This is a genomic window from Pseudarthrobacter sp. MDT1-40-2 (assembly GCF_059383595.1).
This window is the reverse complement of sequence record NZ_JBWZCL010000001.1, coordinates 857,294-913,471: the sequence shown is the minus strand read 5'-3', so window position 1 is coordinate 913,471 and position 56,178 is coordinate 857,294. Positions and strand designations below refer to the sequence as shown.

54 protein-coding genes and 1 tRNA gene (2 of these 55 only partly in view) are annotated in these 56,178 nt (G+C 64.1%); 32 read left to right on the top strand and 23 right to left on the bottom strand.

Features of this window, described 5'->3' with window-relative positions; genetic code table 11:
* Both AC50X5_RS04290 and menD read left to right on the top strand, forming a co-directional pair.
* Positions 1-1,766, top strand: partial view of a PhoX family protein gene (locus AC50X5_RS04290; protein WP_494974849.1) — the 3' portion only. The gene continues 313 nt to the left of window position 1, outside the view; the window shows 1,766 of its 2,079 coding nt (coding positions 314-2,079); the start codon falls outside the window, past its left edge; it ends in the stop codon at positions 1,764-1,766.
* Between the two features lie 125 nt (positions 1,767-1,891).
* The gene (gene menD / locus AC50X5_RS04285; protein ID WP_494974848.1) at positions 1,892-3,634 is read left to right on the top strand and encodes a 2-succinyl-5-enolpyruvyl-6-hydroxy-3-cyclohexene-1-carboxylic-acid synthase; all 1,743 of its coding nucleotides are present in this window, start codon (positions 1,892-1,894) and stop codon (positions 3,632-3,634) included.
* Positions 3,635-3,655: 21 nt separating this feature from the next.
* Here menD and AC50X5_RS04280 read toward each other — a convergent pair whose 3' ends face one another.
* From AC50X5_RS04280 to AC50X5_RS04265, 4 genes are all read right to left on the bottom strand, one after another.
* Positions 3,656-4,879, bottom strand: coding sequence for an aminotransferase class I/II-fold pyridoxal phosphate-dependent enzyme (locus tag AC50X5_RS04280; protein WP_494974847.1), 1,224 nt, complete (start codon positions 4,877-4,879; stop codon positions 3,656-3,658).
* Positions 4,880-5,091: 212 nt separating this feature from the next.
* Positions 5,092-5,895, bottom strand: coding sequence for an amino acid ABC transporter ATP-binding protein (locus AC50X5_RS04275; protein ID WP_494974846.1), 804 nt, complete (start codon positions 5,893-5,895; stop codon positions 5,092-5,094).
* Positions 5,896-5,906: 11 nt separating this feature from the next.
* Positions 5,907-6,698 carry an amino acid ABC transporter permease gene (locus AC50X5_RS04270; RefSeq protein WP_494974845.1) on the bottom strand — a complete coding sequence of 264 codons (792 nt, stop codon included), beginning with the start codon at positions 6,696-6,698 and terminating at the stop codon, positions 5,907-5,909.
* Positions 6,699-6,816: 118 nt separating this feature from the next.
* Entirely contained in the window at positions 6,817-7,617 is an 801-nt protein-coding gene (locus AC50X5_RS04265) for an ABC transporter substrate-binding protein (protein WP_494974844.1), read from the bottom strand.
* 249 nt (positions 7,618-7,866) lie between these two features.
* Here AC50X5_RS04265 and AC50X5_RS04260 point away from each other — a divergent pair, with 249 nt between their 5' ends.
* Entirely contained in the window at positions 7,867-8,364 is a 498-nt protein-coding gene (locus AC50X5_RS04260) for a hypothetical protein (protein WP_494974843.1), read from the top strand.
* Positions 8,365-8,421: 57 nt separating this feature from the next.
* Here the strand turns inward: AC50X5_RS04260 and AC50X5_RS04255 are convergent, their stop codons facing one another.
* Entirely contained in the window at positions 8,422-9,840 is a 1,419-nt protein-coding gene (locus tag AC50X5_RS04255; protein WP_494974842.1) for an isochorismate synthase, read from the bottom strand.
* 123 nt (positions 9,841-9,963) lie between these two features.
* Here AC50X5_RS04255 and AC50X5_RS04250 point away from each other — a divergent pair, with 123 nt between their 5' ends.
* Genes AC50X5_RS04250 through AC50X5_RS04240 form a run of 3 tightly spaced genes read left to right on the top strand, consistent with a single transcriptional unit; the run spans position 9,964 to position 13,206 of the window.
* On the top strand, positions 9,964-10,749 hold the full coding sequence (locus AC50X5_RS04250; protein WP_494974841.1) for a demethylmenaquinone methyltransferase: 786 nt from the start codon (positions 9,964-9,966) through the stop codon (positions 10,747-10,749).
* Positions 10,750-10,771: 22 nt separating this feature from the next.
* Complete coding sequence (locus tag AC50X5_RS04245) at positions 10,772-12,109, top strand: geranylgeranyl reductase family protein (protein WP_494974840.1); 1,338 nt, start codon at positions 10,772-10,774, stop codon at positions 12,107-12,109.
* Positions 12,106-13,206 (top strand): polyprenyl synthetase family protein, encoded by a 1,101-nt coding sequence (locus AC50X5_RS04240; protein WP_494974839.1) that lies wholly within the window; start codon positions 12,106-12,108, stop codon positions 13,204-13,206. The genes AC50X5_RS04245 and AC50X5_RS04240 overlap by 4 nt, the downstream gene beginning before the upstream one ends.
* Positions 13,207-13,535: 329 nt before the next feature.
* Here AC50X5_RS04240 and AC50X5_RS04235 read toward each other — a convergent pair whose 3' ends face one another.
* Both AC50X5_RS04235 and AC50X5_RS04230 read right to left on the bottom strand, forming a co-directional pair.
* Positions 13,536-13,961, bottom strand: coding sequence for a hypothetical protein (locus tag AC50X5_RS04235; RefSeq protein ID WP_494974838.1), 426 nt, complete (start codon positions 13,959-13,961; stop codon positions 13,536-13,538).
* 14 nt (positions 13,962-13,975) lie between these two features.
* On the bottom strand, positions 13,976-14,686 hold the full coding sequence (locus AC50X5_RS04230) for a trimeric intracellular cation channel family protein (RefSeq protein WP_494974837.1): 711 nt from the start codon (positions 14,684-14,686) through the stop codon (positions 13,976-13,978).
* 60 nt (positions 14,687-14,746) lie between these two features.
* Between AC50X5_RS04230 and AC50X5_RS04225 the strand changes: the two genes are divergently transcribed.
* From AC50X5_RS04225 to AC50X5_RS04205, 5 genes are all read left to right on the top strand, one after another.
* Entirely contained in the window at positions 14,747-15,481 is a 735-nt protein-coding gene (locus AC50X5_RS04225; protein WP_494974836.1) for a sirohydrochlorin chelatase, read from the top strand.
* A 74-nt stretch (positions 15,482-15,555) separates the two neighbouring features.
* Positions 15,556-17,301, top strand: coding sequence for a nitrite/sulfite reductase (locus AC50X5_RS04220; protein ID WP_494974835.1), 1,746 nt, complete (start codon positions 15,556-15,558; stop codon positions 17,299-17,301).
* Between the two features lie 122 nt (positions 17,302-17,423).
* Positions 17,424-18,155, top strand: a complete 732-nt coding sequence (locus AC50X5_RS04215; RefSeq protein ID WP_494975225.1) for a phosphoadenylyl-sulfate reductase — start codon at positions 17,424-17,426, stop codon at positions 18,153-18,155.
* A gap of 131 nt (positions 18,156-18,286) precedes the next feature.
* A complete protein-coding gene (gene cysD, locus AC50X5_RS04210; RefSeq protein WP_494975224.1) occupies positions 18,287-19,207 on the top strand; it encodes a sulfate adenylyltransferase subunit CysD in 921 nt (306 codons plus the stop codon).
* Complete coding sequence (locus AC50X5_RS04205) at positions 19,207-20,676, top strand: sulfate adenylyltransferase subunit 1 (RefSeq protein WP_494974834.1); 1,470 nt, start codon at positions 19,207-19,209, stop codon at positions 20,674-20,676. Before cysD ends, AC50X5_RS04205 begins: the two co-directional genes overlap by 1 nt.
* A gap of 73 nt (positions 20,677-20,749) precedes the next feature.
* Here AC50X5_RS04205 and AC50X5_RS04200 read toward each other — a convergent pair whose 3' ends face one another.
* On the bottom strand, positions 20,750-21,004 hold the full coding sequence (locus AC50X5_RS04200) for a hypothetical protein (protein WP_494974833.1): 255 nt from the start codon (positions 21,002-21,004) through the stop codon (positions 20,750-20,752).
* Between the two features lie 145 nt (positions 21,005-21,149).
* Here AC50X5_RS04200 and AC50X5_RS04195 point away from each other — a divergent pair, with 145 nt between their 5' ends.
* The 7 genes from AC50X5_RS04195 to AC50X5_RS04165 all read left to right on the top strand — a co-directional run bounded on the left by AC50X5_RS04195 (position 21,150) and on the right by AC50X5_RS04165 (position 28,635).
* Positions 21,150-22,316, top strand: a complete 1,167-nt coding sequence (locus tag AC50X5_RS04195; protein ID WP_494974832.1) for an RtcB family protein — start codon at positions 21,150-21,152, stop codon at positions 22,314-22,316.
* A 109-nt stretch (positions 22,317-22,425) separates the two neighbouring features.
* On the top strand, positions 22,426-23,547 hold the full coding sequence (locus AC50X5_RS04190) for an ABC transporter substrate-binding protein (protein WP_494975223.1): 1,122 nt from the start codon (positions 22,426-22,428) through the stop codon (positions 23,545-23,547).
* 25 nt (positions 23,548-23,572) lie between these two features.
* Positions 23,573-24,298, top strand: a complete 726-nt coding sequence (locus tag AC50X5_RS04185; RefSeq protein ID WP_494974831.1) for an ABC transporter ATP-binding protein — start codon at positions 23,573-23,575, stop codon at positions 24,296-24,298.
* Positions 24,288-25,241 carry an ABC transporter permease gene (locus AC50X5_RS04180; RefSeq protein ID WP_494974830.1) on the top strand — a complete coding sequence of 318 codons (954 nt, stop codon included), beginning with the start codon at positions 24,288-24,290 and terminating at the stop codon, positions 25,239-25,241. Before AC50X5_RS04185 ends, AC50X5_RS04180 begins: the two co-directional genes overlap by 11 nt.
* A 34-nt stretch (positions 25,242-25,275) precedes the next feature.
* Positions 25,276-25,734: an SRPBCC family protein gene (locus tag AC50X5_RS04175; RefSeq protein WP_494974829.1), complete on the top strand. Its 459-nt coding sequence runs from the start codon at positions 25,276-25,278 to the stop codon at positions 25,732-25,734.
* Positions 25,735-25,815: 81 nt separating this feature from the next.
* A complete protein-coding gene (cobA, locus tag AC50X5_RS04170) occupies positions 25,816-27,117 on the top strand; it encodes a uroporphyrinogen-III C-methyltransferase (protein ID WP_494974828.1) in 1,302 nt (433 codons plus the stop codon).
* A 51-nt stretch (positions 27,118-27,168) separates the two neighbouring features.
* Positions 27,169-28,635, top strand: a complete 1,467-nt coding sequence (locus AC50X5_RS04165; RefSeq protein ID WP_494974827.1) for an FAD-dependent oxidoreductase — start codon at positions 27,169-27,171, stop codon at positions 28,633-28,635.
* On the opposite strand, the gene AC50X5_RS04160 is transcribed toward AC50X5_RS04165, so the two are convergent.
* Genes AC50X5_RS04160 through AC50X5_RS04145 form a run of 4 tightly spaced genes read right to left on the bottom strand, consistent with a single transcriptional unit; the run spans position 28,632 to position 31,109 of the window.
* Positions 28,632-29,099, bottom strand: a complete 468-nt coding sequence (locus AC50X5_RS04160; protein ID WP_494974826.1) for an SRPBCC family protein — start codon at positions 29,097-29,099, stop codon at positions 28,632-28,634. The genes AC50X5_RS04165 and AC50X5_RS04160 overlap by 4 nt on opposite strands.
* Positions 29,100-29,150: 51 nt before the next feature.
* Complete coding sequence (locus AC50X5_RS04155; RefSeq protein ID WP_494974825.1) at positions 29,151-29,927, bottom strand: hypothetical protein; 777 nt, start codon at positions 29,925-29,927, stop codon at positions 29,151-29,153.
* Positions 29,928-29,952: 25 nt separating this feature from the next.
* Positions 29,953-30,780, bottom strand: a complete 828-nt coding sequence (locus AC50X5_RS04150; RefSeq protein WP_494974824.1) for a DUF1206 domain-containing protein — start codon at positions 30,778-30,780, stop codon at positions 29,953-29,955.
* Between the two features lie 5 nt (positions 30,781-30,785).
* The gene (locus tag AC50X5_RS04145; protein ID WP_494974823.1) at positions 30,786-31,109 is read right to left on the bottom strand and encodes a hypothetical protein; all 324 of its coding nucleotides are present in this window, start codon (positions 31,107-31,109) and stop codon (positions 30,786-30,788) included.
* Positions 31,110-31,231: 122 nt separating this feature from the next.
* On the opposite strand from AC50X5_RS04145, the gene AC50X5_RS04140 reads away from it, so the two are divergent.
* Complete coding sequence (locus tag AC50X5_RS04140; protein WP_494974822.1) at positions 31,232-31,768, top strand: hypothetical protein; 537 nt, start codon at positions 31,232-31,234, stop codon at positions 31,766-31,768.
* 146 nt (positions 31,769-31,914) lie between these two features.
* On the opposite strand, the gene AC50X5_RS04135 is transcribed toward AC50X5_RS04140, so the two are convergent.
* From AC50X5_RS04135 to AC50X5_RS04125, 3 genes are all read right to left on the bottom strand, one after another.
* Positions 31,915-33,033: an AI-2E family transporter gene (locus AC50X5_RS04135; RefSeq protein ID WP_494974821.1), complete on the bottom strand. Its 1,119-nt coding sequence runs from the start codon at positions 33,031-33,033 to the stop codon at positions 31,915-31,917.
* 152 nt (positions 33,034-33,185) lie between these two features.
* Positions 33,186-34,445, bottom strand: coding sequence for an MFS transporter (locus AC50X5_RS04130; RefSeq protein ID WP_494974820.1), 1,260 nt, complete (start codon positions 34,443-34,445; stop codon positions 33,186-33,188).
* 31 nt (positions 34,446-34,476) lie between these two features.
* Entirely contained in the window at positions 34,477-35,913 is a 1,437-nt protein-coding gene (locus tag AC50X5_RS04125) for a PucR family transcriptional regulator (RefSeq protein ID WP_494974819.1), read from the bottom strand.
* Positions 35,914-36,047: 134 nt separating this feature from the next.
* Here AC50X5_RS04125 and AC50X5_RS04120 point away from each other — a divergent pair, with 134 nt between their 5' ends.
* Complete coding sequence (locus tag AC50X5_RS04120) at positions 36,048-37,478, top strand: gamma-aminobutyraldehyde dehydrogenase (protein ID WP_494974818.1); 1,431 nt, start codon at positions 36,048-36,050, stop codon at positions 37,476-37,478.
* Between the two features lie 50 nt (positions 37,479-37,528).
* Positions 37,529-38,899: a 4-aminobutyrate--2-oxoglutarate transaminase gene (gene gabT, locus AC50X5_RS04115; protein ID WP_494974817.1), complete on the top strand. Its 1,371-nt coding sequence runs from the start codon at positions 37,529-37,531 to the stop codon at positions 38,897-38,899.
* Positions 38,900-38,980: 81 nt separating this feature from the next.
* Here gabT and rarD read toward each other — a convergent pair whose 3' ends face one another.
* Entirely contained in the window at positions 38,981-40,066 is a 1,086-nt protein-coding gene (gene rarD / locus AC50X5_RS04110; protein WP_494974816.1) for an EamA family transporter RarD, read from the bottom strand.
* Between the two features lie 84 nt (positions 40,067-40,150).
* Between rarD and AC50X5_RS04105 the strand changes: the two genes are divergently transcribed.
* From AC50X5_RS04105 to AC50X5_RS04080, 6 genes are all read left to right on the top strand, one after another.
* Positions 40,151-41,149 (top strand): DNA topoisomerase IB, encoded by a 999-nt coding sequence (locus AC50X5_RS04105; protein ID WP_494974815.1) that lies wholly within the window; start codon positions 40,151-40,153, stop codon positions 41,147-41,149.
* An 84-nt stretch (positions 41,150-41,233) separates the two neighbouring features.
* A complete protein-coding gene (locus AC50X5_RS04100; RefSeq protein ID WP_494974814.1) occupies positions 41,234-42,709 on the top strand; it encodes an FAD-dependent oxidoreductase in 1,476 nt (491 codons plus the stop codon).
* Between the two features lie 56 nt (positions 42,710-42,765).
* Entirely contained in the window at positions 42,766-44,106 is a 1,341-nt protein-coding gene (locus tag AC50X5_RS04095; RefSeq protein ID WP_494974813.1) for a helix-turn-helix domain-containing protein, read from the top strand.
* Between the two features lie 138 nt (positions 44,107-44,244).
* Positions 44,245-45,768 carry an acetaldehyde dehydrogenase ExaC gene (gene exaC, locus AC50X5_RS04090; protein ID WP_494974812.1) on the top strand — a complete coding sequence of 508 codons (1,524 nt, stop codon included), beginning with the start codon at positions 44,245-44,247 and terminating at the stop codon, positions 45,766-45,768.
* A 42-nt stretch (positions 45,769-45,810) separates the two neighbouring features.
* Positions 45,811-46,218 (top strand): DUF779 domain-containing protein, encoded by a 408-nt coding sequence (locus tag AC50X5_RS04085; protein WP_494974811.1) that lies wholly within the window; start codon positions 45,811-45,813, stop codon positions 46,216-46,218.
* Between the two features lie 162 nt (positions 46,219-46,380).
* On the top strand, positions 46,381-47,958 hold the full coding sequence (locus AC50X5_RS04080; protein WP_494974810.1) for an APC family permease: 1,578 nt from the start codon (positions 46,381-46,383) through the stop codon (positions 47,956-47,958).
* 2 nt (positions 47,959-47,960) lie between these two features.
* Here AC50X5_RS04080 and AC50X5_RS04075 read toward each other — a convergent pair whose 3' ends face one another.
* The 5 genes from AC50X5_RS04075 to AC50X5_RS04055 all read right to left on the bottom strand — a co-directional run bounded on the left by AC50X5_RS04075 (position 47,961) and on the right by AC50X5_RS04055 (position 52,212).
* Positions 47,961-48,596 (bottom strand): DUF2461 domain-containing protein, encoded by a 636-nt coding sequence (locus AC50X5_RS04075; RefSeq protein WP_494974809.1) that lies wholly within the window; start codon positions 48,594-48,596, stop codon positions 47,961-47,963.
* A 155-nt stretch (positions 48,597-48,751) separates the two neighbouring features.
* Complete coding sequence (locus AC50X5_RS04070; protein WP_494974808.1) at positions 48,752-50,248, bottom strand: catalase; 1,497 nt, start codon at positions 50,246-50,248, stop codon at positions 48,752-48,754.
* Positions 50,249-50,255: 7 nt separating this feature from the next.
* Positions 50,256-50,741: a Fur family transcriptional regulator gene (locus tag AC50X5_RS04065; RefSeq protein ID WP_493984243.1), complete on the bottom strand. Its 486-nt coding sequence runs from the start codon at positions 50,739-50,741 to the stop codon at positions 50,256-50,258.
* 30 nt (positions 50,742-50,771) lie between these two features.
* Positions 50,772-51,530 (bottom strand): hypothetical protein, encoded by a 759-nt coding sequence (locus AC50X5_RS04060; RefSeq protein WP_494974807.1) that lies wholly within the window; start codon positions 51,528-51,530, stop codon positions 50,772-50,774.
* A gap of 190 nt (positions 51,531-51,720) precedes the next feature.
* A complete protein-coding gene (locus tag AC50X5_RS04055) occupies positions 51,721-52,212 on the bottom strand; it encodes a YajQ family cyclic di-GMP-binding protein (RefSeq protein WP_463934747.1) in 492 nt (163 codons plus the stop codon).
* Between the two features lie 210 nt (positions 52,213-52,422).
* Between AC50X5_RS04055 and AC50X5_RS04050 the strand changes: the two genes are divergently transcribed.
* Together AC50X5_RS04050 and AC50X5_RS04045 are read left to right on the top strand one after the other, a co-directional pair.
* Entirely contained in the window at positions 52,423-52,689 is a 267-nt protein-coding gene (locus AC50X5_RS04050) for a hypothetical protein (RefSeq protein ID WP_493984247.1), read from the top strand.
* Between the two features lie 163 nt (positions 52,690-52,852).
* Positions 52,853-52,934: transfer RNA gene (locus AC50X5_RS04045), tRNA-Tyr, on the top strand.
* A gap of 73 nt (positions 52,935-53,007) precedes the next feature.
* Here the strand turns inward: AC50X5_RS04045 and AC50X5_RS04040 are convergent.
* Complete coding sequence (locus AC50X5_RS04040) at positions 53,008-53,796, bottom strand: potassium channel family protein (RefSeq protein ID WP_494974806.1); 789 nt, start codon at positions 53,794-53,796, stop codon at positions 53,008-53,010.
* Positions 53,797-53,864: 68 nt separating this feature from the next.
* Here AC50X5_RS04040 and AC50X5_RS04035 point away from each other — a divergent pair, with 68 nt between their 5' ends.
* Positions 53,865-54,407, top strand: a complete 543-nt coding sequence (locus AC50X5_RS04035) for an acyl-CoA thioesterase (RefSeq protein ID WP_494974805.1) — start codon at positions 53,865-53,867, stop codon at positions 54,405-54,407.
* A gap of 133 nt (positions 54,408-54,540) precedes the next feature.
* Positions 54,541-54,933, top strand: a complete 393-nt coding sequence (trxA, locus tag AC50X5_RS04030) for a thioredoxin (protein WP_494974804.1) — start codon at positions 54,541-54,543, stop codon at positions 54,931-54,933.
* A gap of 95 nt (positions 54,934-55,028) precedes the next feature.
* Here the strand turns inward: trxA and AC50X5_RS04025 are convergent, their stop codons facing one another.
* Positions 55,029-55,307, bottom strand: a complete 279-nt coding sequence (locus AC50X5_RS04025; RefSeq protein ID WP_494974803.1) for a putative quinol monooxygenase — start codon at positions 55,305-55,307, stop codon at positions 55,029-55,031.
* A 111-nt stretch (positions 55,308-55,418) separates the two neighbouring features.
* Between AC50X5_RS04025 and AC50X5_RS04020 the strand changes: the two genes are divergently transcribed.
* Positions 55,419-56,178, top strand: partial view of an AMP-binding protein gene (locus tag AC50X5_RS04020; protein WP_494974802.1) — the beginning only. 929 nt of this gene lie beyond the right edge of the window; only the first 760 of its 1,689 coding nucleotides appear in the window; its start codon is at positions 55,419-55,421; the stop codon falls past the right edge of the window.

Genomic DNA, 56,178 nt, shown 5'->3' with positions numbered 1-56,178 from the left:
TCACGGCCATTACACCCATAGACGCCGCTGTTGATGCCGTCACCGTTCCGGAAGGCTTCACCTGGCAGCCGGTCATCCGCTGGGGCGATCCCCTGTTCAAGGGTGCCCCGGACCTGGACCTGAACAACCAGACCGTCGCCGCGCAGGAACAGCAGTTCGGCTACAACAACGACTACACGGACATCCTTGAAATCCCAGGTTCCAAGGGCCGCCGCGCCGTACTCTTCGCAAACCACGAGTACACGAACGAAAACATCATGTTCCCGGCCACCATGCCCGCAAAGCAGATGCGTGCTGTGGGGGCAGCCGCCCATGGCCTGTCCGTGGTGGAACTGGAGCGCAAAAACAAGAACAAGCCGTGGACCTACGTCAAGGGTGCGCCGCTCAACCGCCGCTTCCTGAACAACACGGTGTACGAACTGACAGGCCCTGCTGCCGGTTCCGAGCTCGTCAAGACCGTGGAGGACCCTGCCGGCCGCTTCATCAAGGGCACCCTGGGCAACTGCGCCGGCGGCACCACGCCGTGGGGCACCATCCTTTCCGGCGAGGAAAACTTCAACGGCTACTTTGTTTCCAAGGGCACCTCTGCCGAGGACAAGCGCTATGGCCTGACCTCCTCGGCTACGGCACGCCAGTGGGAACTGGACGAGCCCCGCTGGGACACCCGCAATGACGGCTACAAGAATGAGGCCAACCGCTTCGGCTACATTGTTGAAGTCGATCCCATGGACCCGAACTCCGTCCCCAAGAAGCACTCCTCACTGGGCCGCTTCAAGCACGAGGGCGCCAACGTCATCATCGCAGAGTCCGGCCACGTTGTTGCCTACTCCGGCGACGACGAGCGCTTCGATTACCTGTACAAGTTCGTCTCCAAGGACAAGTACCGCGAGGGGGACAAGGCCCACAACATGACGCTGCTTTCCGCCGGCAACCTCTACGTCGCCAAGTTCACGGGCAACTCGCCGGCCGCCGAAATCACCGGCACCGGCGCGCTGCCCTCCGACGGCGCTTTCGACGGCACCGGCGAATGGCTGCCCCTGGTGGTTGACGGAGCCTCCGCTGTCCCGGGCATGAGCGTCGAAGAGGTCCTGGTCTACACCCGCCTCGCAGCAGACAAGGTTGGCCCCACCAAGATGGACCGCTGCGAAGACGTGGAGCCCAGCCTGCACACCGGCAAGGTCTACGTTGCCTGCACCAACAACTCCAACCGCGGAACCGGCACAAACGAAAAAGCCACGGAGGTCAACCCCCGCAACCAGAACCGTGACGGCCACGTTGTGGAAATTACCGAAATCGGTGGTCAGGCATCCACAAAGTTCGCGTGGAACCTGCTGATGGTCTGCGGCGATCCGTCCACTGGCGATGTCACCTACTTCTCCGGCTTCCCGGTGGACCAGGTTTCACCGATTTCCTGCCCGGACAACCTTGCATTCGACTCCGTGGGTAACCTCTGGATCTCCACCGACGGCGCCCCTGCCGGAATCGGTAAGGCAGACGGCCTGTTCAAGGTCACCCTTGATGGCCCCGAGCGCGGCCGCGTAGAGCAGTTCCTGGCCGTTCCCCGCGAAGGCGAGACCTGTGGCCCGATCATCCACGACGAGGAACGCACCGTGTTCGTCGCCGTCCAGCACCCGGGCGAGGACGGTTCCTTCACGGATCAGCACTCCTACTTCCCGGACTACGTAGCGGCAGGTTCCACACCGGCACCGGGCAAGGTACGCGCCCCCCGCCCGTCCGTGGTGCAGGTGTTCCGCACGGACGCCTAGCCTCCTCTCCGCTCCCGCACCCTTAACCGGCCCGGGGACACCCAATTCAGGGCGTCTCCGGGCCGGTTCCGCGTCCGGCTGCCGGCAGCGCATCCTGGGCCGGAGGTTGATGGCAGACTGGTTTGGTGACTTCCCCCCAGGACCAGACGCCCGACGTCGAGAATTCAACATCGCTTCCCATCAGTTCCCTGGCAGCGGCCAGGATCACCGTTGATGCACTGATCGACGGTGGCGTCCGGCACGTGGTGGTCTCGCCGGGATCGCGGTCTGCGCCCATGGCTTACGCTCTGGCGGAAGCCGAGGCGGAAGGCCGGGTGGACCTGCTGGTCCGGATCGACGAGCGCAGTGCGGGATTCACCGCGCTGGGCCTGGCCATGTCCACCGGCTCTGCAGCGGCCGTCCTCACGACCTCTGGAACCGCCGTCGGAAATCTTCTTCCGGCGGTGATGGAAGCCAACCACGCAGCCCTTCCGCTGGTGGTGGTGTCCGCGGACCGGCCCGAGGAACTTCGCGGGACGGGCGCCAACCAGACCACCATCCAGCTTGACCTGTTCGGCGACCACGTCCGGTTCGCCACGGATGTCCCCGCGGGCAGCAGTCCACGCCGTGCCGTTGATACGGCGATTTCCGCTGCCACCGGAGCGTTGCAGGGCGTGGCTCCCGGCCCGGTCCACCTCAACCTCGCTTTCCGGGACCCCCTGGTCCCGGCACCCGAAGAGGAACTCCCGACGGCGGCCGGCAGGCAGCGCTTCCGCTTCGGCACGGAGCCGCTCACCATGGACCTCCCGGCAGCTTCGGAGGACCTGCCGGAGCGGCGCACGGTGGTGCTGGCCGGGCACGACGCCGGTCCGGTTGCCGAGGCCTTCGCCCGCGCCCACGGCCTGCCCCTGCTGGCCGAACCGTCGTCCAATGCGCGCTTCGGCCCCAACGCTATTGGGCCCTATCGGTTGCTGCTGGAGCATTTTGGTGCCCGTTCCGCGCAGCCGATCGAGCGCGTGGTGTTGTTTGGCCGGCCCACCCTTTCACGCCCGGTAGCCGCATTGCTGGCCCGCGCCGACGTTCCGTCCGCGCTCTACCAGCCCGTGCCTGTGGCCTGGTACGAGCCGGGCCGCCGCACCGAGCTGCCGCTGGAAACCCTCGCCGATCTTGCTGATTTCGCCGGCCGCGGCACGGCCGAATGGCTGGACGCCTGGCTGCTCGCCGGAACTGCTGCCCAGCACGCGCTCGACGGCGTCCTGGCGGCCGGGGATGCTGCGACAGGTCCGGCGGTCGGAGCCCTGGTCTGGGAACATTCGCGGGGTCAGCTGCTGCTGGGCTCCTCCAGCGGGATCAGGGACGTGGACCTGGCAGGCCTTCCTGCTGCCGGGCCTGCCGCCACGGTGTATGCAAACAGGGGGCTGGCCGGAATCGACGGCACCATCTCCACGGCCACCGGCATCGCACTGGGCGGCCTCCAGGAGACCACAGTGCTGCTGGGCGACGTTACTTTCCTGCATGATGTGGGCGGACTGCTCCTTGGTGCCGGAGAGGCGGAACCCCGGCTGCGGATTGTGGTGCTTAACGATGCGGGCGGTGCCATCTTCGGGCTCCTCGAACATGGCGGGGTGGAGGAAGCAGGCCGCTATGGAGACGCCGTCGAACGCCTCTTTGGCACCCCGCACAGCGTGGACATCGCGGCACTGGCTTCCGCGTACGGCGTCGGGCATTCCCTCGTGAGCACGACGGCGGGACTCACGGAAGCGCTCACGCAGCCGGTCACGGGCCGCAGCATTGTGGAAGTCCGCACAGACCGCCACTCGCTCCGGCAGCTGCACGCACAGATCAGGGAAGCGGTAGGGGCCGCGGCCGGGGGAGTGCTGGCGCAGTAAGGGCATCGGCCGTGGGCATGGTTATGACCCGCCGCTGCTTTCCTTGATCGCCGCTTCGAACGCGGGCAGGCTTCGTTCGATCATGTCCTCGTTGGCTGTCAGGGAGACCCGGAAGTAGCCTGGCGTTTCAAACAACGTGCCGGGAAAAACGAGGACGTTGCGGCGGGCGAGCGATTCGGTGAATGCCTCGTCGTCGGGTCCGGGAGTGGTGACAAACAGGTAAAAGGTGCCTTCAGGCGGCTGCATGGTGTAGCCCATGCCGCCAAGGGCATCCACCATACGGTCCCGGCGGCGCTCCAGCTGGCCAATATCGATGGTGAACTGCTCCAGCTCTGGAAGCGCATGCTGGAGCAGTGCGTTCGGGTACACCCAGCCCATCGCCAATTGCAGGCCACTGATGGCCGGCCGCATGTCCTCCCGCTGCTCCATGGTGGGCGGCAACGCCAGGTAGCCTACCCGCTGGCCGGGCGAGAGGTGGGTCTTGCCGTAAGAGTAGGCAAGCAGCGTGTAGGGGTAGAACTCCGCCGGGCTGTGGAAGCGTACGCCGTCGAACACGATCCGGTTGTAGGCCTCGTCGGAGATGAGGTAGATCCGTCGGCCGGTTTTGTCTGAAGCCGCGTTCAGCAGATCGGCCAGCCGGCGAAGCAAGTCCGGCGGATAGATCCGTCCGGTGGGGTTGTTGGGCGAGTTGACGATCACCACCCGGGTCCGCTCCGTGATGGCCGCTTCGATCGCGCCGAGGTCAAGGTCGAACGTGGCGGGGTTGACCTGCACTTTCATCGGAACCAGTCCCGCCTCCAAAATCAGCGGTTCGTACAGGAACCATGGCGGCAGGCTGTAAATGACCTCGTCACCCGGATCCGCCACAGTCTTCAGTGCAAGGGCAATCGCGGAGAATCCGCCGGTGGTGAGGAAGATGTCCTCGGCTTCGAAGGGCACCTTCAGCAGCCGCTGAAGGGATCGGGCGGCGGCCTCCTGAGCCGTGTCCACATTGGTCTTATAGGCGAACCACTGGTCATTACGGGGAGTCAGTGCGTCGCGGAGGGTATTGACGTAGCGGTCCGACGGCGCCTGGTGCGGATTGCCGAACGTAAAGTCGCAGACGTCGGGCTGGTCCGGTCCCCGTCCGCGGGCAACATACTTTCGGATGTACGAGTCAACGCGCTGGAAAGAAGGGATTGATGCCAGCCGTGCGGCGCGTTCTGATACTGCTGCCGATTGCGAGGGTCTTGACTGGAAGTTCATGTCCGCGCTCCTTTGCCGGGCCCCCGCCCGGGGCGGCCGTTAGTGGACAAACGCGCTGCTGAGCCAGGGCTTTGATGCTACATATTCTCGGCTTCAGGGCGGCCGGAAGTAAAGGACTCCCAGATTCCCGGGATACGCGAAATGCCCTGCGACTACCGGTGATTCCGGTAGCGGCAGGGCATTTGCGCGTTGAACTGGTGGGGAACGGCCGCTTACTCTTCGATCTCGATATGCGTCGGGTCCAGGACCCGGCGCAGGAACTCCTTGGTGCGTGGCTGCTGCGGCGCGGCAATGACGTTTTCCGCCGCTCCTTCCTCAACCACGACGCCACCGTCCATAAACACAACACGGTCGGCCACTTCGCGGGCAAAGCCCATCTCGTGCGTGACCACCAGCATGGTCATGCCTTCCTTGGCCAGGTTGCGCATGACGGACAGGACGTCGCCCACGGTTTCCGGGTCAAGCGCCGAGGTGGGCTCATCGAAAAGCATCAGCTCGGGGTCCATGCTCAGCGCACGGGCAATGGCCACACGCTGCTGCTGGCCGCCGGAAAGCTCGTCCGGGAAACGGTCCGCGAGGTGTCCCAGGCCCACGCGGTCCAGGTTGCGCTGGGCCACCTGGTTAGCTTCTTCCTGGCTTCTCTTGAGCACCTTGGTCTGTGCGATGGTGCAGTTGCCAAGGGCATTCAGGTGCGGGAACAGGTTGAACTGCTGGAACACCATGCCCACCTTGCGGCGCATCCTGTCGATGTCCACATCCGGGTCCGTGGCATCAAAGCCGCCCACGTGGATGCTGCCCTGGTTAGGTTGCTCCAGGAGGTTGACGCAGCGCAGCAAGGTGGACTTGCCTGAGCCCGACGGCCCGATCAGGCAGACGACTTCACCCGGAGCGACCTCCAGGCTGATGCCCTTGAGGACTTCGTTGGAGCCGTAAGACTTGCGCAGATCCTTGATGGAAACACCGGCAGCGTGGATGGTACCGGTGCCGCCGCGGGAGTTGTTGACGACGTCGTTCATGTTCTGCCTGCCTATCGCTTGGTCCGCGCGGAGCGGCTTTCGAACTTCCGGGCCAGGAGGCTCAGCGGGATGGTGATGACCAGGTAGAAGGCACCGGCCACCAGCAGCGGGGTCAGGCCTGCGCCCAGGCTGGAAATGCCGTCACGGCCGAACTTGGTCAGCTCGTACTGTGATGCCGCGAGACCCAGCACATAAATGAGCGAGGAATCCTTGGTGAGCAGGATGACCTCGTTGGTCAGCGGCGGGAGGACGATCTTGAAGGCCTGCGGAATGACAATCGAGACCATGGCCCGCCACTGCGGCATGCCCAGGGAACGCGCGGCCTCCATCTGGCCCTTCGGCACAGCTTGCAGCCCGGCGCGGAGGGTTTCAGCGATGTAGGCGGCCGCGACCATGCCGAGCGATACCATCACAATGACGGTCACGCTCCACTGGACGCCGAACGCCAGCGGAACGCCGTAGCCGAACGCGATGAACACCAGAAGAGCCGGAATGCCGCGGAAGAATTCGATGTAGCCGGTGGCGATCCAGCGATAGAGAGGGAAGCTGGAGAGCTTCATGAGGGCCAGCAGCAGGCCGCCGGACAAGCCGACGACGAAGCCCAGGAACGTGTAGATCAGGGTGTTTTTCAGGCCCACCAGGATGATGTCCGGAAAAATCGGCCCGATCTTGCCGAAGTTGAAGACGCTGTTGGCCATCGCCTTCCAGTCCGTGGCCAGGATCATTGCGGCAACGGCCACAAGGAAAATTCCCGCCTGGACATACAGGCTGACTCTGGCCCGTTGACGTGCGGTCATTGCCATGTTTGCTCACATTTCGTTGTGCGTGGCGGAGGCCCCGGACGGACTGGGATGCAGTTCGTGCGGGGCCTCATGCCAGCTTGATTAAAGGCCACCCGGTTAGTCACCGGGCGAAAGGCAATTACTTGGTGGTTTCGCCGAACCAGGCGGTCTTGAACTTGTCCATGCTGCCGTCTTCGGTGAGGCGCTGAAGCGTGGCGTTGACCTTCTCCAGCATGGCGGTGTTGCCCTTCTTCACGGCAATGCCCAACTGCTCGCCTGTGGCAAAGTCCTCAACGCGCTTCATATCCGTGGCGTCCTTGATGGCGTAACCCAGGACGGACTGGTTGCCCAGTGCGGCCTCGATGGTGCCGGCTTCAAGGGCCTGGACCAGGAGGCCGGTGTCTTCGAACGTCACCGCGTCCAGGCCCTGCTCCGTGGCGTAATCGGCGCCGGTGGTGGCCTGCTGCACGCCCACCTTCTTGCCCTTGGCGCTGTTGATGTCCGTAATGCCGGAATCGTCACTGGCCACGAGGGTGAGATCGTCGTCCATGTACGGGTCAGAGAAGTCCATCACGGACTTGCGGGTTTCGGTGATGGAGACGGAGGAGATCGAAACGTCGCACTGCGTCAAGGCTGTACCGGTTTCGATGGCTTCAAAGGAGCTGTCCACAATGTTCAGCTCGGCGCCGAAGTCCTTGGCGAGTTCGTTGGCGATGTCGATGTCGAAGCCTACGGTCTTGCCGTCCTGCTGGAATTCGAAGGGCTCGTAGGGGACATCCGAGCAGACAGTGAGCTTCCCGGCATTAATGAGCTGGATTTCGCCCTCGGATGCAGCCGGGGTGCTGCTTCCGCCACACGCGGTGAGGGTCAGGGTGCCGGCGGCCAGGATCGCTGCTGCCTTGGCTGCAATTTTGGCCGTAGCCGGGGACATAAGCTGCATGATTCTTTACCTTTTGTTGCGGGGTATGCGATGGGAGATCGGAAATTAGTGTACCGCTCCGAAGGAGATGTGCATCACAGAAAACTAAGTTTCACTATTGGATAACAAATCTACGGTAAAAATCAAGGGGCATCACACGCAGGTTGTCTGCTATCCCGGATAGGCCGGACCTCACGGGCCCCTGAAGGGACAGCCTGTCCCTTCACTGCGCCTCTTCCGCAGCCTGCGCCCTGTCGATACTCTGGGGCAATGGAATCCGGGCTGTCCTCGTGGGGGGAATTCAACGTAGCAATCGCGGGGGCCGGTGCAGCGTTGGGCGGATTGCTCATCGTGGCTCTGTCGGTGAACATCAAGCAAATTGCAGAGTCCCGCGGCCTCGCGGCCCGCGCGGGTGCTGCCATTTCAGCGCTGATCCTCGGCGTGGTCCTGGCTTGTGCGGCCCTCATCCCGGACCAGCCGCTGTGGGTCTTTGGAATAGAGGTCCTGGCGGGCACCCTCGTCGGAGGAATGATCGCGTTCCTTGCCGCCCGCGCGATCCGGCGGGACGAGACCCCTGGCCATCGGCACGACTGGGACAACCGGCACATCGCATCCTTCGTATTTCCGCTCGCCATTTTTGCCGTGGGTGGCCTGATGCTCGTCCTTTCAGTGAGTGCGGGGCTGGGGGTAGTGGCCCTCGCGACGATCGTGGCACTGATCGGGGCCGTTGTCTTCTCCTGGGTAGCGCTCGTCGAAATCCTGCGCTGACCCGATGTTCCGGGCCGCGATGCCCCAGCCGGGCCACCGGCTGATGCGGCCGGGAAGCTAGTGTGTGGAAAGGCCGAGGGACTCAAGCATCGGCCGGAACTTGGCCCACGTCTCCGCAAGCTCAGCCTCCGGAACGGAACCTTCAACAATTCCGCAGCCGGCGTACAGGCGCACCCGGTCAGGCGCCTCGATGACGGCGCCACGCAGGGCAATGCCCCACTCGCCGTTTCCGGCGGCGTCCAGCCAGCCCACCGGACCGGCATACGGCCCGCGGTCCAGATGCTCCAGCCGGCGGATCAGCGCACCTGCCACGTCCGTTGGAGTTCCGCAGACCGCCGCCGTAGGATGCAGCGCATTGATCAGGGCAAGCGAGGTGGGGACGTGGCCTTCGACTTCAGTCAGCTCGGCCTTCACGTCCGAAGCCAGGTGCCACACGTTGGGCAGTTCCAAAATGAAGGGCTCGTCATGGGCGTTCAATGCATCGGAGAACGGTGCCAGTTGCGTAGTGAGCGACTCGATCGCAATCCGGTGTTCGTGCTGCTGCTTTCCCGATCCTGCCAGGACGCGTTCGGCAAAGGCCAGGGAAGCATCGCCGTCCGCACCAGCGTCGCGTCGGTCCAGCGTTCCCGCCAGGACGCGTGCCTGCGCGGTCCGGCCTTCCACCTGGATGAGCATCTCCGGAGTGGCACCCACCAGCCCGTCCACGCCATAGGTCCAGCACTCGCGATACCGCCCGGCCAGTTCACGCAACACGTTCGCGGCGTTCACACCTGCCGGCACCGTGGCCACAACGTCGCGCGCCAGCACCAGTTTCTCCAGCGTGCCGGTGCGGATCTCGGCGACACCGGCTCGTACCGCGGCCATCCAGTCCGCTTCACTGAGCGAGCCGGTTTCCAGAGTGGCTTGGGCCTCCAGCGTGGCCGTCGCTGCCGAGGCCGGACTGCCGTTAGCGACCCCGGCGGACGATGTTCGGGCCGCGGCGCCGTCAGCGGCGGGGGCCGCTCCCTGCCGGGCGGAGGTACCCCGGCCTTCCATCCTGGCGCTGTTCCCGCTGAGCCATCCCTCCAGGGCTGCGAGGGCGCGCTCTTCGCTGAGGTCGCCGTCGTCGAACGCCAGGTGGGTAAGCCACACCTGGCCGTCGCGTACTCCCACTGCGAGTTCAGGCACGATCAACCGGGACTGGTGCGCTGACGCCTTGGAAAACGCGAAGGAGCCGAAGGCCACAGGCCCGGAGCCGGGTACGGAGACGGCATCCTCGATGTCCGCCTCGAGCACCAGGTGGCGCCACCAGATGTCCGCCTCGAGGAAGCGCTCCGGCCCTGTTCCGGTAAAGCGCGCGATTTCGCCAAAACCCACAAGACCGGCCTCGCGGCGCACCCAGCACAGCACCTCATCCCGGACCAGGAAAGACCGCAGCCCCCCGGGAAATGAACTTCCATCCAGGGGGATTGTCAGGGTGTGGAGTGTGCTTGTCATAATGTGACAAGCCTACTGCGGTTTACTGTGCCCCAGGCCGCAGAACGCAGGGGCTTTCAGAGCCCTGCCGCCGGAAACAGCACCTGGTTCGTGAGCCTGCCCAACATTTGAGACAATGACTGGGTGAACCGAGCATCCTTGGATAAGCGTCCGGACGAAGTAGCCACGATGTTTGACGATGTCGCCCCTAAATACGACGTCGTCAACGATGTCCTTTCCATGGGACAGAGCCGCCGCTGGCGCAAGGTCGTGGTGGGCGCGGTGGATGTTACCCCTGGCCAGTGGGTCCTTGACCTTGCGGCCGGAACTGGTACCTCCAGCGAACCGTACGCCGATTCCGGTGTGAACGTGGTGGCCTGCGACTTCTCCCTGGGCATGCTCAAAGTAGGCAAACGCCGCCGCCCGGACATTGACTTCATTGCCGGGGATGCCACCACCCTCCCTTTCGCGGACAACACCTTCGACGCCAGCACCATCTCCTTCGGCCTGCGCAACGTCAATGAGCCCAGGAAGGCGCTGGCCGAGATGCTGCGGGTCACCAAGCCCGGCGGCAAACTGGTCATCGCCGAGTTCTCCCAGCCGGTGGTCCCGCTGTGGCGCACCCTGTACACCGAGTACCTCATGCGCGCCCTGCCGGCCATCGCCACCAAGGTCGCCTCCAACCCGGACGCCTATGTGTACCTGGCCGAGTCCATCCGGGCCTGGCCGGACCAGGATCACCTGGCCGCCTGGCTGCAGGAATCCGGCTGGGAAAACGTCACCTACCGCAACCTCAGCGGCGGAATCGTGGCTGTGCACCGCGCCTTCAAGGCGCCGGCAACCACTCCCGACGGCGCTGCTGCCGCCATCGCCGCGAACAAGGGCCCGGTAGCCAGGCTCCGCCGTACCATCCCGCGTCCCACGCGCTGACGAATGCGGACGTACTGACACTGTGAATGTACTGATCGTCGGCGCGGGACCAGCCGGTTCCACGGCCGCGTATTACCTTTCCAAGGCGGGCATCGACGTCACTGTCCTGGAAAAAACCAGCTTCCCGCGCGAAAAAGTCTGCGGCGACGGGCTCACTCCGCGCGCCGTCCGCGAGATCCAAAAGCTGGGCCTGCCGCACCCCGAATCGGACGGCTGGCGCCGGAACAAGGGGTTGCGCCTGATTGCGGGCGGCCGCACCATCGAACTGCCCTGGCCCGAGGTTTCCGACTTTCCGCAGTATGGCCTGATCCGCACCCGCCTGGGCTTTGATGAGGAACTTGCCCGGCATGCCCGGTCCGCTGGTGCCACCCTCCTCGAGCAGCACAGCGTCACTGATGCACTAAGGAACGACGACGGCCGCGTCATCGGCGTCCGGGCAGCGCTCCTGGACGAGTCCGGACGGAAGACGGGGGAGACGCGCGAGTTTCATGCCGACGTCGTACTGGCGGCCGACGGAAACTCCTCGCGAACGGCAGTGTCGCTGGGCATTCGGAAGCGCGACGACCGCCCCCTGGGCGTGGCCGTGCGCACGTACTTCACGTCTCCCCGCACGGACGATGATTGGATGGAAGGCTGGCTGGAGCTTCCGGGCCGCGACGGAAAGCTGCTGCCCGGCTACGGCTGGGTGTTCGGCGTAGGCGACGGCACGTCCAATGTGGGCCTGGGCATCCTGAACTCCTCCAGGGAATTCGGCAAGCTGGACTACAAGCAAGTGCTCCGCGAATGGACCGCCGGCATGCCGTCCGAATGGGGGTTCACGCCGGAAAACCAGGTGGGCGAGATCCGTGGCGCTGCGTTGCCCATGGGCTTCAACCGCACGCCGCACTACTCGCCGGGCCTGCTGCTGCTGGGCGACGCCGGAGGCATGGTGTCCCCGTTCAATGGCGAGGGCATCTCCTATGCCATGGAATCCGCACGGTTCGCAGCCGAGTTTATTATTGACGCCTCGTCGCGCTCCTCCTCTGCAGGAACCTCCGACGCCGACGCACACCTGTCGCGGTACGCAGACTATGTGCGGGAACAGTGGGGATCGCACTTCACGCTGGGCAGGGCGTTCGCCGCACTGATCGGAAAGCCGGCGGTGATGAAGCTCGCACTGCGTACCGGTATGCCGATTCCCGTGCTGATGCGCTTTGTGGTCCGGTTCCTTGCCAACCTCACAGATCCGGCGGCGAAGGGCTTCGAAGACAGGGTTATCCGCGTCCTTGAATCCCTGGTGCCTGCCACCTCGAACACATCGAATACCCAACCGGCAACGAATCAGCGGTATCCGCAACAAAAAGTTAGGGTTAACCCGTGACCAACCCCGCAGACCACAGCTGGACGCACGCCGGACACGGCCTGTCAGACTCTGACCCCAGCCTGAACACCACCGCCATCGCCACGGGACTCCAGCTGCCCGCAGGCTTCGCGGCCATTGCGGAGGACGCCGAGCTGGGCCCTGCCATTACCAACAACCTGGCCCGCGTGGAGAAGAAGCTGCGCGAAGCCATAGCCAACTCGGACCCGCTGGCTGACGCGACGTCGCGTCACCTGGTGGAGGCCGGCGGCAAGCGCATCCGGCCCCTGCTCACCCTGCTGTGCGCGCATCTTGGCGACGCCTCGCTGCCCGCCGTGGTGCAGGCAGCGGTGGTAGTGGAGCTGACGCACCTGGCCACGCTGTACCACGACGACGTCATGGACTCTGCCCCGTTCCGACGCGGCGCCCCTACTGCCCACGAGGTCTGGGGCAACTCGGTGGCCGTGCTCACCGGCGACCTCATCTTTGCCCGCGCGTCCATCCTGGTGTCCGAGCTTGGCACGCGTGCCTTGGGCATCCAGGCCCGGACGTTCGAGCGGTTGTGCCTGGGCCAGCTTCACGAGACCGTGGGTCCGCGCCCGGACGAGGACCCGGTGGAGCACTACCTCTCCGTCATCGCGGACAAGACCGGTTCCCTGGTGGCCGCGTCGGGCCAGCTCGGCGCGATCTTCTCCGAAGCCGATCCGGCCTTTGAGTCCGTCCTGGTTGAATACGGCGAGCGGGTGGGCGTCGCCTTCCAGCTCGCTGACGACGTCATCGATGTCACCGGGATCAAGGTCAAGTCCGGCAAGTCGCCAGGGACGGACCTCCGCGAAGGCGTCCCCACGCTTCCTGTACTGCTGCTCCGGCGCGATGCCGCGGCAGGGGACCAATCCGCCGTCGAACTCCTGAAGCTCATCGACGGTGACCTCAGCTCCGATGAGGCGCTGGCTGCTGCCGTGACCGGGCTCCGGGAACACCCCGTTACAGCTGAATCCTGGGCGGTGGCCCGTGAGTGGTCTGACGCCGCCATTGCTGCCCTTGCGCCGTTGCCGGAGGGAGTCGTCAAGGACTCGCTGTCCAGCTTCGCTGTTGCCGTGGTGGACCGCGCCAGCTGATTTCGCCTTCCGGGCCAAGGACGGGCACCCTTCGCGGGCCTTGGCCTGGTTAAGATGCAATGGCCCCGTTTCCTTTGCAACGATACGAGTCATACGTCGCGCGGAACCGGGGCCATTTCTCCGTTCGCATCAGGTCCGCCGGAGGCGTTTAGCGAACCCGGAAACAGTGTATGACAGTTTTGTCACAAGATGCAAGTCCGTTGTGCGGCAGCTTGTCACGCCCCGTCGCGCCGAACACTGCGAGCCTTAAAGCAAGTAGGTAGCAGTAGTTGCCGTTTACGGGGCTGTAAACGGCAACTACTGCTACCTAGTTGGGAAAGCTGATAGGCCTAGTCTTCTTCGTCGTTGAACGCCCAGTCGAACATGTCAAACACGAACTCGGAGAACGTGCCTTCCTCGCTCTTCCACTGGCCCCGGGCGTTGTTGCGGCGGTACACGATCGGGTCCGGGATGCCGAGGTCGCCGGCGCGGATGCCCCAGGTGAACTGCTCTTCCTCGTCCTCGAGGAACATCAGGAAGCCCTCATCGTCAACTTCGAGCTCTTCAGGATCCCAGAAGTAGTGGTAAGCCTCCATGAGATCCTCGCAGCCGCCAACAGCCAGGTAGAACTCGCGCAGCACCAGCGGGACGCTGAACTGGTGACCGGACAAGGCCTCATCCAGCTCCTCGACTGAAAGGCCGTCCTCTTCCTGCCATTCATCCTCGAGATACTTCGGAACAAGCGCGCGGAACTTCTCGAGGAACATGTCAGTCATGCTTCATATCCTAGCTAATCCCGGCCCGCCCCAGAGCCGCCGGAACGCCCGCCGCCAAAGCCACCGCCAGAGCCGGAATGCCCCTCCAGTCCCAGCCGGTGCCAGCCCCGCACCGCCAGAGGCACATGCCACGAACGCTGCCAGGCCAGCACGCGGAACGCAAACACCAGGGCCGCCACAGCGCAGGCAGTCAGTGCGGCGAAGGTACCGGTTGTCCACAACACTGTAGTCAGGGAGGCTCCAAGGAAAGCCGGCAGTGCGTACAGGTCCTTCGGGTTGAACAGCTGGGGCACCTCGTTGGCGGTGATGTCGCGGAGCAGCCCGCCGCCCACGGCCGTCGTCACGCCCAGCAGGACCGCTGCTATGGGGTTCATCCCAAGGGACAGGGCCTTCAACGTACCGGTGATGCAGAACAGTGCCAGCCCGCCGGCGTCGAACAGCACCAGGAGCGAGGTGAATCGCTGGACGCTGGAGAACAGGAAATACACAAGCGCCGTAGCCAGCAGCGGCGGGGCCAGGTAGGCCGGGTTGGTGAAGGCCGCCGGTGGGGTGTTGAGGATGATGTCGCGAATGACGCCGCCGCCCAATGCGACCAGTGAAGCCAGGAGCAGGGAGCCCACAATGTCGAACTGTTTCCGGGCAGCCAGAAGGGATCCGGAAACAGCGAAGAAGAACACGCCGGCCAGGTCAAGCCACACCAGGGCGATGTCAAAGGGGAATGTCATGGAGCGTCCCGGCAGTTTCTGGGGTTCGGACAGGGCAGCTCCAACGTTACGCTAGCCCGTATGAACAGCCCCACCCTGATCGCCTGTGCCCACGGAACGTCCAGCAAGACCGGCGCCGCCGAGGTCAATGCGCTCCGCGCTGCGATCGCCGCCCTGCGCCCTGGCCTGGACGTCAGGGAAGCCTATGTGGACGTGCAGCAGCCGGACCTGGTGGACGTCGTGGCCGGGTTACCGGAAGGCGACTCGGCGGTGATCGTGCCGCTGCTGCTGAGCGTCGGGTACCACGTGAAGGTGGACATCGCGAAGGCCGCGAAGAGGCGCCCCGGCACGTTCGCAGCGGCTCCACTGGGACCGGATCCGCGCCTGGCCCAGGTACTTGACCGGCGGCTGACAGAAGCAGGTGTCACCGACCGCGACGCCGTCGTACTGGCTGCGGCAGGTTCTTCGAACGCGAACGCCGCGGTCAGCGTGGAGGAACTGCTCACCCAGCTCCAGGCGCTGCGGCCAAACCGGATGGTGGCCGCCTACGGAGCGTCCGCCGTTCCCTCCGTGCCGGATGCCGTCGCCATGCTGCGCACCAAACTGGAAGGTGGTTCCGGAGCGGGGGAGTCAGCCGGAGCAGTGGACGACGGCGGCAGGGTCGTGATTGCGTCCTACCTGTTGGCGCCGGGGTACTTCCACGACCAGCTTGCAAAGGCCGGCGCGGACCTCGTGACTGCGCCGCTGTTGCCGGCGCCCGAGCTCGCGGAGATTGCACTGGAAAGGTACGACGCCGCCGTCGCAAAAGCTCTGTGACGAAATGTGTCCCTAGGTGACCTAGGGTTTCCGGACCTTTGTAACGAAATTCCGGTGGCACCTACAGTCGAGGCATGACTGATACAGCTCTAGCCGGAGCAGGCGCGGACTCTGCTGGCACCAAGCGACCCGTCCGGGCCAACCGACCTGCCGCCAAGCCGCACGGCCAGTGGAAAGTGGACGGCACCACCCCGCTGAACGCCAACGAAACCTGGAAACAGGAAGACGACGGCCTCAACGTGCGCCAGCGTATCGAGTCCATCTACTCCAAAGAGGGCTTTGATTCGATCCCAGGCCAGGACCTCCACGGCCGCTTCCGCTGGTGGGGCCTGTACACGCAGCGCAAGCCCGGGATCGACGGCGGCAAGACCGCAACGCTGGAGCCGCACGAGCTCGAAGACAAGTACTTCATGCTGCGGGTGCGTATTGACGGCGGCGCCCTCACCACGGAGCAGTTGCGGGTCATCGGGCAGATCTCCGTCGACTTCGCCCGCGACTCCGCAGACCTCACAGACCGCCAGAACATCCAGCTGCACTGGATCCGCGTTGAGGACATCCCGGAGATCTGGACGCGTCTGGAAGCTGTGGGCCTGTCCACCACCGAAGCCTGCGGTGACGTCCCGCGCGTCATCCTGGGTTCGCCCGTGGCCGGCATCGCCAAGGACGAGATCATCGATCCCACCCCGCTGATCCACGAGCTGGGCGAGCGGTTCATCGGCAACCCGCTGCTGTCCAACCTGCCGCGGAAATACAAGACCGCCATCACCGGCCACCCCAGCCAGGACGTGGTCCATGAGATCAATGACTTCGCCCTGGTAGGCGTGCGCCACCCGGAGCTGGGTGTTGGCTACGACCTTTGGGCCGGCGGTGCGTTGTCCACCAACCCCATGCTGGGCAAGCGCCTCGGTGCGTTCGTCCGTCCCGAAGAGGCCGCCGAAGTATGGCTCGGCGTCACCAGCATCTTCCGCGACTACGGGTACCGCCGCATGCGCACCAAGGCCCGCCTGAAATTCCTGATGGCCGATTGGGGTCCTGCGAAATTCCGCCAGATCCTCGAGGACGAATACCTGGGCTACAAGCTGGCGGACGGCCCGGCCGCGCCCAAGCCCACCACGCCGGGCGACCACATCGGCGTGCACGAACAGAAGGACGGCAGGTTCTTCATCGGTGCCACCCCGCTGGCCGGCCGGCTCTCCGGCTCGCAGCTGGTGAAGCTCGCGGACACCCTTGAAGCACGTGGTTCGAACCGCCTGCGCACCACCCCGCACCAGAAGCTGGTGGTGCTGGACGTGGCCAAGGACGAAGTGGAGCCGCTGGTTGCCGAACTGGACGCGCTTGGCCTGTCTGCCCGGCCGTCCGTGTTCCGCCGCGGCACCATCGCCTGCACCGGCATCGAATACTGCAAGCTGGCCATCGTTGAAACCAAGCACACCGCGGCCAGCGCCGTCGCCGAGCTGGAACGCCGCCTGGCGGACCTCGTGGGCTCCGGCGAGCTCCCCGAGGCGCTGTCCCTGCACATCAACGGCTGCCCCAACTCCTGTGCCCGCATCCAGACGGCGGACATCGGGCTCAAGGGCATGATGCTTCCAACGCCCGACGGCGACCCCTCACCGGGTTTCCAGGTCCATCTGGGCGGCGGGCTGGCGTCCAACGAACGCGAGGAAGCAGGCCTGGGACGGACTGTCCGCGGCCTCAAGGTATACGTCGAGGACCTGCCGGACTACGTCGAACGTGTCGTCCGCACCTACGTGGCCCAGCGCGCCGAAGGCCAGACCTTCGCCGAATGGGCCCACGCAGCAGATGAGGAGGCCCTCCAGTGAGTCCCCAGCCACACCCCAACCTCGCAAGCCCGGCCGGGGACCCCGGCGGCCGTGGGCCCAAGCATGCCTTGGGAACAACCCCCGTTGCGGCCCCGGACGTCGTCGCGGCTCAGGTCGCGACGATCGTGGCAACCGCAGCTCCCGCCAAGCCGGCCCTTCGCTCCAAGGAAGAACTGAAAGCCCTCGCCGAGTCCGGTGCTGCGGAGCTCGGCTGGGACGCCCCGGCCGGTGACGTCATCGCCTGGGTGGCGCGGAACTTCGAGCTGCCCGCGGTAGCCGTGGCGTGCTCCATGGCTGACGCCGTCCTGCCGGCTTTGGTGGCGGACCAGCTCCCCGGCGTCGACGTTCTGTTCCTGGAGACCGGCTACCACTTTCCGGAAACCTACGCCACGCGGGATGAGGTGGCGGCAAACCTTCGGGTCAACGTGGTGGACGTTCTCCCCGAGAACACCGTGGAACAGCAGGACCGGCTCCTGGGCAAGGACCTTTTCGCCCGAGACGCCGCACAGTGCTGCGCGCTGCGCAAGGTAGCCCCGCTCCGCCGCACGCTGGCCACCTATGAGCTCTGGTTCACTGGGGTCCGCCGCGACGAAGCCCCCACCCGCACCAACACGCCCCTGGTCACGTGGGACGAAACGAACGGCCTGGTCAAGGTCAACCCCGTCGCCGCCTGGACCTTCGATGAGCTGGTGCAGTATTCCGACGACAATCTCCTGCCCGTCAACCCGCTGCTTTCCCAGGGTTATCCCTCGATCGGCTGCCAGCCCTGCACACGCAAGGTAGCACCCGGCGATGATCCCAGGGCCGGCCGCTGGGCAGGTACCGACAAGACAGAATGCGGACTACACGTATGAGCAACTATCAGACTTCCGTGGTCGTTGACCCCGATGCCGCCCCCGCCCCTTCGCGGGACGGCGATGCTGCAAGCAGCATCGCGCCCCGCTCCGACAGGCCCGATGCCACTCCCTGGGCGGCATCGGGGTCGATGGCGGGAGCGGCGTTCGGCGTCTCCACAAGACTCTCCAGCCTGGACACCCTTGAGTCCGAGGCCATCCACATCATCCGCGAGGTTGTTGCCGAGTTCGAGAAGCCTGCGTTGCTGTTCTCCGGCGGCAAGGACTCCGTGGTCATGCTGCACCTGGCCACCAAGGCGTTCTGGCCGGGCAAGGTGCCGTTTCCCGTGCTGCACGTAGACACCGGGCACAACTTCCCCGAGGTCATCGAGTTCCGCGACCGGACGGTGGAGAGGCTGGGACTTAAGCTCGTCGTCGGCAGTGTCCAGGAGTTCATCGACAGCGGGGAGCTGGCCGAGCGCGCCGACGGTACCCGCAACCCGCTGCAGACCGTCCCGCTGCTGGACGCCATCCAGAAGAACAAGTTCGACGCCGTCTTCGGCGGCGGCCGGCGGGATGAGGACAAGGCCCGGGCCAAGGAACGCATCCTGAGCCTCCGCGACGAGTTCGGCCAGTGGGATCCGCGCAACCAGCGCCCCGAACTGTGGAACCTGTACAACGGCCGGCACACCGTGGGCCAGCACGTCCGCGCGTTCCCCATCAGCAACTGGACCGAACTGGACATCTGGCGCTATATCGAGCGCGAGAACATCGAGCTGCCGGGCCTGTACTACGCCCACGAACGCGAGGTCTTCGCCCGCGACGGGATGTGGCGCGCGGTGGGTGAGGTTTCGCAGCCACGCCCTGATGAGGAAGTCATCACCAAGCTGGTCCGGTACCGCACAGTGGGCGACATGTCCTGCACGGGTGCGGTGGAATCTGATGCTGGCGATGTCGCGGCTGTTGTTCTGGAAGTAGCCGCCTCCACCATCACCGAACGTGGCGCCACCCGTGCAGATGACCGCATCTCCGAGGCAGCCATGGAAGACCGCAAGAAGGACGGGTACTTCTAATGATTTCGAATGTGAACACTTCGGTGGTCGAGCCTGCCGAGACCGGGATTTCGACAAGCTCAATCAACGAGAACCTGCCCACCACGCTGTTTCGGTTCGCCACCGCAGGGTCCGTCGACGACGGCAAGTCCACCCTGGTGGGCCGCCTCCTGCACGATTCCAAGGCCATCCTGGCGGACCAGTTGGACGCCGTGGCGCGGACCTCTGCGGACCGCGGGTTTGGCGGCGCAGGTGCCACCGGTACGCAGGCAATTGATTTGGCGCTGCTGACCGATGGCCTGCGGGCCGAGCGCGAGCAGGGCATCACCATCGACGTCGCCTACCGCTACTTCGCCACGGACCAGCGCAGCTTCATCCTCGCGGACTGCCCCGGGCACGTGCAGTACACCAAGAACACGGTGACCGGCGCGTCCACTGCGGACGCCGTCGTCGTGCTTATTGACGCCCGGAAGGGTGTGCTGGAGCAGACGCGCCGGCACCTGTCCGTGCTGCAGCTGCTGCGGGTTCCGCACGTCATTGTGGCCGTCAACAAGATCGACCTGGTGGACTTCAGCGAGTCCGTGTTCCGCCAGATCCAGCAGGACGTGCAGCAGGTGGCCCGCGAATTGGGCATCGGTTCCGCCGAGCTTGGTTCAGCAGAACAGATCGATGACCTGCTGGTCATTCCGGTGTCCGCGCTGGAGGGCGACAATGTGGTGGACCGCTCCGAGCGCACCCCTTGGTACACCGGCCCGGCGTTGCTGGAGGTTCTCGAGACCCTGCCCGCCGCGGACGAAATCGACGCCGAGCTGGAGAGCTTCCGCTTCCCCGTGCAGCTGGTCATCCGGCCGCAGGGCGCTCTGGCTCCGGACGCTGTTGCCGGTGGCCTGGATGTGGAGGCTTACCGTGACTACCGCGCGTATGCCGGCCAGATCACCGAAGGTTCCGTGAAGGTGGGTGATTCCGTTTCAGTGTTGACGCCAGGCCAGGAGCCCCGGACCACCACGGTGACCGGGATCGACTTCGCCGGTGCCTCACTTCAGGAAGCAGCCGCCCCGCAGTCTGTGGCCATCCGCCTGGCTCAGGAATTCGACGTCGCGCGTGGGGACACGATTGCCGCCGCCGGCAGTGTGCGCGAAGCCTCTGCTGATCTTTACGCCGCGCTCTGCTGGCTGTCGCCCAAGCCGCTGCGCGAAGGTGCCAAGGTGCTGGTCAAGCACGGTACCCGCACGGTCCAGGCCATGGTCCGCAACGTCAACGGCAAGCTGGACCTGGCGTCCTTCAAGCTGGAACCGTCCTCCAGCCTTGAGCTGAACGACATTGGCCACGCGCAGCTCCGGCTCGCAGCGTCGTTGCCGCTGGAGAATTACCTGCACCACCGCCGCACGGGCGCCTTCCTGGTGATCGATCCCCAGGACGGCAACACGCTCGCCGCGGGCATGGTCAAGGACCACCCCGGCGACCACGAGGACGAGCGTTACTCGATCTGATCCACGGTGAAAGCCCCGCACCGGAAAACTCCGGTGCGGGGCTTCGCGTTTCGGGGGCTACCCCGGAACCCAATCAGCGGTACCAGCCGACCGCACGGTCGTAGCTGCACTCGAGAGCTCCGGAGCCGGGTTTGGTGCCGCCTCCTGCGGGAAAGTAGATGGCCCCGAACTCGGCACCTTCGGCTTCGATCCGTTCCTGTGCCCAGGTCTGGGCTTGCTCAAGGTCCTTTTCCGGAATAGGTTCCCGGGTGCTGTGGTCGGCGCTGACATGGATGTCCAGCTGGTATTTCCCTGGCCGGGACGCTCCAGCGTGGCGGACGGGGTCCACTTCATCCCGCCTGCTGATCAGGACCTCTCAGACTCCGAATGGTTTCGCTCCTCCGGCTGTCTCTCCAAATGCAAGGGGCGGCCGGGCGGACCCGGGGGTTAGCCTAGGAGCCGGGTTAGTCCTCAGACGGCGGTGGGAGGCGGGCATGGAGACCATCAACAGCAAGCTCATCAACTGGGCCTCGATCCTGGACGGGAAAACCCGCGAGCAGGCTTTGACTACCGCGCAGCTGCCGTTCATCTACCCGCATCTTGCCCTGATGCCGGACGCCCACCTGGGCAAAGGCGCGACGGTTGGTTCCGTGATTCCCACCCTCAAAGCGGTGATTCCGGCCGCTGTGGGCGTGGACATCGGCTGTGGCATGATCGCCGTCCGGACGCAGTACTCCTTGAAGGACCTGCCCAAGGACCGGAGGCGGCTGCGCGAAGGAATCGAACGTGCCATTCCGCTCTCCGCCGGCCACAACAACCGCACCGTACTGGCCACCGCCCGGCCCCGGGTTGACGAGCTGAAGACGCTCGCCGCCAAAGCCGGCTTTGATCCCGGGCAGTACCTGGCCAAGTGGGACCTTCAGCTCGGTTCGCTGGGTTCAGGCAACCACTTCATCGAAGTCTGCGCCGATGAGGGCGAGGACGTCTGGCTGTTCCTGCACTCAGGGTCGCGGGGCATCGGCAACAAAATCGCCCAGCATCACATCGGCGTCGCACAGCGGTACATCCAGAAGAAGGGGATCAGGGTGCCGGATCCGGACCTCGCCTATCTGGAGGAGGGCACGTCCGAGTTCAAAAGATACATCGAGGAGCTGCGCTGGGCCCAGCACTTTGCCCTGCTCAACCGTGAGGAAATGATGGACCGCGTGATCAGCCAGTTCTCGCATTGGGTGGACGGTCCGGTGCAGGAACGCGAGCGGATCAACTGCCACCACAACTTCACGCAACAGGAAACGCATTACGGCAAGTCGGTGTGGGTATCACGCAAGGGCGCCATCAAGGCCGGGCCGGGAGATCCAGGCCTCATTCCGGGTTCCATGGGTACCGCCTCCTATGTCGTGGAAGGGCTGGGCAACCCGGCCTCGCTGAACTCCTCGCCGCACGGTGCAGGCCGCGAGTACTCCCGGAACGCGGCGCGGAAAACCTTCTCACTGGCCGAGCTGAAAACGGCTATGCACGGGATCGAGTTCCGCGCCTCTGAAGCGTTCATAGATGAAATACCGGCAGCGTACAAGCCGATCGACCAGGTCATGCGCGACGCTGCTGACCTGGTCAGCGTCCGCCATAAACTGCGCCAGCTGGTCAATGTGAAGGGGAACTGACGGACGCAATGTGACGTTGCATGAACCCGCGTGACCCCCCGTTTCCGCATCATTGAACGCGTTTCACCGGACTCCCTATGGTGAAACAATGACGAGCTCCAAGCCAGGGATGATCCGCATTGTGGCAGGCGAAGACACCGCGCCGAAGCACAAGCGTGCCGTCGAGGCTGCCCTGGCCATCGGGCTGGTTCTGCTCATCGCCGTAGGAGCCGTGGTCGCGTCCACTGTTTCCCGCAGTACTGCGGAGGCGCAGGCCGCTGAACCTACCCCGGCGGGCGAGCTGAGGCTGGGCTACTTCCCGAATGTGACGCACGCCCCCGCGCTGGTGGGCACCAGCCAGGGCATTATTGCCAAAGAACTCGGCGACACCAAGCTCAGCACGCAGGCCTTCAACGCAGGGCCGGCCGCGATCGAGGCCCTGAACGCCGGAGCCATCGATGCCACGTATATCGGGCCAAATCCCGCAATCAACTCGTTCGTAAAGAGCAACGGAGAGTCAGTCAGTATCATCGCCGGCGCGGCAGCTGGTGGCGCGCAACTGGTGGTCCAACCCGGAATCACCTCTGCGGCGGACCTCGAGGGCAAGGTCCTTAGTTCGCCACAGCTCGGCGGCACCCAGGATGTGGCGCTGCGCGCGTGGCTGGGCGCGCAGGGTTACAAGACCAACACCGATGGCAGCGGCGACGTCTTCATCAACCCGACCGAAAACGCCCAGTCCCTGAAGCTTTTCCAGGATGGAAAGCTTGACGGCTCGTGGTTGCCCGAGCCGTGGGCTTCACGTCTGGTTCTGGAAGGCGGAGCGAAGGTTCTGGTGGACGAAAAGGACCAATGGGAGAACGGTGACTTCAGCACCACCATCCTGATCGTCAACAAGGAGTTCGCTGCCGAGCACCCGGAGACTGTGCGGGCACTGCTGAAGGGCCACGTAAATTCCGTCAACTGGCTCAATACCGCGTCCCCGGCAGAGCAAGCCAACACCATCAACGCCGTCCTCCAGGAAACAGCCGGAAAGCCGCTGCCGGGGAACGTGATTGAACGGGCTCTGCAGAACATCAAGTTCACCGCGGACCCTCTTGCCGGTACTTACACGAAGCTCCTGGAAGACGGCGTTGCTGCGGGAACCACCCAGCAGGCCGACCTCAACGGCATCTTCGACCTCCGTGCACTCAACGAGGTTACGGCGGCCAGCGGCACGGACAAGATTTCTGCAGCCGGCCTCGGCCGGGACTGATCCACCACTACCTAAGGACAGCATCATGCCAGTCGTACTGGAGCATCTGGGCAAGCGCTTCGGCGACGGCGCCCCGGTACTGGATGACGTCAACGCCACCTTCGAAAAGGGCGAGTTCGTAGCCCTCCTCGGTGCGTCCGGCTGCGGCAAGTCCACCTTGCTGAACATCATCGCGGGACTGGAAGCGCCGTCGTCGGGCGCCTTGGAAGTGCCCAGCGACGGCGCCGCATTCATGTTCCAGGACGCCGCACTCTTTCCCTGGCTCACGGCACGGGAGAACATCGAACTGGCGTTGAAGCTACGCGGAGTGGGCAAGATCGAGCGCCGCCTCAAGGCCCAGGAGCTGCTGGAGTTGGTCCACCTTGGCGGTGCGGGGGACAAACGGCCTCACGAGTTGTCCGGCGGCATGCGGCAGCGCGTGTCCCTGGCACGCTCGTTAGCCCAGGACCGGCAGCTGTTGCTGATGGATGAGCCATTCGCTGCGCTGGACGCCATCACCCGTGACCTGCTGCATGACGAACTGGAACGCATCTGGAAGGAAACCGGGCGCACCATTGTCTTCGTCACCCACAACGTCCGTGAAGCGGTCAGGCTGGGCCAGCGCGTGCTGCTGCTGTCCTCCCGCCCGGGCCGAGTAGTCGAGGAATGGACCGTTACTGAACAACACCGAACCGACGCCGGGCTCGCCGGCCAGCTGACCGGCGCCATCACCGCCCGGCTGCGGGAGGAGATTCGCCGCCATGCCAAATAGATCCGTATCCGATCCGGCAGTTGAGTCCGTCGAGCCCCCGATACCGACAAGCTCAATCACCGCTGCCCTGACCCGGACATCCTCCGGCCACGAGGACCTCCGCGAATTGGAAGCCGGGCTGGACTCGCTGCAGTCCGACGCCGAGCGTAAGTCCCGGATTGACTGGAGCCGGATCCTCCTGCCCGTCGCCGCACTGGTGGTTTTGGTGCTGATCTGGCAGTTCTACGTCTCGCTCGGACTCAAGCGTCGGGACCAAGTCCCCGGACCGTTGGACGTGGTGGGCCAGATGGGCGTCCTCTGGGGTGAAGGAAAGCTGCAGGAGGCTGTTGGGACATCCATGCAGCGAGGGCTCATAGGGTTTGTGATCAGCGTTGCCATCGCCACCCCGGTGGGCTTGTTGCTGGCGCAAGTGGCCCCGTTGCGGAGGGCCTTCGGTCCACTGATTTCGGGCTTGCAGGTGCTGCCCTCCGTAGCGTGGGTCCCGGCGGCGATCATCTGGTTCAGCCTGACAGAAGCCACTGTGTATTTCGTGATCTTCATGGGTGCGATCCCGTCCATCATCAACGGGCTGATTTCCGGCGTCGACCAGATCCCGCCGCAGTACCGGCGCGTAGGCACCGTCCTGGGCGCATCGCGGTTGCAGATGGCCCTGCAGGTCATTCTGCCTGCCGCGCTGCCGGGCTATCTGGGCGGCTTGAAACAGGGCTGGGCGTTTTCCTGGCGCTCGCTGATGGCAGCGGAAATCATTGCTGTGGGCGGCACCATCGGATTTGGTCTGGGCTCCCTGCTGGACCAGGGACGGCAGCTCGCGGACATGACCATGGTGATGTCCGCGATCCTGATGATCCTTGCCGTCGGCATCCTCATTGAGCTGCTGGTGTTCGCGCCGATCGAAAAGCGGCTCCTGCGCAGCCGCGGCTTGCTCTCCGGCAGCACCCGCTAGCGGAACGGCCCCGGACCTCTGAAACACTGGCCCTATGACCGTCAGTTTTGTGTGCCACACCCAAACATCCCTCCCGCGGGAAGTGTTGTTCGATCTTGCCCGCAGTATTGACGCCCATGTGAAGTCGCAGAAGAATGCGGGGGAGCGGGCGGTGGGCGGCGTGACGTCCGGGCTGATCGGCGTGGGGCAGGACGTCACATGGCGGGCGCGGCACTTCGGGCTCCCGCTCACCATGACCAGCCGGATCACATCACTCCAATTCCCGGCCCGCTTTGTGGACGAGCAAGTCAAAGGGCCGTTCCAGAGTTTCCGGCACGTCCACGAGTTCGAGGAGACGGAACACGGCTGCATCATGACGGACAGCGTCGAGTTCACCGCTCCGCTGGGCATGGTGGGCCTGCTCGCCGAACGCCTGGTGCTCGCCCGGTACCTTGAACGGCTCATCGCAGGGCGGGGCCGCTTCCTGGCAGGACTCGCTGACGGCAGTAACTAGTATGTGACGCACGGTTACCTCGCGTGAACGGGTGTTGCTGCGGCGTTGTTGGGAAATGTGACGCGGCCCTACCGTTGTTCCATGGCAATTCAGGACATCTACCCCACAGCGCTGCGCCTCCTCGGCCGCCCGGTGCTGGTGGTGGGCGGCGGCCCCGTGGCTGCCCGCCGTGCCAAGGGCCTGCTGGACGCCGGTGCGCGCGTCACAGTGGTCTCCCCGGTAGCCTCGCAGCCGCTCCGCGAGATGTCCGACGCCGGTCTCCTCACCTGGGAGCCGCGCACATACCTAAGTACCGACGTCGATGGCGTGTGGTTCGTCCAGACCGCCACCGGACTTCCCGAAGTGGACACCCAGGTGGCGGCTGACGCAGAGGCGCAGCGCATCTGGTGCGTCAACGCCTCCGACCACGAGTCCTCAGCGGCCTGGACGCCGGCGGTAGCCGTCGTGGACGACGTGCATATTGCTGTCAATGCCGGGGGGGATCCCCGCCGCGCCATGGCCCTCCGGAATGCTGTCGCCACGGCCCTGGACAGTGGCGACCTCCCATTGCGCCGCCGTCGGGTCTCGACAGGCTCGACCACCGGCACGGTGGCCTTGGTGGGTGGCGGCCCCGGCGATGCCGGCCTGATCACGGTGCGCGGACGCCGCCTCCTGGGGCAGGCAGACGTTGTGGTGGCGGACAGGCTGGGTCCGCGCGGGCTTCTCAAGGAACTGGCCCCTGACGTGCAGGTCATCGAGGTGGGCAAGACCCCCGGCCACCACCCCGTGCCCCAGGCTGAGATTAACAGGATCCTGGTGGAGAAGGCTCTTGAGGGCCATCGCGTTGTCCGGCTCAAGGGCGGCGATCCCTATGTCCTGGGCCGCGGCGGCGAGGAAGCGGAATACTGCCGGCAGCACGGCGTCGAGGTCGAGGTTGTAGCGGGGGTGACGTCGGCGATCTCCGTCCCGGCGGCCGCCGGAATTCCTGTCACACACCGTGGCCTGGCCAAAGGCTTCAGTGTTGTGACAGGCCATGAGGAACTTTCCGAGGTTCCTGCGCGTGCTGACCATACTGTGGTTTTGCTCATGGGAGTGGGCAAATTACGCGAATCCACGGCAGCATTGGCAAGCGCCGGTTTGCCTCAGGACACTCCGGTTGGCATCGTTGAGAATGGCTATTTGCCGGACCAGCGCGTAACGATCGGCACGCTCGGTTCCATAGCGGACCAAGCGGAAGCAGTCGGCGTCGCAAATCCAGCGGTGATCGTCATTGGTGACGTCGTCCGTGTGAGCCCTTTCGCACCATCGCATTTCAAGACAGCCGATTACAGCACCACCGCCCCGAACCGCCCGCGTACGTCCAAGAATTACAGCCAGACGAAAACCCGAGTCAGCACCCCGTAGCCCAACTAAGCAGCAGTTGTTGGGGAGAGTCCGAAGAGAAGGAACACAGCCGTGTCACACAGCACCACCGTAGGAACTGCAGAGCGTCCGCTGCGCGTCGCCGTCGTCGGCTCCGGCCCCGCCGGTGTCTATGCGGCGGACATCCTCACCAAGAGCGAGGCCGTCAAAAGCGGTGAGCTCACGGTCAGCATCGACCTCTTCGACCGCTACCCGGCACCCTACGGCCTGATCCGCTACGGCGTTGCCCCCGACCACCCGCGGATCAAAGGCATCGTCAATGCCCTGCACAAGGTCCTGGACCGCGGCGACATCCGCTTCTTCGGCAACGTCGACTACGGCACGGACATTTCCATCGAGGACCTCCGTACCCACTATGACGCCGTCATCTTCGCTACCGGCGCCATCAAGGACGCGGACCTGAACATTCCGGGCATCGAACTGGAGGGCTCCTTCGGCGGCGCGGACTTCGTCTCCTGGTACGACGGCCACCCTGACGTTCCCCGCGAATGGCCGCTGGACGCCAAAGAGATCGCCGTGATCGGCAACGGCAACGTGGCCCTGGACGTGGCCCGCGTCCTGTCCAAGCACGCCGACGACCTCCTGGTCTCGGAAATCCCGGACAACGTTTACGCCGGGCTCAAGGCCTCCCCGGTCACTGACGTCCACGTGTTCGGCCGTCGCGGCCCCGCACAGGTCAAGTTCACCCCGCTGGAACTGCGCGAACTGACCCACTCCAAGGACGTGGACATCATCCTGTACCCGGAGGACTTCGAGTTCGACGAGGAATCGGACCGCCAGATCCAGACGAACAACCAGACCAAGACCATGGTGGGCACGCTCACCAACTGGATCGCCGAGCAGCCCGAGGACATTTCCGAGCTGAAGGCTTCACGCCGCCTGCACCTGCACTTCCTGCACAGCCCGGTAGAAATTTTTGACGACGCCGAGACTCCCGGCCGCGTAGCCGGCATGCGGTTCGAACGCACCGAGCTTGACGGCACGGGTAACGCCCGCGGCACCGGAGAGTTTGTGGACTACCCGGTCCAGGCCGTATACCGTGCGATCGGCTATTTCGGATCCGCCCTGCCGGAGATCGAATTCGACCACAAGAAGGGTGTCATCCCGAACGACGGCGGCCGCGTCCTGGATGCCGCCGGCACCTATGTGCCGGGCATCTACGCGACGGGCTGGATCAAGCGTGGACCGGTCGGCCTGATCGGCCACACCAAGGGCGACGCCTTGGAGACGGTGACTTATCTGCTGGAAGACCGCGAAAACCTCCCGGTTGCCGCGGTCCCGGAGGCAAGTGCCGTCGTCGAGCTTTTGGAACGCCGCGGCGTGAAGTTCACCAGCTGGGAAGGGTGGCTTGCGCTGGACGCCCACGAGCTGGCGCTGGGGGCTGCAGCCACCGAAGCTGGAGGGTCGCACGGCGTTGCGGTCAAGCGCGAGCGCATCAAGGTGGTGCCGCGCGAGGACATGGTGCAGATCTCCCGCGATGGTGTCGCTGCGGAGGTCTAAGGAATTATTGCAGGGGCCGGACGGCTGCGTCCGGCCCCTCCTGCTGCCATCAGTTCCAGGCGCCTCAAGGTTTCGCGGTTGCGGAGCGTGATGGCTGGGGTCCTAAGAAATTTCGGGATGATCTTTCCGGGGCCCCGGCTGGCATCTTCTGCAATCGTCACCAGGGACTGGCCACCCCGGTCCTCCAGCCGGATTACCACCCGGGCTTCGCCCATGGGCCAGCCCCGGGCGGTGACTTCCAGCAGCCGCCCGGGTTTGACTGCGGTTACCAGCGTGCTGTCGTTAATGATCAGCGGCCACGCACCGACTGAGTGGTGCAACCTGGTGCCGACCTCCGGCCAACGATCGTCAACAGCGCGGATCCGTGACGTGCCCACCACCCAGCCTGAGTAGAGCCATCCGTCGGCTATCACTTTCCATACGTCAGCGGCAGGGGAATCGAACAGCTGGGACACGCTGGACATCGAAGTCCTTTCTACGAGGGGGAGGAAGCGAGCTTTTTCGGACGGTTGAAATTACGACGGCGGCGGCACCGGTTGCTGTGCAACACGGTAGGAGCGTTCCCGCAGCCGGCGGGTCCAGGGATATATCCGCGCCCCGGGTGGCGGGTTCTCCAGCGGGTTGAAGCGCAACGGCGTATCGCGGGCATCCTGCGAGGCCCTGAGGCGAAGCTCGCCGCACGGCCGCCACGGCCCTGTTGGCTTGGCCCAATGCAGCTCCAGCACCCAGTCAGCGTCAACGAGGGGCCCGGCAAACAGGGTGCCGCCCTCCAGCGATGTCTGCGGAAGGCTCATGGTCCGCAGTCCCAGCAGCACCGCTCCCCGATGGCCCTGGTACGGCATGATCGTGGTCAGGGCGGCATCTGCGGCATCGCGTTTGAGCATCAGCAGGTACCTTCCCGGTACCTGCCACCCCGTGGAGGAGAACAGGATATCGGCGACGCCTTGTGGTTTGGTATGGCCGCCCTGCCCTTCCCGCCGGTCTTGCCCGACCTGAAGGGAAGGCGTGATACGCAGCGCCAGGCCCAGGATATCCGGAAGCCTCTCCGGCAACCCTGCCGAACGTGAGACGCGGGCCTGGACGGTGTCAGTCCCCGCAGAGTCAAGCCACTCTATGCCACTTGGTTCGGCGGGACTTCCGGTTCTGACCAGCTCACCATGCAAGGCCACACCGTCCGGATGAATAGGCCGCACAGGACGCGCAACCTTCATAATCCGGAACAGTACGCCAAATGCCCGTCCTGCTGTTTCCGCAGCGATGGCGCCGGCTTTTCCGGGTGCCTTTGGGGTCATGGCATTCCTTCTCTCCATTGGCTGGCTACATCCGGCCGAACCGGGAACGAACCAGGGCGAAAACACCATAGGCAATAAAACCGGCGCCGATGGCGACGAGCAGGTAGGGACCGAAAGGATGCCCGAGCAAGGCCTTGAGGCTGCCGTCCAGTCCGGTGGACTCCTCGGGGTTGTGCTTGACGGCAGCAATGACAAAGAGCAGGCCGGTCAGACCAAGCGCAACCCCTTTTGCCACATGGCCGGTGATGCCCAGTGTATCGATGACTTTGCCGCGGCGGGTGCCAGCGAAATGGGCAAGCTCCACTTTGAATCCCCGGCGGAGGCCCTTGGCTATGAAATAAATGCCGATGCCCGCTACGGTCAGGCCCAGGCCCACAAGTAGCCACGGACCCGCGGGGGTTGTCATCACATTGCTGCTGAAGTCACGGGTGGTTTCGCTGGAATCACGGCGCCGTCCCAGAGCGAATGCTGCAAAGGTGAACCCGACGCTGCCGTAAGCCACTGCGAGAAAGCCGGATGAAACCAACTTGGCCAGCCGCTCCTTGCCGGGCAAATGCCGGGCACGCAGCGTGGCCTCGCTCGCCTGCCACAAAGCGAGACCCATGCAGGAAATCAGGCAGGCCCACATGACCGCCGGCCCCCAGGAATTGGCAGCAAGCTGCTCAATGGCACCGGTGGCTTCAGCTTCGCCGGGGCGGCCGAAGGCAAGGGTGACCGCAATCCCGCCGACGATGATGTGCAGTAGTGCCATGACGGCGAAGCCTGTTCGGGCCAGTACATCCAAAGCTTTCTTATCGCTTGCCTGCTCGACGGCGTCGGCGGCTTCGCTGATGCCCGATTCCCTATCTGCCATGGCCGTCAGCCGTTCATGGGGCCTTCTGCGTGTTGTTTTTCGGCACCAGGTCCCGTGACTTTGACGGTGCAGCGAATAATCAGGCCGTCCGGGGCGTTGTCCAGCTCCAGCACGGTGTCATGGGCGCCGACCACGGTGTACGCTGCGGAGCGGTCGAGCACCTCCAACCCTCGGGAAGCTGCCACGCTTCTGGCGTTTTCCAACGCCTGATCTTTGAGTTCCTGGACGTAGGCGGTGTCCTCCCGCCTCCCTTCGTCACCGAAAGCCCAGCCAAAGATTGTCCCCGTCTCTGTGGAGCCGGGGCTGTCTTCTGCAGTATGTTTCGCCATGGTCTGCCTCCTGTCTTTCGGAACCATAGTAAGTGTGCTTAGTATGGTTCCACCATATTCCCTGTGGAGCATTGACCGTGATTCGGCGGGATTGCACTACGCACAACTGTAAGGAGCTCAACATGGCAGGTAACCTTTTTGCCCGGTCAGTTCACGATCTCACGGCAGCGGCGTGGTTTGGCGGCACGCTGATGGGAGCAATCGGCCTTAACGGCGCAGCGGCTGCGGCCAAGGATCCAAGCGAGCGGACGCGCCTCTCGAGCCTTGGCTGGATGCGCTGGGCACCGGTGCAGGCAACCGCGCTGATCACGCACCTCGCGGCAGGCCTTGCTGTCACCCTGGAAAACAAGGAGAGGGTGGCAAAGCAGGACGGCGTGGCCCGCGATACCGTCATTAAGACGGCCGTGACGCTGGCGGGTGCGTCCCTATCCCTCTACTCAGGCATTCTGGGCAAGAAGGTGGAGAAGCTGGCCGACGAGGGTGCGGTGGGAGCCACGGAACCCCGTGCAGGCGCTTCCGATGAACTGAAGGCCGCGCAGAAGCAGTTGCAGGTTCTTCAGTGGGTTATCCCCGTCTTCGCCGGCACCGTGATTGTCCTTGGCGCCAAGCATGGCGAGATGCAGCGGCCCAAGAACGTACTCCAGGGCCTCCGCTCCTAAGCGTTCCGTTCCAGTCCTGCCGGGAGTCAGGCACTCGGTCACCCGCTGAACTGGATGTTTACAACCCCCAAATGATAGTGCAAATGCCGGGACGCGCATGGCGCGACCCGGCATTTTTGCTGCCCTCGGGATTGTCCGTCGGCAGGTTACGTTGGCTCGGTTTTTGCCGGCGGAAGGTCCGGGTTTATGTCCTGGACCCCGGGGTCTTCCGCTGTCCATACTTGGATCACCGCCCAAATCACGGCCGTGAGAGGAACAGCCAATACGGCACCTACTATGCCGGCAACGATGGTGCCGGCCGTCAACGCCATCAGGATCACCAGGGCGTGTAACTCCAGGGCCCTGCCCATAACCACCGGTTGCAGCAGATCGCCCTCGAGTTGGTTCACGGCTATCACCACGGCCACCACAATCAGCGCAACTACCGGACCATTGGCTACCAGGGCCACCAGGGCTGCGAGGATGCCGGCAACGGTGGCGCCAACCAGAGGAATGAATGCACCTATGAACACGATGATGGCCAGCGGGATTGCCAAGGGAACCTGCAAGATCAGTAGTGCGGCGCCAATCGCAACAGCGTCAACCGCGGCGATAATAGCTGTGCCCCGGACGTACCCGCCCAGGACTTCCAGGCTGCGAGTGCCCACCCGCCGCATCCTGGTTTCCCGGTGGCCCGAGAAGGGACGCAGGAGGAAGTTCCAGATTTTCGGGCCGTCCTTGAGGAAAAAGAAGAGGATAACCACCATCAATATGGCTCCCGCAAGGAACTCTGTCACCACGGAGAGCCCTGTTACCGCACCTGACCGGGCCTGACTGCTGGTGGCGAAGCCAATGACTGCTTCCCGCGCTTGGGTCAGCTGATCCTGCTGAAGTGGAACAGGCCCCGTCAGCAGGAATTGCTCGAGTTCGTCCAAGCCGGTGGTTGCCTGCTGAATAAGCTCCTCCCACTGGTTCTGTACCGAGATGACGATCAGGTTGTACACGCCGGTAAGCACCACCAGCAGCCCGACGAAGGCAACCGCTGTGGACACTCCGGGACGGAAGCCGCGGCGGCGGAGCATGGATACGAACGGCCCGATTGCAGCGGCAAGGATCAGGGCGATCAGCGCCGGGATAACCAGCAGCTTAATTTGCATCAGTGCGTAGACAACCACGGCGACCACCGTCAGGATCAGCAGGACTTGGGCGGCGCGCGTTCCTACCCTGCCCAGTCCGTCAGTCCACAGTGCCTCTGCTGTGGCGTTGGGCTTTGTTGCTTCGGCCATGGGTCGCTCCTCGCAAATCGGCTGGCACCGTTGGCGCCGTCGGATATCTACCTTCGTCAAGTGCTAAGCCTACTGATGAACCGGCGGGCTCAGCAGGTTTTTCACGTATGTGGACCACTGGCCCGGATCAGCCGGGTCCGTTCAACGTTGGGTCAGTCCCGCCGGCGCGGTCGTCCCGCCGGCCGGGCCGGGCCGCCGGAAAGCACCCCATTGCCGGTGAGCAGGTGTCCCATGACGATCTGGGCCACGGCCAGTACCAGCAGGATAATGAGCGGCGGCGTCCAGCTGCCGGTGGAACCATGCAGCAACCCGACGCCAAACGGGCCCATGGACGCCAGAAGGTAGCCGACGGACTGGGCAAGAGTGGACAGTGCCGTGGTTTCCGCTGTGCTCTTGCCGCTGCGGCTGATCAGCACCATGACCAGCGGGAAAATGCCGATGCCAAGGCCCGTCAGGCAGGCCGAAAGAATGGCCAGCTCCACCGGCAGCAGCAGTTGGCAGAGCAGCCCGGCGGCCATGCAGAGCCCGGCGAGGTAAAAGGCGGGCCGCAGCATGCCTGGCCGTGAGCCGATCGCGATCAGCAGCATTCCGGCCGGAACTGAGACGAGTTGCAGCAGGCCGTACATGAGTCCGCTGTCCGCCGCATCCAGACCCCTGGTGATCAGCTGGTATGGGAACCAGCTCAGCACCGAATACGCGAGCAGTGCCTGCAGCGTGAAAACAGCGGTGATCAGCAGGCCTTTGCGCGTCCTAAGCAGCGGCCATGGCCGGACCCGTGCCTCGGTGACCCGGGTGCCGTGCCGATGCGAGTGCAGCGCCAGGGGCAGGAAACCGAGTAGCGCAGCCGCGGCCACGAAACCAACGGAGCCTACAGCTGACGACGGCGAACCCAGGGCCTGTGCCACGGGCACCGCCAGGATGGAGGCCGCGGTAGCCCCGGTGGTCATGGTGAGGGTGTAGACGCCGGTCATTAGCGAGATCCGGCTGGCAAAGTGCTCGCGGATGAAGGAGGGCATCGCCACGTTGCAGACGGCCAGGCCGCACATGCCCACCACCGTTCCGCCCACCAGCATCCCGGTGGCGGGGATGCCCCGTAGCAGCAGGCCGCCGGCAAGCATGGCCAGTGCAAGCACTATTGCCTTCTCTACGCCCAGTTTTCCGGTGAGCCAGGAAGTTGCCGCGCCTGCCAGGGCGAAGCACAGCGTGGGGATGGACGGGATCAGCGAGGCGATGAACGGGCCGTAGCCCAGGGTCAGCTGGAGATCGTGCAGGAGGGTGGAAGCGCTGGTGATTCCCGCGCGGAGGTTCAGGCCGATCAGGACCAATGCCACCACACCCATGACCACCACCGCACCGCTGCGCCGCGGTTCCACCCGTGCTGGAGCAGGGGCAGGCGTGGTGGAGTGGTCCATAGTTACAGCGTAGAGCTTCCCAAAGCCTCTCCTACCCCGGGTGCCGCGCGCCCAGCCGTGATACTGCTAACGCGAGCCACAGCTGCACGCGGTCCGCCGTCACTGACGGGTCATAGCCGGTCATCTCCGTAATCTGCGCCAGTCTGTAGCGGACGGTATTACGGTGCAGGGTCAGCGCCTCCGCTACGGCTGCCACCGAGCCGTTGTGGTTCAGGTAGCTTTCGAGCGTCAACATCAGTTCCGATCCGTGCGCAGTGTCAAAGGCCCGCAGCGGATTCAGGCATTCCTTGGCCATGTCCGCCAGGGGTACATCCTCGCTGGCCAGCAGCAGCGAGGTCAGGCTGAGCCGTTCGGGTTCGTTGACCGGCAGCCCGTGTCCGGCGGCTTCCCGCGCCTCGAAGTAGCTCCAGCGAAGTCCGTTCGGCTTGGTGTAGGCGCCGCCAATGCCGATGTTTGCGTGGATGCCTGCTTCGGCCAGGTGGTCACTGAGCTGGCGGGCCAGGGCAGGCGCTCCCGTGCCGTCGTCGGGAATCACCAGAACCAGGTCCTTTCCCACGACGGCGGCCACCGCCTCCGCGAGCGATGGCGGCACGGAGGTGGTTCCGAGGGTTTTGTGATGGGCGGCGGAGACGGCCAACAGGGCGACGTTGCGGCGGGTGCTGTTGACCCCGATGCCGGCCAGCCGGCGCTGGGCCTCGCTGATCTCCAGTGCTCCGTGGAATATGTCTTCCAGCACCTGGCCGGCGAGGGCGCGCTGGGACTGGCGCTGCTGGACCATGTTATTCAGTTCAACGCTGATGAGGTTTTGTGCGTAGCCCACTATTCCGGTGTCCTCGAAGGGCTGCCGGATCCATAATGTGCAGGCGTCCCGCCGGCCGGTGGGGATGGGGAAAGATGCCCATTCCGGGGCCGACGGCGGAAGGCTGCCGGTGTTGTGCAGCAGTGCCGTGAACTGGGTGAGGGCTACGTCTGCCCGCAGCATGCCGCCCAGGTGCTTGAGCAGTTCGCCCAGGCCGCCGCCGGTCAGCAGCGCGCGGGCCAGTACCTGGTGGCCGGCGATCAGGCGTTCCAGCTTGGCGTAGTGGTCCGAGGACTGGGCATCCGCGACGATCTTGGTGATGGCGATGAACGGGGTGTCATAGGGAACCTCCACCACGGGAATGTTCCAGCGGTTGGCCTCGGCAATGAGCGCCGGCGGGACGGTCTCGTGGGTCAGTCCGGTGCCAAAACCGATGCCTACAGCTCCTGCCCGTTGGACCTGCCGCACAAACCGGCGCTGGTCCGGGGCGGACTTCAGACGCAGGCCGGTGGTGAGGACCAGCTCGCCGCCATCCAGGAACCGGTGCGGGTCCTCCAGTTCGGACACCGCGACCCACCGGATGTCGTGAGTCCAGGTGCTCTCGGAGAGCCCGCTTTTCTTCAGCTTCAGCGGGCTGGCAGCCACCAGGGCGGCAAGGGAAATGGCCATCCTCCAAGCATAGGACCAAGCTGGGCAACCGCACTAAACATGCTGCTGGCAGGTGTGCACATGACTATTCCTTCATTAAGTGACGTGGCCTACGCTCGGAGCAGTAGCTCAACAGCAGAAAGAGGTTGCACACCGTGGTTCAGACCTTGCAAAACTTCATCAACGGCCAGTTCGTTACGCCGGCCGGTACCGGACTGCTGGACATCGTCAATCCCACCAACGGGGAGGTCGTGGCCAAAGCGCCCATCTCCGTCCAGGCTGACGTGGATGCAGCCATGTCCGCTGCCAAGGATGCCTTCAAGAACTGGAAGCACGTAACGCCCGGCCAGCGCCAGCTGATGCTGCTCAAGCTGGCGGACGCCGTGGAAGCGAACAGCGACGAACTCGTCGAGGCGCAGCACCGCAACACCGGCCAGGTCCGCTCCTTGATTGCTTCGGAGGAGATCGCTGCCGGCGCAGACCAATTGCGCTTCTTCGCAGGCGCCGCCCGGATCCTCGAAGGCAAGTCCGCCGGCGAGTACTTCGAGGGCCACACCTCCTATGTCCGCCGTGAACCCATTGGCGTCGTAGCCCAGGTTGCACCCTGGAACTACCCGTTCCTGATGGCCATCTGGAAGATTGGCCCGGCGCTCGCCGCCGGCAATACCGTGGTCCTTAAGCCCTCGGACACCACTCCCGAGTCCACGCTGGTCCTGGCCCGCCTTGCCGGCGATATCCTGCCCGCCGGCGTCCTGAACGTGGTGCTGGGAACCGGCGAGACCGGCGCGATGATGGTGGACCACAAGGTCCCCGGGCTGGTCTCCATCACCGGATCTGTCCGCGCCGGAATCGCTGTTGCCAGTGGGGCTGCCAAGAGCCTCAAGCGCGCGCACCTTGAACTGGGCGGCAAAGCGCCCGCCATCGTCTTCAAGGACGCGGACATCAAGAAGAGCGCCGCGGCCATTGCCGAGTTCGCATTCTTCAACGCCGGCCAGGACTGCACGGCCATCACCCGTGTGCTGGTTGAAGACTCCGTGCACGACGACGTTGTTGCCGCGATGGTGGAACACACCAAGACCCTGCACACCGGCTCCCAGAATGACGAAGACAACTACTTCGGTCCGCTGAACAACGTCAACCACTTCAACCAGGTCAAATCCGTGGTGAACCACCTCCCGGATTACTGCCGGATTGAAACCGGAGGACACCAGGCAGGGGAGAAGGGTTACTTCTTCGAGCCCACCATCGTCACCGGCGCCAAGCAGACCGATGCCGTGGTCCAGCAGGAAACGTTCGGCCCGGTCATCACCGTGCAGAAATTCAGTACAGAAGCCGAGGCGATTGAACTGGCCAACGACGTCGACTATGCCCTTGCCTCCAGCGTCTGGACCACCAACCACGGCACCGCCATGCGGATGTCCCGCGACCTGGACTTCGGGGCAGTCTGGATCAACACGCACATCCTGCTGACCGCCGAAATGCCGCACGGTGGATTCAAGCAGTCCGGCTATGGCAAGGACCTCTCCATGTACGGCGTGGAGGACTACACACGCATCAAGCACGTGATGAGCGCGCTGGACGCCTGACCGTACTTTTCAGCCACAGGCTCGATCACCACATACTGAAAGGCTTCGCCATGACCACCACCGCCCCCGAACTCAACTACCGGCTGGAGCAGAAGCGCTCCATTGCCGGAGCCTTCCCCGGCCCCAAGTCCCGGGCACTGAACGAACGCCGCAAGAGCGTTGTCGCTGCCGGGGTCGCTTCCGGCGTACCCGTCTATGTTGAAGACGCCGATGGCGGAATCATCCGCGACGTCGACGGCAACTCCTTCATCGACCTCGGCTCAGGCATCGCCGTTACCAGCGTCGGCGCCTCGGACCCCGCCGTCGTGGCAGCCGTGCAGGACGCTGTCGCTCATTTCACCCACACCTGCTTTATGGTCACCCCCTATGAGGGCTACGTCGCCGTCGCCGAACAGCTGAACCGCCTCACCCCGGGCGACCACGAGAAGCGGACCGTCCTGTTCAACTCAGGCGCCGAGGCAGTGGAAAATGCGGTGAAGGTGGCCCGCCTGGCCACAGGACGTGACGCCGTCGTGGCTTTTGACCATGCCTACCACGGCCGCACCAACCTGACCATGGCGCTGACCGCCAAAGCCATGCCGTACAAGACCGGCTTCGGCCCGTTCGCCTCCGAGGTTTACCGGGTGCCCATGAGCTACCCGTTCCGCGAGGAGAACCCGGACATTACCGGTGCGGAGGCCGCAAAGCGCGCCATCACCATGATCGAGAAGCAGATCGGCGGCGACCAGGTTGCCGCGATGATCATCGAACCGATCCAGGGCGAAGGTGGCTTCATTGTCCCGGCCGACGGCTTCCTGCCGGCGCTGGCTGCCTGGGCCAAGGAAAAGGGAATTGTCTTCATCGCTGATGAAGTCCAGTCCGGCTTCTGCCGCACCGGCGAATGGTTCGCCGTCAATCATGAAGGCGTCATTCCGGACATCATCACCATGGCCAAGGGCATCGCCGGCGGCATGCCGCTTTCCGCGATCACCGGCCGTGCGGACCTGCTTGACGCCGTCCACCCGGGCGGCCTCGGCGGCACCTACGGCGGCAACCCGGTGGCGTGCGCCGCAGCGCTTGCTTCCATCGGTACCATGGAGCAGTTCGACCTCATCGGCCGTGCCCGGCACATCGAAGAGCTGGCGGTTGGCCGTCTCTCCGCACTGCAGGCGGAACTGAACGACGCCGGAACCGGCGTGATCGGCGACGTGCGTGGACGCGGTGCCATGCTGGCAATCGAGCTGGTCCAGGCGGGTTCCAGGGAACCCAATCCGGAACTGACCAAAGCCGTCGCCGCAGCCTGCCTGGCCGAGGGCGTCATTATCCTCACCTGCGGCACCTACGGTAACGTCATCCGCCTGCTGCCTCCGCTGGTCATCAGCGACGAGCTGCTCAATGACGGCCTGGACGTACTGGCCAAGGCCATCAAGGCCGGCGTCTAACCCATATTTGTCCAGGCGTTCATCAACGCGCCTGGCCTCGCAACAGAGCGGACACGGTGATCCCGTGTCCGCTTGTGGCGTTTAACCGGACTTTGCGGCAGCGGCGCGACGTTCTTCAGCCCGGCCGGCGGCGTTGCGTCGTTGGCTCAAAAACATGTCCACGGTCAGGACCAGCAAGGCCAGCCACACGACACCGAATCCGATCCAGCGCTCCAGCGTCATGGGTTCCTGGAAGATGGCTACGGCAACGATGAACTGCAGTACCGGGGCGAGGTATTGCAACAGGCCGATCGTGCTGAGGGGCAGGCGGCGGGCAGCGGCGCCAAAGAACAGCAGGGGAACGGCGGTGATGACGCCGGAAGCGGCCAGCAACCAGAAGTGCCCCGGACCCTCGGTGGTCAGCGTGGCAGTTCCGTTGACGGCCAGGAGCACCATGACTACGGCCGCCAGGGGAGCGAGCACGATGGTTTCCACGCTGAGGCTGGTCACGGCGTCGACCTTGGGTCCAACGCGTTTTTTCACGAAGCCGTAGAAGCCGAAACTGAACGCAAGGGTCAGCGCGATCCAGGGCAGCTTTCCATAGGAGAAGGTCAGGACGCCGACCGCTACAAAGCCGATTCCCACCGAGACCCACTGCAGCGGGCGCAGCTTCTCACGCAGGATGAAGACGCCCAGCAGCACGGAGACCAGCGGGTTGATGAAGTAACCCAGCGCGGCCTCCACGGCCTGGCCGGTGGTTACCCCATAGGTGTAGGTCAGCCAGTTGACAGCGATAAGGCTTGCGGCCAAGGCCAGGGGACCCAGAACGGAACGGTCCCGGAAGGCGCCGGTCAGCGCGGCCCAGGAACGCGTGACGGCTATCAGCAGCAGGCAGAACAGCAGGGACCACACCACGCGGTTGGCCACGATTTCCACGGCGCCCGCAGGCATCAGCGCAAGGAAGTACAGGGGCAGCATCCCCCACAGGCCGTAGGCACCGATACCGAAGATGATTCCCGCCGTCGTTTCCGTATCTACGGCCTTGAGGCCGGGGCCCTTGCCCGATCCGGGCCCGGTCGCCGGTCCTGCCTTCCCGGCCTGGGCCGCACCAGGGGGGAGCTGTCCGGAGGATGATGACGTGGAATCGGGAGTAGGCACGCAACCAATAACACCAGTGGGTGGGCTCATATTCCAGTCGGGAAACTCGGCGCAGCCGGAAATAGTCAGTAGGCTTGCTGTTATGACCATTAGCAGTGGCGTGGTAACAGCCGGATGAGGCTGCGGCGGAGCAAGGCGTCCGGACGCGGTTACCGTCGCGTTCGTGCCGGGACGGGTTTTAGTTACCGGGACCTGGACGGCTCCACCCTGCCCCCCGGGCCTGTCCGGGACAGGCTGGAGAGCATTGGCATTCCGCCGGCCTGGGACGACGTCTGGATTGCGCCCTTCGAAAACGGGCACATCCAGGCCACCGGCGTTGACGCCGTGGGCAGGCGGCAGTACATCTACCATCCGGAGTGGCGTGAACGGAAGGACCGGCTGAAGTTTGACCGCTCGCTCCAGCTGGCCGAGTCGCTTCCGGCCGCCCGCAGGAAAGTGACCATGGATCTGCGAAGTGAAGGCTTCACGCGGGACCGGGTATTGGCTGCAGCTTTTCGAATGCTGGACAGCGGATCCTTACGGGTGGGTTCGGAGCGGTATACGAACGAGAATGGCAGCCACGGCCTGGCAACCCTCCTTTGCGCTCACGTCAAGATCCGCAAAGACCGCGTATCACTGAGGTTCCCGGCAAAGAGCGGTAAGGACTGGGAATCCGAGATCCGCGATGCGGACCTGGCCGCCCTCCTGCGGCTGCTCAAGCGGCGTGGCCCCAATGCCAGGCTGCTGGCCTACAAAGAGGGCAGAACCTGGCGCCCGGTTACCAGTGCAGACATCAACGCCTATGTGAAGGAGCAGACGGGCGGGGACTTCACGGCCAAGGATTTCCGCACCCTTCACGGCACAGTTGCGGCTGCCGCAAGCCTGGCGCGGACAGGCGTCCAGCGGACAGAGGCAAAAAGGAAAAGGGCCATTAGCCGGGCCATGATCGACGCTGCCGAAGTACTGGGAAACACACCATCCATTGCCCGGAAAAGCTACGTTGACCCGCGCGTGCTGGATCATTTCTCCGATGGTGAAACCATCGATCTGAAGAGGCTGCAGTCGGCGGAGTCTGAACTCCGTGCACTGCTGTACCGGGAAGGCACCGTGGTGCCGCTGCAGGAAAGCGGCTGAGCAACCAGCAGAACAACCGCAATGCCACTTAGAATGGGACACCGGGTTGCCGTTCCGGCTTAGAGAAGCAGCAGAAGGGCTGACGTGTCCACTCCAAGCGAGTCCACAGATGAAGTGTTTGCACAGCGTCCGCTTCGTATCGCCATCATCGGTGCCGGACCGGCCGGAGTGTACGCGGCGGACATTTTGACCAAATCAGGCGCAGTCAAGGACGGTGGCCTGGAGGTGAGTATCGATCTGTTTGATGCCTACCCCGCTCCATTTGGCCTGATCCGTTATGGCGTGGCACCTGACCATCCCCGGATCAAGGGAATCGTCAACGCCCTGCACAAGGTGCTGGACCGCGGCGACATCAGGTTCCTGGGCAACGTGACGTTCGGCCGCGACCTCACGCTGGCGGACCTGCGCACCTTCTATGACGCCATTATTTTCTCCACCGGCGCCGTGATGGACGCGGACCTGGATATACCGGGCATCGAGTTGCAGGGCTCCTTCGGCGGCGCCGAGTTCGTCTCCTGGTATGACGGCCATCCGGATGTCCCGCGTGACTGGCCGCTGGACGCCAAGGAGATCGCGGTGATCGGGAACGGGAACGTGGCCCTGGACGTGGCCCGGATGCTGGTCAAGCACGCCGATGAACTGCTCAGCACCGAGATCCCCGACAACGTGTACCAGGCCCTGAAGAAGTCCCCGGTCACTGACGTCCACGTCTTTGGCCGCCGCGGCCCGGCCCAGGTGAAGTTCACGCCCCTGGAGCTGCGCGAACTCAGCCACATGAACGATGTGGACATTGTGCTGTACCCCGAAGACTTCGAGTTTGATGAAGCCTCTGACGAAGCGATCCGCACCAATAACCAGATCAAAACCATGGTAAATACCCTCACCAACTGGCTGGTGGAGGAGCATGCGGAGTCCGAGCAGCCGTCTTCCCGCCGGTTGCACCTGCATTTCCTGCACAGGCCGGTAGAAATTTACGCGAGCGAACACGGGAGCGAACACGGTCCCGACGGCGGCAGGTCCGGCAAGGTGGCAGGTATCCGTTTTGAACGCACCGAGTTGGACGGCACGGGCAATGTGAAAGGCACCGGAGAGTTCGTGGATTATCCGGTACAGGCGGTCTACCGGGCGGTCGGTTATCACGGCTCGCCCCTGGAAGGGCTCGAATATGATTCCAGGCGCGGGGTGATTCCCAACGACGGCGGCCGGGTGCTTGACGCCGAGGGGCGCCACGCTCCGGGGCTCTACGTCACGGGCTGGATCAAGCGCGGGCCGGTGGGCCTGATCGGCCACACCAAGGGCGATGCCCTGGAGACGGTCGGCTTCCTGCTGGAAGACCATTTGCACCTGCCGCTGGCTGAAAAACCTGACCCGCAGGCCGTCATCGATCTCCTGGAGGAACGCGGCATCAGCTTCACCACCTGGGAAGGATGGAACCGGTTGGATGCGCACGAAGCAGCCCTCGGAGCGGCATGGACCACGGAGAACCCGGCCTACGGCGTCGTGCGTGAACGCGTAAAAGTAGTGGACCGCGAACACATGATTGCGATCTCCCGGGAGTAGCGCATCTGCCGTTAAGGTGCCAGCCTTGGCAAGGACCTACAGTAAGCAGGAGTTCAATGGGGAACCTGATTCACCCGGCGTCAGTTGACGACGCCCAGTTGCGCCAACGCCACGCCCTTGCCGGCCACGAACAGCTCGACGGTTATGCCGGGACCCGTGAGATCCCGGGACTGCGCAGGCTCATCCGCGAATCCTGGCAGCGTTCGGCACGCCTGCAGGCCAACCCGGACAGAAGCGAAGCACCATTGGCGCTGGACCAGGACGAACTTGAGGAGTACCGCCGGCAGCACCCGCTGGCCAGCATCATGCCGGTGATCCGAAAACTGCTGGTACGGCCCAGCCATGACAGCGGCCTGCTGATAGCCGTGGGCGACGAGTTGGGACGGCTGCTGTGGGTGGACGGGGATCCTGAGCTTCAGCGCCGCGCCGAAGGGATGATGTTCGTGGCCGGCGCCGACTGGTCCGAGGCCACGGTGGGTACCAGTGCCCCTGGGACCGCGTTGGCACTGAACCGCAGCATCCAGATTGCCGGGGCCGAGCATTACCAACGGGCAGTCCATCCGTGGAGCTGCACGGCCGTGCCTTTCCACGATCCCGATTCCGGAGCGCTGTTGGGGGTTGTGGACATCACGGGTACCGAACTGGCCGTCGCCCCGCACACGCTCTCCCTGGTGGAAGCGACCGTGGCCGCCGCCCAGGCGCAGCTGCGGGTGGAGCGGTTGCAGGTGGCCGCCACAAAGCCTGCACGGCGCCGCAGCCGGACCTCCGCGGCAGGAACACCCGGCAGGGACAGCACGCTGTACCGCAACAGCCTCCAGGTGCTGGGCCGGGACCAGGCGCTTCTTAGCATTGCCGGACGTACTGTGCCGCTTTCCGGGAGGCACAGCGAGATCCTTACCCTGCTGAGCATGCACCCGGACGGGCTGAGCGCGGAAGAGCTCTGCGCGCTGGTGTACCAGGGAGAGAATGCGTCAATGACGCTGCGGGCAGAAATGGTGCGGTTGCGCAAGGTCCTCCACGAGCTTGATCCCGCCGCGGTGCCGCTGTCCCGCCCGTACCGGCTCACCATCGATGTAGCTCCCGACGCCGGCCAGGTCCTGAATTGCCTGCAGCGCGGTGCGCATCGGATCGCCCTGGAAATCTACCGCGGCGCCGTCCTGCCCCGTTCCCAGGCGCCCGGGATCGCTGAACTGCGCGACCGCGTCTCCTCGCTGTTGCGCGAGGCGGTACTGACGGACGGCAGTGCCGAGGCCCTGCTGAAGTACGCCGCGCTCCCGGAGGCAACCGACGACGTCGGCGTCCGGATCTCGGCACTGAAGCTGCTGCCGCCGCGCTCACCCAGGCGCGCCGCCGTCGTCGCCGACATTGAACGGCTGGAAGCGGAGCTGGGCGTTTAAGTCCGCCGGTGGTTGAGCCTGTCGAAACCCCGCTGCGGCCTTTGCAACCTCGTTGCAACCTTGAAGTTCCTACTGTGGGTGGTACGGCAGGCGCCACGGTGATGGCGCCACCATTCATGCACAGCAAAGGAGCTAGCAATGACTGTTTACGCGCAGCCTGGTACCGAGGGTTCGAAGGTTACTTTCAAGGACCGGTACGAGAACTGGATCGGCGGCGAGTGGGTTGCCCCGGTCAAGGGCCAGTACTTCGAGAACATCACCCCCGTGACCGGCAAGGCCTTCTGCGAGGTTGCCCGCGGAACCGCCGAGGATATCGACGTTGCCCTGGACGCAGCCCACAAGGTGGCGCCTTCCTGGGGCAAGACATCTGTGGCAGAGCGCGCGGCAATCCTGAACAAGATCGCGGATCGCATGGACGAAAACCTTGAGCTGCTGGCCGTCGCCGAGACCTGGGACAACGGCAAGCCAATCCGCGAGACCATGGCCGCAGACATCCCGCTTGCTGCTGACCACTTCCGCTACTTCGCGTCCGCCGTGCGCGCCCAGGAAGGCCGGCTCTCCCAGCTGGATGACGACACCACCGCCTACCACTACCACGAACCCCTGGGCGTAGTGGGCCAGATCATCCCCTGGAACTTCCCCATCCTGATGGCCGTATGGAAGCTGGCCCCCGCGCTCGCGGCCGGCAACGCCGTGGTCCTGAAGCCCGCCGAGCAGACGCCGTCCTCCATCCTGGTGCTGATGGAACTGATCAGCGACCTTCTGCCCGCCGGCGTCATCAACGTGGTGAACGGCTTCGGCGTGGAGGCCGGCAAGCCGCTGGCGTCCAGCCCGCGGATCCGCAAAATCGCGTTCACCGGCGAAACCACCACCGGGCGGCTGATCAGCCAGTACGCGAGCCAGAACCTGATTCCGGTGACCCTCGAACTGGGCGGCAAGAGCCCCAACATCTTCTTCAACGATGTTGCCGAATCACATGATGCCTTCTACGACAAGGCACTGGAGGGCTTCACGCTCTTCGCCTTCAACCAGGGCGAAGTCTGCACCTGCCCGTCCCGCGCCCTGGTCCAGGAAGGCATCTACGACTCCTTCATGGCGGACGCGCTGGCCCGTACCCAGAAGATCATCCAGGGCAATCCGCTGGATACCGACACCCAACTCGGCGCCCAGGCCTCCAATGACCAGCTGGAGAAGATCCTGAGCTACATGGATATCGGAAACCAGGAAGGCGCCAAGGCCCTCACCGGCGGCGCCCGTGCAGAGCTGCCGGGCGACCTGGCCGGCGGCTACTACGTCCAGCCCACCATCTTCGAAGGGCACAACAAGATGAGGATCTTCCAGGAGGAGATCTTCGGCCCGGTGGTATCAGTCACCAGCTTCAGCGACTACCACGACGCCATGGGCCTTGCCAATGACACCCTGTACGGGCTGGGCGCCGGTGTCTGGTCCCGCAACGGGAACGTGGCCTACCGCGCCGGCCGGGAGATCCAGGCCGGCCGTGTGTGGGTCAACAACTACCACGCCTACCCCGCCGGGGCAGCGTTTGGTGGCTACAAGTCCTCCGGCATCGGACGTGAAAACCACGCCATGATGCTGGACCACTACCAGCAGACCAAGAACCTCCTGGTCAGCTACAACGAGAACAAGCTGGGTTTCTTCTAGGTCGCTGGGATCCAGGGAGCCAGAGCCAGAGGAGGAGGGCCAATGCCCGACGACCGGCTTCACGCCGCGGTCACGCTGCCCGGGGAAGACTTTTCCCGGGTGGCGCTCACCGCCGCCGCCATTGAGTTGCTCCAAAAACTGTGGGAGCAGCACGGTCCGCTGATGTTCCACCAATCCGGGGGTTGCTGCGATGGTTCCTCGCCCATGTGCTACCCGGCCGGGGACTTCATCACTGCCGAGGCCGATGTGCTGCTGGGCAGCTTCGACCTGGGCTCGTCCCTGGAACCGAAGCCGCTGGACTTCTGGATGTCGAGGGAGCAGTTCAATTACTGGAGCCACACCCACCTGACCGTGGACGTGGTGCAGGGCAGGGGGAGTGGCTTCTCCGTGGAGGCACCCGAGGGCAAGCGCTTCCTGATCAGGTCCACGCTGATGGACTGGCCGGTGTAGCCACGCGCCGAATTCTGCCAAACAAAACCATCCGGAAGGTCCGGCCTGTTGCAGGCCGGACCTTCCGCGTCTCACGATTCGGGACAATTGGGAACGTCCACCTGACGGACCCTACTGTGGATAAGTCTGTTTCCACTACCCGATCAGGATTGCCGATACCTCATGAATCTCCTCCGGACAAAGTCGATCGAGCAGTCTATTGCCGATGCCGATGAACCAGGACGCACGCTCAAGCGCTCCTTAGGTACCTGGGATCTGATGATCATGGGGGTCGCTGTAGCCGTGGGCGCCGGGATCTTCTCGGTAGGTGCCAAGGCCGCTGCAAACTTCGCAGGGCCGGCTGTCACAATTTCCTTTGCCGTAGCAGCCATCACCTGTGCGCTGGCCATCATGTGCTACGCCGAATTCGCCACCGCTATTCCCGTTGCCGGATCCGCTTATGTTTTCACCTACGCCACGATGGGCGAGTTGCTGGCGTGGATCATTGGCTGGAACCTGATTTTGGAGCTCTTCACGGCCGCGGCGGTCATTGCCAAGTACTGGGGAATCTACCTCAGCAACGTGTTTGCACTCACCGGCGTTGATCTTCCGCCGGCCATCAACCTGGGCGACGTCCAGCTCTACTGGGGTGCGTTCCTGATCGTCGCAGTGTTCACCGTGCTGCTGGTGCTCGGTACCAAGCTGTCTGCCCGCGTTGGCAACGTCTTCACGCTGATCAAGGTAGCCGTGGTGCTGTTCGTCATCGTAGCGGGGTTCGCCTACGTGAAAATCGAGAACTATGCGCCGTTCGTTCCGGCGTCTGAGCCCACTGCTGCGGCCGGGACGGCGGACGTTCTCAAGCAGTCCCTGTTTGGCTTCCTCACCGGAGCAGCTCCTGCGCAGTACGGCACGCTTGGCATCTTCGCCGGGGCAGCGCTGGTCTTCTTCGCCTTCATCGGGTTCGACGTTGTGGCCACTTCCGCCGAGGAAGTCAGGAACCCGCAGAAGACCCTGCCACGTGGCATCTTCGGCGGCCTGGCCGTGGTGACGGTCCTCTACATCCTGGTCTCGATGGCCCTCACCGGCATGGTGTCCTACACCCAGCTGGCCGAAGCAGAAAACCCCACCCTCACTACAGCCTTTGAGGCGGTAGGGGATACCAACGCTGCCAAGGTCATTGCTTTTGGTTCCCTGGTGGGCCTCACCACCGTGATTATGGTGTTGTTGATGGGGCTCTCCAGGGTAGTCCTGGCCATGAGCCGCGACGGCCTCCTGCCCCGCTCCCTGTCCAAGACCAGCGAGAAACGCGGCACACCGGCACGCCTGCAGATCATCTGCGGAACTGCCGTGGCCCTCGTGGCCGGGCTGACCAAGGTGGATTTGCTCGAAGAGATGATCAACATCGGCACCCTGTCCGCGTTCGTGATGGTAAGCCTTGGCATCCTGGTACTGCGGCGCAAGCGTCCTGACCTTAAGCCGTCCTTCCGTGTTCCGTTTGGCAAGGTCCTCCCGGTCGTTTCGGCAGTGCTGTGCATCTACCTGATGACCAACCTGGCGGTGGAAACCTGGATCTTCTTTGCTGCCTGGCTGGCAATCGGCATTGGCATCTACTTCGCTTACGGGCAGCGCCACTCCAGGCTGAACGAACGGTTCACAGAAGCCAAGGAGGCCGTCAACGGACGAGCCACCACGGAAGGCCCCACAGATGCTGCAGCAGGGCAGCCAGCCAACGACGACGATGAAGAGTACGCCCGCTCCTGACGTTATGGGGCGGCGTGCCGTCCCGCCCAGTCCACAAGCGGCCGCAGCTGCTCCCACAACTCCCCGACGTGCCGGGGCGCGTCCGTGCTCCCCAGCCATTCCGGCTTGCCCAGCCTCATTCCTGCGGACAACGTCTTGTACTTGAGCAGCTCCGCTCGGGGGTGGTCCCGACTGTACCCCCGCGGAACTGACTTAAGCCTCTCGCCGTCCATAACGAACCCGGCGCGGACCGCCGAGTCGACCACGAGCCGCAGGGCTTCGCCAGTGCCGGACGCGTCAACGGAATTGCGGAAGCGCGCCAGCTGGGCTGGCGAGTGCGAACGGTAGCCGGCGCCCACCAGCAGGCCGTCCGCGTTAAGGTGCAGGTAGTAGCCCACACCCTCCTTGACCGAAGCAAAGGCACTCTGAGCCGGCTTATAGGGAGGATTGCCCTGCGCGAACCGCATGTCCCGGTGGGGCCGGAAGATTTTGCCCGGACCGAATCCGGGCTGAAGTTCGGCAAGGAGTGCTGATAGAGGCTCGCGGACCAGGGATTGATAGTCCAGTTTGTGTTCCTGCCACCACTCGCGGTTGTTGTTGCCCTCCAACTCCGAATAGAACGAGAATGCCCCCGCGGGGATGCCGTTGAAAGTCGTCATGCGAGTGAGCCTAGGAGCGGGCCCCTTCCTGGGCCAAGGCTCAGGAAGGTCTATGTGGATAAACCTCCGGTGGGGCCAGATAAGCAAACTGCCCCGCCACGGAAACCGTGACGGGGCAGTGCAGCAACTAAACCAGCAGGGCTGGAATGGGGAAACTAGCCGATCTTGTTGGCAGCCTCAGCGTCGGAGGACGGAGCGCCGAAGGCCACTCCGGCACCCAGGTTGGCCCGCAGCTTGGCGCCGAGTTCGGCATCAACGTTGGTCCAGTACTGGATTGCGCGCTCCTTGATGCCGGGGCTCTTGACGCCACCCACCGCGCCGGTGATGGTCTCGAGCAGGCGGGCCTTGGCGCCGTCGTCGTAGACCTCACGGTACAGGGTTCCGGCCTGGACGAAGTCGCTGTCCTCGGCGTGCAGGGAGTGCGCGGCGAGGGTCAGTTCGCCGTCGTTCTCCCAGCCGCCGGCGGGGTTCTGCGGCTCAACAGCCGCCGGCCCGCCCACCGAGTTCGGTGCGTAGACAGGAACCGTGGGCGCGTTGAACAGGTAACGTCCGGCGCCGTCCTGGCTGTAGTTGTTCACCTGGTTCTTGGGCTGGTTCACCGGGATCTGGGCGTGGTTGGTGCCCACGCGGTAACGGTGTGCGTCCGCGTAGGAGAAGATGCGGGCCTGCAGCATCTTGTCCGGGGAGGCTGCAATGCCCGGGACGAAGTTCGACGGCGCGAAGGTGGCCTGCTCGATCTGCGCGAAGTAGTTCTCCGGGTTCCGGTTCAGCTCCATGGTGCCGACCTTGATCAGCGGGTAGTCCCCGTGCGGCCAGACCTTGGTGAGGTCGAACGGGTTGAAGCGGTACGTCTTGGCATCCTCGTACGGCATGACCTGGACGTGCAGATCCCAGGACGGGAAGTTGCCGGCCGCAATGTTTTCCTGGAGGTCGCGGATGTAGAAGTCTGCATCCGAACCGGCCAGCTGCTCTGCCTGCTCGCTGGTCATGGACTTGACGCCCTGGTTGGACTTGAAGTGGTACTTGACCCAGAAGCGCTCGCCCTCGGCGTTGATCCACTGGTAGGTGTGCGAGCCGTAGCCCTGCATTTCACGCCAGGATGCCGGCAGGCCGCGGTCGCCCATGAGCCAAGTGACCTGGTGGGCGGACTCGGGGGAGAGGGTCCAGAAGTCCCACTGCATGTCAGCGTCACGCAGGTGGCTGCCCGGAAGGCGCTTCTGCGAGTGGATGAAGTCCGGGAACTTGATGCCGTCGCGGATGAAGAAGACGGGGGTGTTGTTGCCCACGAGGTCGTAGTTGCCCTCGGTGGTGTAGAACTTGACCGCGAAGCCACGCGGATCGCGCCAGGTGTCCGGGGAGCCGTTTTCGCCGGCGACGGAGGAGAACCGGATCAACATTTCGGTGTCGACGCCCGGCTGGAGGAAGGCTGCCTTGGTGTATGCGGAGACATCTTCGGTGGTCCTGAAGGTACCGAATGCGCCGCCACCCTTGGCGTGCACTACGCGCTCCGGAACCCGCTCGCGGTTGAACTGGGCGAGCTTTTCAATCAGGTAGTGATCCGTCAGGACGATGGCACCGTCAGCACCTACTGACTTCGAGTGTGCGTCGGACGTGACGGGGGCACCTGACTGGGTTGTTGAAATGGCAGTCATTGTTCTCCTATTTCTCTATTACTTGTGAGGGACGTTCAGAAGGAAGTTGTTGTTTGCGCTGGCAGTCGGCGCAGATGCCCTGGTACATCACGTCGGCGATCTGAATGGTCATCGGTGTGGTGTTTTCATTCCAGTGCGGGGTGAGGCAAGGAGCATGTCCGACGGCGCAATCGACGTCCTCCACGCGGCCGCAGCTGATGCAGATGGCGTGGTGGTGGTTGTCGTTGACCCTTGTTTCGTACAGGGCCGGGGAGTGCGGAGGCTCAAACCGGCGCAGCATATGCAAGTCCGTCAGGTCGCCCAGGACCACGTAGACGGACTGCGCGGTAAGTTCGGGGAGCTCTTCACGGGCGGCTGCAAGGACGTGCTCGGCCGGTGAATGCGGGTGGCGCTCCACGGCGGCAAGAACAGCCAGCCGCTGTTTGGTGACCCGGCGGCCGTGGGCTCGCAGGGCGTTGGCCCATGCTTCCTGGCTCTCCGGGTATTCGCTCATGAATCTATTGAAGCACTTATTATGAGTTCTTCACAATAAGGCTTGGCTAACTCTTGGCGACTCCAGCAGCCGGGCCAATGGGTTGAACGCCTCACCAGCAGATCGCGCCACCGCGTGCATCTCCAGCTGGCCGCCGGACAGCCCTTCTGCCACCAGGCAACTGATCCCGTTAACCGAGCCGAGCTTCGCGATCTGTTGCAGTTCAGCCGCCAGGGCCAGCAGTTCCTGAACCGTCAGGTCATCAACAGAAGAGACCTTGCGTCCGGTGGACAGGATGGTGTGGTGCGGTCCTGCTGGCGCTTCAGGGTTCCGCCGGGTAATCAAGGGATCCGACGGCGGCACCTCCTTAGGTGCAGCACCTCCGGCAGCGGCGCGCCGCAGCGCAAGCCGCAGCCCGCCGTCGTACTTCTGCAGTTCCCCTGCACTGAGCGGCACCCGGCGGTGGGCCGGAATCGCCAGTTGCTGCCCCGGCGTCGTGGTTTCCCCGGTAAACCGGCCGAAAATGTGGAAGGTGGGCGTAGACGATTCGGCCTCGGGCTCGGCGATGGCGGTGCCGAGCGGATGCCACTGATGCGCGAAGAACAAGCAGAAGGTGCGGGTGCCAAAAACTTCGGCGAGCGCGGCGTGGGCTGCCCTGAAGCATCGGAGCCAATCGGCGGCGGAGGCGGTGCCGAAGGCAACTGCTGGATCGGTGAGCCGGATGGTCAGGTGACCGGGCGTGAGAGTGGTTGCGGGACGCGTGACCTGCCAGAATGTGGAACCAAAAAGCAGCCGCCGCGACACCCCCATGCCTCAACCCCTTCCCCTCCGCCCTGACCCTACCAACAGAAGCGGAGCGTGTCAGTGTTGAAGGACGGGTACCAGGCCCGGAAGGCGGGGGCTGGAACCTGCTGGCCATGATCGCCATGGCGCTGCTGGCACCTTTTGCAGCGTCCTGATTCAGAGAGTCCCGCGGCTCAGTTCCGCGGCGCGAATGGCGTTAGCTGCGGAAGTTCACAAACTGCAGGTCTGCTTCGTCGAAGTCCTTCAACAGCGCCATGGTGGCCTGGAGGTCGTCGCGGGACTTGGACGTTACGCGCAGTTCATCGCCCTGGATCTGGGACTTGACCGATTTCGGGGCTTCGTCCCGGATCAGCTTGTTAATCTTCTTGGCAAGATCCTGCGCTATGCCCTCCTTGATGGTGGCTTCCAGCCGGAATTCCTTGCCGGAGGCGTAGGGCTCGCCGGTGTCCAAGGATTTCAGGGAGATGCCCCGGCGGATCAGCTTGGACTGCAGCACGTCCAGCACAGCCAGGACACGTTCCTCAGAGTTAGCCTTCATCAGGATTTTCTCACCGCTGAAGTCCACCTCGGCGCCCACGCCCTTGAAGTCGTACCGCTGAACCAATTCCTTCTGTGCCTGGTTCAGTGCGTTGGCAACCTCCTGCTTGTCTACCTTGCTTACGACGTCGAACGTTGACTCGCCTGCCATGACTCTCCTTCGTTGGGGTGTCCGGGTGATCCGGCCCGGTTTCTGTGAGCCGGCGGTGGGCCGGCGATTCTGCATTCCAGCCTAGTACGGATGCCCGACGGGCGGGCAGTGGCAGGGCCGCACAGTTTCCTCACAGCAGAAGCACTGCGGGAATGAAGTTACTCAGGGCAAAGTTGGAGCTGTTGATTCAGTCGCCGGAAAGGGAACAGCATGCACCGCGAGGCAGCCCGATATGTCACAACGACCACAGCAGCGGCCGCCGGTGCGGTGGCTTCCGCAGCCACTGCTGCGATCCTTGCCGCGTCAGTGATTCTTGCGCCTGTGCCGGATGCCACCACCCGGATTCAGGGCATCAACGAGGACCTCCTCAGGGCCGTGCAGTTGAACCAGATGACGGAAGAGCAGGCCGTCAAGTTTCAGGCCAGGCTTGCGGGGCGCATCCTCGGGGAAGGTGGCGCGGGGTCCACCCTTACCTGAGGATGCGCCCCGGTTCCGGCCCGGAATACCGGGCTTCTTGGGCCGATTCGATTCTTCGGCGTAAGTTCTGTAAAGTTGTCTTGCCCGCGGTTCACGGATGCGGATCGGCCCGGAAACGGACCTTTTCCATCACGGCGCAGCGGGTGATCTTCTTTTGAAGTTCGGCAGATTACCCGAGCGGCCAAAGGGGGCTGACTGTAAATCAGCTGGCAACGCCTACGGGGGTTCGAATCCCTCATCTGCCACCCAAGGAAAAGCCTCCGGGACCAACAGGTTCCGGAGGCTTTTTCGTGTCCCGGACTTCGTGGGGAGCGCGACTCATAATCGCGAGGCAGCAGACGGAGGTTCAGATCCCCTGCCTTCCGGAAAACCAGGTCCGGCCTGGTTCCCCTTCAATTCAGCGATCTCGCGTCGCAGCGCGCTGATCTCCTCAATGAGATCGCCCAGTTCTACGCGGACGGGCACTTCGGCGGCCTCAACCGCAGTTTCGGTGTTTTCCTCGACCCGCTGGACCAGCCAGGAAGCAATGGACGCGGTGACTACGCCCAGTACGGCGATGCCGCTCATCATCAAGGCCGCAGCCACAAAGCGGCCTATGGTAGTGACCGGATAGAGGTCGCCATAGCCCACCGTGGTAATCGTGGTGATCGCCCACCAGACGGCATCGCCAAAGGATACGATCTTGGCGTCCGGCGCATCCTGCTCGACGTCGAGCACGGCCAGGGATCCAACGAGCACCAGCAGGGCCGCGGATCCTGCCACATATGTCACCACCCGGCCGCGCAAGCTCTCCCCGACGGTTCTTTGCAGGACGGACAGCAGTGTCACGAGGCGTAGCAGGCGTAATGGGCGGAAGAACGGCAGGACCACGATGAAGAGCTCGTGCAGGTTGCGAAGGAACCAGTGTGCCCGGCCGGTAGCCAGCCAGAGGTTTGCAAGATAGTCAATGGCGAAGACTCCCCACGTGATCCACATGATTGCCTCAAGCCAGTCATCACCGCTGCCTTCGGTGTGGCCAATGACCTGCCATGCGTAGGCCGCCAGGAAGACGAGTGCTGTCCCCGTCAGCGGCCACTCGGCAAGATCCCGGTAGCGTTGTTGCGTCATGCGCAGATCCTACCCGGACAGCTACAAGCCCCTGGTGCCGCTATGTTACTGGTGGGTAGCATAAGGGGATGCACCTGATCCTGCGCACCCTCCTGATGCTCTTCACCTCAACCCGGCGGGCGGCGCTGACCGTCTGGGATTCCGCGTCCCTGCCGCTTCGTGTTCTCCCAACGGACATCGACATCGCGATGCACGTGAACAACGGGATGTACTTTTCGTTGATGGACCTTGGCCGCTTCGATCTGATGGTCCGCAGTGGCGTGTGGAAGCGGATGCGCCAACGCGGCTGGAGCCCGGTATCCGCGGGGGAGACCATCGCCTTCCGCAAGTCCCTGCAGCTCTGGCAGCGGTACACCATCGAAACGAAGATCATCGGCCTGGACGCTAAAGCGATCTACTTTGAACAGCGGATGGTGGCCGACGGCGAAATCTACGCACGTGCCTACATCGCCACGCGACTGGTCAGCAAGGGCAAGCCGGTCAGCCAGGAGGAGATCCTCCGCGAATTCGGTGAACCGCCAGCTGACGTCCAGCTGCCTGAGTGGATCCATGAGTGGCGCGAAACGAACTCCCTGCCGGGCAGCCGGCGCCCCGCTCCGCACCTCTGGTAAACCCGCTCTGCCAGAAAAGGCTCCCGGTCAAGCACCGGAAAAAGGGGACTCCGGCGCTTATTCCCTATAACGCGGGGAGCGAACATGCGGCTTTCACCGCGACATCAGCGGCGGCCTCGCGTACGGTTAAATCATGGCTACCGTAGACATCACAGGTGAAAAGTTCGCATCAACCATCCAGAACAACGACATCGTTCTTGTCGACTTCTGGGCAGAATGGTGCGGTCCCTGCAAGCAGTTCGGGCCAACTTACGCCGCCGTTTCGGAGAAACATCCGGACGTCCTCTTCTCCAAGGTGGATACCGAGGCGGAGCAGCAGCTCGCCGCAGAGGCAGGCATCACCTCCATCCCCACGCTGATGGCGTTCCGCGAAAAGGTGCTGGTGTTCTCGCAGCCCGGCGCACTTAACGCCCAGCAGCTGGAGCAGGTTGTAGACGCCGTGAAGGCACTGGACATGGACGAGGTCCACGCCCACGTTGCCAAGGCGCAGGCCGAAGCCGGCCAGGCAGGTTCAGACCAGGCCTAACCCACAAGGCTTAATCACAACGCGGGGTCACGTCGCGTCCAACAACTGAGGTTATTGGACGGGAGGTAACCCCGCGTTCGTTAAGAAACCTTGGGTTAGATCCGCTCGAGCTTTGCCGGCTCCGCCAGCAGCGCACTCAGCGATTCGTTGAGATCCTGCACGGCCGTGCCCTTGGAATGCTTGGCCAAATCCTCTTCGGACGCCCACTGTTCGGTCAGCACCAGCTTTTCCTCGGTGGCTTCCGTCAGTTCATAACGGATGCATCCAGGCTCATTCACCACCTCGTCGATGGCGATTTCCAGGGCCAGCTTCACACGGAAAAACTCGCCTTCGTTAGGGATGAACGTTGCCTGCAGGTCAATGGGTGCACTCATGAAATTCACAATACCGCCGCTGCAGGGCGCTGCCCGGCACATCAACGCGGCACAGCCCCTCGCCGGTTCATTTAGCTTCATTTGAGGCATTCCTGTTGATAACGTGCCACCATGCGCGCTTATACAGCCGGGAACACTGACGTTCCACTGCTCGAAGAGACCATCGGCCACAACTTTGAACGGGTTGCGGCCCGGTTCCCCTTCCACGACGCGCTGGTGGAAGCCGCTCCGGTGCCGGGCGGTGATGCCCGCCGCTGGAGCTACACCAAAATGAACGACGACGTCGACCGCCTGGCGCGCGGACTCCTCGCCCTGGGCATCGGCAAGGGTGAGAGGGTGGGCATCTGGAGCCCGAACTGCGCCGAGTGGACGTTGCTTCAGTACGCCACCGCGAAGGCCGGTGCGGTTCTGGTCAACGTGAACCCCGCCTACCGCAGCCATGAGCTGGAGTTCGTGGTCAAGCAGAACGGCATGCGCCTGCTGGTGGCGGCGCCGTCGGACCGGAGCAGCGACTACGTCGGCATGGCCCGGGATGCCCTGGCAAAATGCCCCGACCTGCAGCAACTGGTCTTCCTGCCGGACGCCGGAGGAGAGGGGCTCGACGCCGGGATTCCTTTCAGTGAGGCGGAACTGACGTACGCCGAACTGCTCAAGCGGGCTGACGCCCTCGGGCATTCCGCTTTGAAGGACCGCATGGCCGAACTGAACCCGCACGATCCCATCAACCTGCAATACACCTCCGGGACCACCGGCTTCCCTAAAGGCGCCACGCTCACGCACCACAACATCCTGAATAACGGCTCTTCCATTGGTGGGCTGCTGGGTTACACCGAGCACGACCGAGTGGTGCTGCCGGTGCCGTTCTACCACT

Bases quoted from the DNA above. Each gene is read 5' to 3' on its own strand.
- AC50X5_RS04195 (WP_494974832.1), top strand. From the start codon at position 21,150: ATGGAGACCATCAACAGCAAGCTCATCAACTGGGCCTCGATCCTGGAC.
- AC50X5_RS04055 (WP_463934747.1), bottom strand. From the start codon at position 52,212: ATGGCAGGCGAGTCAACGTTCGACGTCGTAAGCAAGGTAGACAAGCAG.
- AC50X5_RS04130 (WP_494974820.1), bottom strand. From the start codon at position 34,445: ATGGACCACTCCACCACGCCTGCCCCTGCTCCAGCACGGGTGGAACCG.
- AC50X5_RS04050 (WP_493984247.1), top strand. From the start codon at position 52,423: ATGCACCGCGAGGCAGCCCGATATGTCACAACGACCACAGCAGCGGCC.
- AC50X5_RS04105 (WP_494974815.1), top strand. From the start codon at position 40,151: ATGAGGCTGCGGCGGAGCAAGGCGTCCGGACGCGGTTACCGTCGCGTT.
- AC50X5_RS04125 (WP_494974819.1), bottom strand. From the start codon at position 35,913: ATGGCCATTTCCCTTGCCGCCCTGGTGGCTGCCAGCCCGCTGAAGCTG.
- AC50X5_RS04040 (WP_494974806.1), bottom strand. From the start codon at position 53,796: ATGACGCAACAACGCTACCGGGATCTTGCCGAGTGGCCGCTGACGGGG.
- AC50X5_RS04065 (WP_493984243.1), bottom strand. From the start codon at position 50,741: ATGAGCGAATACCCGGAGAGCCAGGAAGCATGGGCCAACGCCCTGCGA.
- AC50X5_RS04070 (WP_494974808.1), bottom strand. From the start codon at position 50,248: ATGACTGCCATTTCAACAACCCAGTCAGGTGCCCCCGTCACGTCCGAC.
- AC50X5_RS04160 (WP_494974826.1), bottom strand. From the start codon at position 29,099: ATGTCCAGCGTGTCCCAGCTGTTCGATTCCCCTGCCGCTGACGTATGG.
- AC50X5_RS04185 (WP_494974831.1), top strand. From the start codon at position 23,573: ATGCCAGTCGTACTGGAGCATCTGGGCAAGCGCTTCGGCGACGGCGCC.
- AC50X5_RS04150 (WP_494974824.1), bottom strand. From the start codon at position 30,780: ATGGCAGATAGGGAATCGGGCATCAGCGAAGCCGCCGACGCCGTCGAG.
- AC50X5_RS04230 (WP_494974837.1), bottom strand. From the start codon at position 14,686: ATGACATTCCCCTTTGACATCGCCCTGGTGTGGCTTGACCTGGCCGGC.
- AC50X5_RS04220 (WP_494974835.1), top strand. From the start codon at position 15,556: ATGACTGATACAGCTCTAGCCGGAGCAGGCGCGGACTCTGCTGGCACC.
- AC50X5_RS04225 (WP_494974836.1), top strand. From the start codon at position 14,747: ATGAACAGCCCCACCCTGATCGCCTGTGCCCACGGAACGTCCAGCAAG.
- AC50X5_RS04060 (WP_494974807.1), bottom strand. From the start codon at position 51,530: ATGGGGGTGTCGCGGCGGCTGCTTTTTGGTTCCACATTCTGGCAGGTC.
- AC50X5_RS04255 (WP_494974842.1), bottom strand. From the start codon at position 9,840: ATGACAAGCACACTCCACACCCTGACAATCCCCCTGGATGGAAGTTCA.
- AC50X5_RS04265 (WP_494974844.1), bottom strand. From the start codon at position 7,617: ATGCAGCTTATGTCCCCGGCTACGGCCAAAATTGCAGCCAAGGCAGCA.
- AC50X5_RS04280 (WP_494974847.1), bottom strand. From the start codon at position 4,879: ATGAACTTCCAGTCAAGACCCTCGCAATCGGCAGCAGTATCAGAACGC.
- AC50X5_RS04035 (WP_494974805.1), top strand. From the start codon at position 53,865: ATGCACCTGATCCTGCGCACCCTCCTGATGCTCTTCACCTCAACCCGG.
- AC50X5_RS04085 (WP_494974811.1), top strand. From the start codon at position 45,811: ATGCCCGACGACCGGCTTCACGCCGCGGTCACGCTGCCCGGGGAAGAC.
- AC50X5_RS04155 (WP_494974825.1), bottom strand. From the start codon at position 29,927: ATGACCCCAAAGGCACCCGGAAAAGCCGGCGCCATCGCTGCGGAAACA.
- AC50X5_RS04080 (WP_494974810.1), top strand. From the start codon at position 46,381: ATGAATCTCCTCCGGACAAAGTCGATCGAGCAGTCTATTGCCGATGCC.
- AC50X5_RS04145 (WP_494974823.1), bottom strand. From the start codon at position 31,109: ATGGCGAAACATACTGCAGAAGACAGCCCCGGCTCCACAGAGACGGGG.
- AC50X5_RS04270 (WP_494974845.1), bottom strand. From the start codon at position 6,698: ATGGCAATGACCGCACGTCAACGGGCCAGAGTCAGCCTGTATGTCCAG.
- AC50X5_RS04140 (WP_494974822.1), top strand. From the start codon at position 31,232: ATGGCAGGTAACCTTTTTGCCCGGTCAGTTCACGATCTCACGGCAGCG.
- gabT (WP_494974817.1), top strand. From the start codon at position 37,529: ATGACCACCACCGCCCCCGAACTCAACTACCGGCTGGAGCAGAAGCGC.
- AC50X5_RS04205 (WP_494974834.1), top strand. From the start codon at position 19,207: ATGATTTCGAATGTGAACACTTCGGTGGTCGAGCCTGCCGAGACCGGG.
- AC50X5_RS04135 (WP_494974821.1), bottom strand. From the start codon at position 33,033: ATGGCCGAAGCAACAAAGCCCAACGCCACAGCAGAGGCACTGTGGACT.
- cysD (WP_494975224.1), top strand. From the start codon at position 18,287: ATGGCGGGAGCGGCGTTCGGCGTCTCCACAAGACTCTCCAGCCTGGAC.
- cobA (WP_494974828.1), top strand. From the start codon at position 25,816: ATGGCAATTCAGGACATCTACCCCACAGCGCTGCGCCTCCTCGGCCGC.
- AC50X5_RS04025 (WP_494974803.1), bottom strand. From the start codon at position 55,307: ATGAGTGCACCCATTGACCTGCAGGCAACGTTCATCCCTAACGAAGGC.
- AC50X5_RS04075 (WP_494974809.1), bottom strand. From the start codon at position 48,596: ATGACGACTTTCAACGGCATCCCCGCGGGGGCATTCTCGTTCTATTCG.
- rarD (WP_494974816.1), bottom strand. From the start codon at position 40,066: ATGAGCCCACCCACTGGTGTTATTGGTTGCGTGCCTACTCCCGATTCC.
- AC50X5_RS04095 (WP_494974813.1), top strand. From the start codon at position 42,766: ATGGGGAACCTGATTCACCCGGCGTCAGTTGACGACGCCCAGTTGCGC.
- exaC (WP_494974812.1), top strand. From the start codon at position 44,245: ATGACTGTTTACGCGCAGCCTGGTACCGAGGGTTCGAAGGTTACTTTC.
- AC50X5_RS04175 (WP_494974829.1), top strand. From the start codon at position 25,276: ATGACCGTCAGTTTTGTGTGCCACACCCAAACATCCCTCCCGCGGGAA.
- AC50X5_RS04190 (WP_494975223.1), top strand. From the start codon at position 22,426: ATGATCCGCATTGTGGCAGGCGAAGACACCGCGCCGAAGCACAAGCGT.
- trxA (WP_494974804.1), top strand. From the start codon at position 54,541: ATGGCTACCGTAGACATCACAGGTGAAAAGTTCGCATCAACCATCCAG.
- AC50X5_RS04180 (WP_494974830.1), top strand. From the start codon at position 24,288: ATGCCAAATAGATCCGTATCCGATCCGGCAGTTGAGTCCGTCGAGCCC.
- AC50X5_RS04275 (WP_494974846.1), bottom strand. From the start codon at position 5,895: ATGAACGACGTCGTCAACAACTCCCGCGGCGGCACCGGTACCATCCAC.
- AC50X5_RS04260 (WP_494974843.1), top strand. From the start codon at position 7,867: ATGGAATCCGGGCTGTCCTCGTGGGGGGAATTCAACGTAGCAATCGCG.
- AC50X5_RS04235 (WP_494974838.1), bottom strand. From the start codon at position 13,961: ATGACTGACATGTTCCTCGAGAAGTTCCGCGCGCTTGTTCCGAAGTAT.